Origin of the sequence: Nocardia sp. NPDC056564, from assembly GCF_042793755.1 — a bacterium.
Lineage (GTDB): Bacteria > Actinomycetota > Actinomycetes > Mycobacteriales > Mycobacteriaceae > Nocardia.
Genome location: NZ_JBHTUR010000009.1, coordinates 1 through 55,330 on the forward strand (window position 1 = coordinate 1; position 55,330 = coordinate 55,330).

Here is a 55,330-nt window from a genome sequence, read left to right on the forward strand (position 1 = left end):
CGGTGGTCGCCGAATCCGGCGCGAGCACGACGGCGGGATCCGCGGCACCGGATGGGAAATGCGCTGCGAGAGTGTCGAATCCGTCGACCGACTCGGCGCGGACGCGGAACTGTTCGATTTGCGTCAATCCGACATCGACGGTGAACAACGCGCTCACGCAGAGGCAGAGCACGCCGACCGCGCAGGCGGCGATCAGCCGTGGCCGCTCGACCACCCGGGTGGCGACCGCCCGCCACCCGCCCTGGGCGCCCGGGTCGCGTTCGTCGGTGGCGGGGACGAAGGGCCAGAACACTTTTCGTCCGCACAGTGCCAGCGCGGCGGGCAATCCGACGAGCACGAAGAGCAAGGCCACCAGCAGTCCGGCGGCGCCGAACGCGCCCAAACTCCTGGTGCTCGGTGTGTCCGCCATGAGCAGGACCAGCAGGGCGGCGACCACCGTGAGATTGCTGGCGAGGATGGCGGGCCCGGCCCGCCGAACGGCATCCCGCAGCGCCGTCCGATCGTCGCCTCGCCGATGGAGTTCGTCCCGATATCGGGAGACCAGCAACAGCGCGTAGTTCGTGCCGGCGCCGAACACCAGCACACTGGTGATGCCCGAGGTCGAGCCGTCGAAGCTGAGGCCGGTGAGATTCGCCAGTCCGGTGCAGACGCTGGTCGCCACCCGATCCGCCGAGCCGATGATCAGCAGTGGGATCAGGAACAACACGGGTGACCGGTAGGTGACGATCAGGAGCAGGGCCACCACCGCCGCGGTCACCGCAAGCAGCGTGACGTTCGCGCCGGAGAACGAATCGGCGATATCGGCGCCGAAGGCCGGGCCGCCGGTGACCTGAACCGTCAGCTCCGCCGGTAGGCCGTCCTTGGCGGCCTGCCTGAGCTGGTCGACCCGCTCGGTCAGCGCGGAACCGCTCAACTCGCCCGGCACCGGCACCTGGCCGATGGCCGCCTTGCGATCCGGAGCGGGCGTGAGTGCTTCGTCGGTTCCGGGCTGGACGCCCAGTGCACGACGGAAGGCGGCCGTGGCCGCGGCCGTATCGGACTCGGTCAAATCGCCGCCGTCGGTCCGCGTCGCAACCACGATCGCCGACCCGGCACCGGCATCGGGGAACTGGCGCAATGCCTGCTGGGCGCGCGCGGACTGGGCGGAGTCGGGGAGCGACTTCGGCGATTGGCCGGCGGAGTCGTTGCTACCGACCGCGCCCAACACCAGCCCGGCCGCCAGCACGAGCAGCGGCAGGACCAGCCAGGATCGGCGCCCGGTCACTGCTGCGGCAAATCTATCCCAGAAACTCACCCGCTCAACTATTTCAGAAACTTAACTGTTAAGCAAATGAGATAAATAGGTCGGAGTGTTGATCACGAAGAGCCGGTGAGGATCTGGGCGTCGGGTGCCGCCGCCACCCGGGCGACGGCGGCCCGGGCGGTCTGTGCGTCGGTCAGTGGCGCGTCGGGTGGGTAGTAGTCGGCGGATCGGCTGCCGGCGAAGTAGTCGCCGACCCAGCCGAGGGCGAGGGTGCGCAGGGTGGTGATGTTCACCGATTCCGGTGTGCCGCACAGCAAGCTGCCGAGGGCGTCGACGCTGGTCCCTTCGGCGTCGGTATGGACGCCGGTGCTGATGCGGATGCCGACATAGGAGCGATGCAGGAGCGACTGGACCGCGCCGGTGCCGCTGCCGAAGGCGTTGCACAGCGACGGCGGGCCGGAGATGGTGAGTATCGGCAGCGACGTACTGTCCAGATCGGCGAGGGCGCGCTCGGTGTTGTCGCCGACGAAGGATTTGACCGGGTCGAGCAGTACCAGCCCCTGCAGGCCGCTCCAGTCGTCGGGATGGTCGGTGCGCAACCGGTGGGCGACGTACTCGACGGCCTCCCCTCCGGCGGAGTGGCCGACGAAGGCATACCGCGCGGGCAGCCGGAGCTCGGTCCTGCCCGCGTGTGCGGCGGCCGCGGCGAAGCTTTGGGCGAGTGCGTTGCCGGGGTTCTGCGCGGTGGCGAAGAGCGTCGCGATCGCGCCGAGGAACCCGGTATTGCCGGTGAGGTTCTGCAATGTGCAACCCGCGACGTCGAGGAATGGCAGGCTCGGCGTGAAGACCAGATAGCCCGCGCCGGCGAAAGCGGTTGCGAGACCGGCGATATTGGCATTGCTGCGGGCGAATCCGTGTTGCAGCCAAATCAGGCCCCTTGGTGTGCCGGTCGGCATATGCCAGTCCACCGGAATCGGCACATTCGTTCCGGCGCAGGGGATAGCGATGGTCTCGTGCGTCGTCGCGGGTTCGGCGCGCGCGCCGGGTCCGGCGGCGAGGGTGAGACAGACGGCGATGGCGGCGACGGCCGGACCTCGGAGGTTCATCATGACTCCAGTGACGCGCACGCTGTTTCTTGATGCGAAATAGCGTTTCCTACTTGACGTCCATTAGCGCTCGAGTTCCGAGGGCTGTCAACCGGTCCGCCGGAACTTCTCCACGGGTATCTACCTCGATCAGCCCGAATTCGCCTGTCCGACTGTTTCTTCTAGCGAAACGGCGTTGCCAAAATCTAGATACCGCGAGTACCGTCGGGGTCCAGGGCGGCCGGGAGTCGCTGCACGCAGTGGACGGAGGGTGTGCCGGTGAGATCGGCGTTGTATGTGCCGGGCAACCGCCCCGAGCTCTTCGACAAGGCGATGTCGAGTCGTGCCGACGTAGTGCTGATCGATCTCGAGGACTCGGTTCCCCCGGCCGCCAAGGACCGGGCCAGGACCGCGGTTGCCGCGTGGCTGAACGAGACTCGCGCGAGCCGGCCTCGGATCTGGGTGCGAGTGAATCCCGGCGCGACCGGCGAGGCCGACCTGGCGGCGGTCGCGGTGGCCGGTGTGTCCGCGATGTGTCTCGCCAAGACCGAGTCCGCCGACCAGGTCCGCGCCGCGGGTGCGGTGCTGCGTGAGTTCGAGCCAGGTCCCGGCGGCATCCGGATCTGCCCGATCCTGGAAAGCGCGTCCGCCGTGCTGGCCGCCCGCGACATCGCCGCCGCGCCCCGCGTGGATCGTTTACAGCTCGGCGAGACGGATCTCAGCGCCGAGATCGGGATCGATCCGGGCCCCGACGAGCGTGAGCTGTGGGCGGCACGCGCGCACGTCGTGCTGGCCAGCGCCGCCGCGGGCATCGCACCGCCGCTCGGCCCGGTCCGCACCGACTTCGCCGACCTCGACGCACTGAAGGTCTCCACGATGGCCTTGGCGCGCATGGGCTTTCGCGGCCGCGCTTGCATTCATCCCGTTCAGGTCGCGGTCGTGAACGACGTTTTCACCCCCGATCCTGGCGACATCGAACGGGCACGGGCGCTGGTGGCCCGGTTCGATGCCGTCGGCGGGGCGGTGCTGGACGACCAGGGCCGGATGGTGGACCTGGCGGTGGTCCGGCGGGCGCGGCGGTTGCTGGCGGATCAATGATCGCGCAGGAGGGTCCCCGCGCCGTCGATTCGGTCGTGGATGCCGTTGTCGCGCAACGCCATCCACCAGGTCGCCGCGTTGATCGCGATGACCGGTTTACCGAGCCAGCGCTCGGCGGCGTCGGCCAGGCCGACCATGGACAGGTTGGTGCCGCACTGCACCAGCGCGTCGATGCGGTCGCTGTCGACCTCGCGCAGCGCGTCGCGCAACTGTGCCTCGGTGACGTGCGCGATGGAAACCGCGGTGGGACAGCGCAGCCCCTTGATCGCGGCCACCTCGAAGCCTAACTCGCCGAAGAACCGCACCACGTTCTCGTCGCCGATCGGTTGATACGGCGTCACGACTCCGATCCGCGTCGCTCCGTTCAGCGTCAGCGCACGGCGGCAGGCTTCGGCCCCGGTGGCTACCGATAGTCCGGTAGCGTCGTGGATCTGCCGCACGAACTTCTGGTTGCCCTCGACGCCGCCCCAGAAGGTCTCGGCGGACATGCCCATCACCATGTAGTCGGGCTCGCAGGTCAGCACGCGGGCGCAGGTCGCGTCCATTTCGGCGCGGATCTGGTCGAGCAGGCGGTCCATGCCCGCGTCGTCACCCATGTTCTGGTCGCGAATGTGGATGCGCCCGAAATGCGTCGTCACTCCGGGCACGCTCATCCGGGCGAAGTCGGGTTCCACCACGGTATTCGTCGACGGGGCGAGTACGCCGAACTTCGCCCTCCAACCCAATACGTCAGGCACAGTTCCTCTTCCGGTTCGTATTCACTCGGTGAACAGGTCGCGCCGCCGCAGCGGCGCGGTGGCGAAGCGGCCGATCACCTTGGGCGTGGTCAGCCAGCGGACGTGCGCCCCGTTGCGGGCGGGCGCGACCGCGCGTTCGGCCAGCCAGGGGGCGACGGTGTCGACCCGGTCGGCGAGAATGTTGAATATCTTGCGCGCCTTGGCCAATTCCGCCGGATCGGCGTAGCCGTGGGTCAGCAGATCGGTGACCACCATGCCCGGACTGAGCAGGCCGACCGAGACGCCGGCCGGGACCTCTTTGGCGAGCGCCTTGGTCAGGTAGGTGAGTGCGCGCTTGCTGGCGCCGTAGACCGAGAGTCCGGCAACCGCCCGGCCGTCGCTGCCGAGGCCCTCCATGTTCCAGACGTGCCCGCCGCCGGCATCCGCCATGCCCGCGATGGCGACGGCGGAGCCGTTGATCGCGCCGATCAGGTTGGTGTCGATCACTTTTCGGGCATCGTCGGCGGACAGCTCCCAGACCGGGGTGCGGAGGTGGGAGATGCCGGCATTGTTGATCCACACATCGATCGGACCGAAACGTGCCGCTGCCGCATCCCAGAGCGCTTGCAGCTCAGCGCGATCGGTGACGTCGGCGGGCAGCAACAGTGCGGTGTCGGGCAGTTCGTCCCGCAGCCGGTCCATCCGCCCGATATCGGTACCGCACAATGCGACTCGATGGCCGCGGTCGAGCAGTGCGCGGGTGATGCCGAGGCCGATGCCGCGGGTGCCGCCGGTCACTACGACGGTGCTGGTGCGCCGCGGTCCGCTCATCGGCGGACCAAGACGCCGTGCAGCACGGCGCTGAGGCGGTTGTGCTCGAACAGTTCGTAGACCACGGCGAGTTCGGTGCCCGCACCCATTCCCGGTGCGGCGTCCACCATGAATTCACGCCCGATGATCCGGCTGCCGTCGGGTAGGTGCAGTACGGGAAAGTTGGCCCGCCCGTAAGCGGTCGCGTTGCCCCAGGCGCCGGGCCCCTCGTGGAAGGAGCGGACGCCGTCGCGGCGCACGGTGGCCTCGTAACGGCGGTCGAGCGCCCCGCTCCAGGTCACGCTGTGCTCGGCGGTCAACAGGCTCAGCGGAGTGACCTCCAGGCTGATCCGCACGGTGCCGCGGCGCTGTTGATCAGCGCCCCACAGTTCGCAGTCGCCCGCATAACAGCACTCGTCCTTGGTGGGGAAAATGAATGATGCTGCCCCGCAGCGTGTTTCGTGATCAACGAGGTCGACGGCCAGATCGGGGTCGCGGGTGTAGACGCCGTTGAACACGCCGACGATGGCAGGTCCCTGGTACAGCACCGAGGAATACACCTGAGTGTCGCCCAGCGTCTGATTCCAGGTGTTCAAGCCGACCTGCCAGCCCGGACCGTAGTAGTGGGCATCGACGAATCCGCCGTAAGGCTGTCCGGCGCCGTAGAAGTCGGGACCGGTGTAGAGCCGATCGTTGTCGGAGTCGACCACCCCGAAGGCGAACGGCGCGCCGAGGGTGAACCGCCCGGCGAGCTCGCCGCCGCCGGTGAGGCTGCCGTCCATGTAGTACGTCGTGGTCCCGTCGGCGAATACCGATGACCGGCGGATGTCCTCGAAACCGCGCCAGACGCCGTCCGCGGCGAACAGCGACGGCCTGCCGACCCATTCGCCGACAATGCGTTGCTGCCACTCGCTCGGCGCTTCGGCGGCGGTCATCCGAGCAACTCCGTCCGTACCCGCTCGGCCTGTTCGTCGCCGAGCAGCCGGGTCACCTGTGCCCACACCGGATCCACCTCCGGGCTGAACAGATTCGACCGGTTGGCGCGGTCGCGGGCGGCGAGATCGCCGTCGACCGCGGGAACTCCCTTGTCTACCAGCGTAAGCCAGTGCTGGACATAGTCGTCGACCGTGGCGCCGAGGGCTCGGAAGGCGGCGTCGGTGGCCCGGCACACGACCATCCACGGCGACATCATCGCCCGCTGCCGGGGACCGACCGCCGCCGCCGACACGCCCTCGATTCGCCAAGCCGCCTCCAGCAGCGGGGTCAGCGGCAGGAACGCGGCATCCAGATAGGCGAGGTGCACGGCGAGCTCGGCGCGCGGGATGAGATCGAGGTGCATGGCGTGGTATTCCGCCGACCGCACCGAGTCCAGGGTGAAGTGCGGGACCGCGGAATCGGACGGCGTGAAGGCGAAGATCATGTGGCTGTCCAAGCCGATCGCGGGGACCACCAGATCGACGGTGACGAGCTTGTCGATCGGTTCGCCGTGCCACACCCGCAGCCTGCCGACCGGTTCCGGCGACATGGTGCTGGTCAACGAAATGTCTTCGACCGAAACGAGTTCCAGGGAAGCGCTCAGCTGTCGCAGGGTGCGCTCGCTGAGCTCGGCGGGCAGGCTCATCACGGTGTTCCTCCAGTACGGGCCTTGTGCACCCAGGCCTGATCGAGTTCGGGGTTGTCCCGGCGGGCCGGGGAGGCGATGACGGTAGCGGTGCGGCGCGGTCCGTCGCCGGTGATGATGTCGTCGTCGCCGAGCCACCAGCCGTCCTTGATCAGCTGAGTTCGCCTGCGCCGGTATGCGATCTGGAGTGCGTCGCTGCGCACGTGCAACTCATCGGCGAGATCGAACGGGAGCAACTCCGGTCGCTGCGCCTCGACCACCGGTTTGTCTTGCAGCAGAATGTCTTTGATCCGCTTGCGGGCGTCGGCGTCGGCCCAGCGACCGGTGAAGAAGTTGCGATAGCCGAGGATCTTGATCAGCGTGCGGTCTTGCGAGAGCGGGATGTTGAAGTCGTAGAGCAGCAGATCGCCGATGGGCAACCGGATATGCAGCTTCACCACGTTGGGCAGATACCAGCCATTGGTCACCGTCACGAATTCGGGGCGCGGCTTGTTCCGGGACAGCAGCCCCCACAGCCCGCTCGGCGGTGGCGGGCTGAGCTGGATGTCGGCCTCCGCGGACCAATCATCTTTGCGCACGGTGAAATTGGGGATCTCGGGTTTGTCCGGATTGCCGAACCTGGTGCCGTGGACGAACGGGGTGTGTGAGGCGTCGACGACGTTCTCGAAGGTCCGTTCGTAGTTGGCCTCGACCTCCATCTCGAACTGCACCATCCGGAAAGCCGGATCGTCGTGCACCGGGATGTCCGGGATGGGTGGGCGTTGGGATTCGGGCAGGTCGCCGAGGAAGGCCCAGACCATGCCGTAGCGCTCCTGGGTGGGGTAGGCGTCGACCCGCGCCTTCTTCGGGATGAGCCGGTCCTCGGAATTCGCCGGGATGCGCACACACGCGCCCTCGGCGTCGTACTGCCAGCCGTGGTACGGACAGGCGATACAGTCTCCGGTGAGGGTGCCCATCGACAGCGCGCCGCCGCGGTGGACACACAGATCCGACAGGCAGACCGCGGTGCCCGCCGTGGTCCGATACAGCACGAAGTCCTGACCCAGGCAGGTCACCTTCGTCGGGGTTCGGCCGACGCGGTCGGCGAATTCCAGCGCGTACCAGAAGTTCTTCAACATTGTTCGGGCTCCGATCGTTGGGGTCGCAGCACACCCGCGGCGGTGAACTCGGCGAGTTCGGCGCCGGCCGCCGCCGAACCACACAGGTGGGTGCGCAGGAACGCCGAAGAGAGTCGCGCGAACGGGGCGAGTGCGTCCGCGTCGTCCGGGCCGTCGAGGAAGGCCCGTGCCGCGGTCGGGTCGACGTCGGCGATGCCGAAATGGTTCGCCTCCGGCACCACCGCGAACAGGTGATCGCCCGGCGGCAAGGCTTCGTCGAACGTCCTGGCCACCGGATCAGGGCGCTGCTCGCCGTCTTCGCCGTACCGGTCGGCGCTGCCCTTGATCACGCCGTCGTTGCTGCCGACCCCGAGCAGCACCGGGCAGTCGACCTGCGCGGGCAGCACGGTGCCGGCGGGCCAGCCGAGCATGGTCGCCACCATCGTGTGCGCGCCCCAGGCGAAAACCGCACGGACCGAAGGAAAGAACCGCGCGGACTGGAGCACGACGGTGCCGCCCGCCGAGTGCCCGCCCAGCGCTACGCGATTCAGGTCGAGCGCGCCGGCCAGCGGGCCGTGTTCGTTCAACTCCGTGACCGCCGCCAGGATCGCGCCGATGGTCGGACAGGTCGGGCGGGTGCCGTAGGCCGCGGGGCGGGCCGAGTCGAGGTCGACGCCGACGGTCAATCCGCGTTGCCCGCCGAACAATTCGGCCACCCGGTCGAACGTGACGACCACGAAGCCGGTGTCGGCGATCGCGGTGACGAACCGGCGATAGGAGTCCTGACCGACGTTCACTCCGGACAGGAACAGCACCACCGGGTACGGTGCGGCCGCCGGATCGGGCGCGAAGACCCCGGAGAGCCGTTCGGTGTCGGAACCGGTGGCGATCGCGGGGTAGTAGACCTTCAGGTGCGCGGTGTCGAAGGGCGCGTCGCCCGCCGTGCGCGTCGACCACCAGAGCGAACGAACGACACTCATGCGACCGGCCTCGGCAGGACGCGGTCGCCGCCCCACAGGGCACGCACCAGACGCCGGGTCACGTCGGGCCCGAACATCCGCTCGCCCATGACATTCGCCGGATCGCGTTCGGCGATGTTGCGCCGGATCGCCAGATCCCGGTCGGCGAGGGCCGCGCGCTGCCCGGCCGGGACGGGTTCGGCCGCGTCGACCCAGCCGAGCCACTGGTCGACCCGGGCGGTGAGCAGTTCGGCGACGGTGGCGCGATTGTCGCGAGTCGCCGGGAAGGAGTAGCAGTACGCGGTGGGGGACAGGCTGGCCCGGATGAACCCGGTGCGGCTGGTGAACCAGGTGAAATCGGGATGGTCTTCCTTGAACGCCAGCCACGGCGGATCGTTCTCGGCGTAGTAGCTGTCGAAGTAGGCTCCGTCGCCGACCAGGTCGCCGCGCGGGATCGCGTCGACGTAGAACCAGCCCTGCGGCCACAGCAGCAACGCTATGCCGAGATGCGGGACGCTGATCCGCGGTCCGAGCCAGGCGGTGAGGTGCAGGTTGACGAAACCCGTTGCGGGATCGCCGATCCAGGAATGCACGAGCCAATCGATATCGGGCCCGGAGTAGGCGGCCAGGCTGCCCGACGGACCGGCCGCCGGATCGCCGTAGCTGTCCAGCTCCTCGGTGGACGGGTCCCTGGTGAGTTCGAAGCGCTCGGCGATCCGGGATTTCAACCCACTCAGCAACTCTCGCCACTCCTGGAAGGTCTCGGTGACGTCGGTCCTGGCGGTCGCGTCGACCATCTGCTCGACATGCTGCACGGTTTCACTCATCGTCGCTCCGGGTTGTGTTGTCACTGAGCTTCTTTCGTCATTTCGTCCAGTGGCCACGCCGGTCGGTCGGCCACCAGGTCGGTGCCTTTGGATACGCTGCGACGCACGGCTTCGGCGGGACGCACGACCGCACGCACGCTCGTCGAGCCGGACGGCACGCCGGTCACGACCGGATGGCTGATCACGCCGGTGAACGGTCCGCTCCATGCGGTCCACAGGGTGAAATCCGGGCTGAGCGCGTAGATCGCGCCGACGAGTTCGCCGGATTCGGCGGTGCCCGCGGCGACCACATTGAGCCGGTTCTCCGCCGCCCGCTCCGCCAGGCCGAGCCGCAGCTCCCACGGCTCGGCGGGCGAGCAGGGGGCCGCGACGACGTCCGCGTCCTGAATCGCGGCCAGGCGGAAGGTTTCCGGGAACAGCGCGTCGTCCCCGACGACGAGGGCCATTCGGCCCCAAGGTAACTCGAAGACGGTCAGGCCGTCACCCGGGACCGTGAACCATGGATGACGTTCGGTCGGATGCAGCTGCGACTGGTAGCCGACCACGCCGTCCGCGTTGACCAGCACGCCACGATGGGTCGCGGCGTCGCGCACGCTGAGCACCGCGTGTGCCGACGTGTCGTGCAGTGCGCGAACGACGTCCGGAATGGGTAGGTTCGCGAGTTCCGGCAGCACGATCAGGTCGATGCCGTCGGCGGCGAGGCCGGCCAGCACCGCGGCGTCGGCGACCGATACCGCGGTCGACAGCGTCGGCGCCCCGGCGGGTGCGCGGCGTTCGCGCGCCGCGCCGGACAACGGACCGTAGAGCTCGGGCCTGCGCGCGGCCAGGATGTCGGTGCCGTCGCGGCGGACCTTGTCGTCGGCCAGGGCGACGTCGATGTCGGCGACCACGATCGCCTCGCCGGTGACCGGCGCGACGGCGACCGGAGTGCCGTCCGGGCCGACGATCTGGCTTTCGCCCGCGCCGTGCAACCGATCCGGCGGCACGCCGAGCCGGGCGGCGATCGCGGGAAGCTGCTCGGCCGGAAGAAGTGGGCCGACCTTGTTGGCTGCCACCACCCATACCCGGTTCTCGGCGGCGCGTACCGGAATGTGCAGGCTCGCCTCGTCGATGGCGAACGAGTTGAGGCTGTTGAGCAGCAATTGCGCCCCGCGCAGCGCCAGCGACCTGGTGACCTCGTTGATCACGCCCTCCATGCAGGCGTACATCCCGATGCGGCCCAATGGCGTTGGGATGACCGGTGATTCGCTGCGACCGGCGTCGAGGTAGTCGTTCTCCGCGCCCATCAGGATCTGTTTGTCGGACTCGCCGAGCAACTCGCCCTCGGGTCCGTACAGCAGGCCGGTACCGGTGGTGCGGCCGTCGGCGCGGGCCAGGGTGACGCCGATCTTCACGTACAGCCGGTGTCGGCGTGCGCGCCGGGCGATCGCGGTGAGGAACCAATCGCCCGCGGTGCAGGCCATTCGGCGCGCGTGTGCGCGGTCGGCGTACCAAGATAGATGGTTACAGAATTCGGGCAGGACAACCAGTTCCGCCGCCGCGGCGGCGGCCTCGTCGATCGCCCGGAGGCAGGCGTCGAGGTTGACCGCGACGTCGGTTCCGGCGGCGAGTTGTGCGGCCGCGACACGGGTCATGAACCAGGACCCTTCCATTCGAAGCTGTGTTTCGTAGAACGAAACGATGTTTCCATCGGTTTCTCGATTCTGTACCCCGGCGAAGGATCTGTCCAGGGGTGGTCCGACATTTCACGCGGCGGTAATTCCCGGAAACATCGCCTTTTTCGCTCGTCTTGACACTGATCGGCGGCGCGGGTTCAATATGGCAATCGTGAAACTGCGTTTCCCTCAGTGGAACGCGAGTGGAGGTTGAGGATGACGAGACATCGCGCATCCCTGGGAAACGCCGACATCGGTCGCCGGTCACGGACTCCATCGGAGCGAATCGACAACCAGGCCAATGGGGCTGGAAACGGCATGCGCGCGTCGGTCGGCGGGGGAGCGGCCGCGCTCTGTGCGATCGCAGCCGGTCCGGTGGGCGGTGGCCAGCTCGTCCTGCTCGGAAAGCCGTTGGGCGGCATGGTGGGCGTGCCGGGCGCGGTGGTCGGCTATATCGTCGTCACCGCCGCCGTGCTCGGTCTGCTCATCGCGGCACTGTGGCTGTGGCGGTGGGGAGCGACAGCCGCGATGGCGAGCGGGTGTGGAGTTCTCGCGGGCGGCGCCATCATTGTCGCGGGTGCGGTCGACGGCGTCGTGGTGTTCACGATCGCGGTCCTGGTGGCCGGTGCGGCCACGGGGCCGTTGCTGGCCGTAGGTCGAGCGCTGGCGTTCGAGCTGGGTCGTACGGGTCTGGTGTGCGCCTGCGCGGCGGCCGTGGTGGGGATGGCCGCCGCCGCGTGGCTGGCCGGTCGCTATTACGCGAACCCCGGCGCAGCGCTGATCATCGCCGGTGCGCTCACCGCCGTCCTTGCGCTGGCAACTGGATCGGTTGCCGTGGCCGGCGCTGCGACCCTCCCGCCCGGACGACACGCGGCCATCGGCGCGAGCGTCCGGTCGGCATTTCCCCTTTATCTCGCCGCCGGACTCGCGATCGGCGGCACCACGCTGCCGGCATTGCATCTGTTGCTGTTCCGCTGGAACGAATTCGGCGCCGAGCAGTGCCGGTGGTTGTCGTTCGCCGCCGCACCGGCGGTCATCGCGGTCATCGTGCCCTGGCATCGAACGGAAGCGGTGCCGATACTGTCGATCCTGGCGGCAGGCGGGACGTTGCTCGTCGCGATCGCCCCGGGGCCGGTGACGGTCACCATCGGCCTCGCGCTGACGCTCTCGCTGGGTTTCCGGGCGGTGGCGGCGCTCGACGAAGGCGTCCGCCGCGTCACGGCACGGGCCGACCGAGGCGCGTCCGCGAGCGTGACCGCCGCGGTCGCGGTGATTTCCGGGTTGGCCGGGCTGGGGTCGGTGGATCTTCTCGGCCGGCTGATCGGAACCGGCTCCGCGCTGACCGTTTCGGCGCTCTGTGTGCTCGTGGTGGTGTGGCTGTCGGTCCGGCGCGGTGCGCGACAGCGGAGGTCCGGAGCAGCCGAAGGGGGCGTGTCATGAGAATTCTCGTCGGGGTGATCGGTGCGGTCGTGGCCGGAGTGCTGAGCGGAGGCTCGGTGGTGTCACCGGGGTTCGCCGACGCGGGCGGGCCTGCCGAGATCCAGGTCAGCACGACTGCGGACCTGACCGAAGGCCAGCGAATCACGGTGAGCGGTCGTGGTTTTCGGCCCGGCCTCGCCGCGGTCGCGGTCGGCATGTGCGAACAGGGTTTCCGCAACGGGCTGACCGATTGCGACCTGGACGGCGGCGCGACCTTCGTCAACATCGGCGGCGACGGAACCTTCGGCCCACTGACGTTGACCGCCCACCACCGATTCCGCGACATCGACTGCACCGAGCGACAGTGCGTGATCGCCGCCGCGCCGTTGCCGGGCACCGAACCGCCGGCGATCATCGCCGCCAATTCCGCCGCGGTATCAGTGGATTTCGCCGGGTCCCGGCTACCGACGGCGACCACGGCGCCCCCCTCGACCGCGGCGGTGGGATCCGGGGCGGACACCGGAGGCCCGTCCACGGTGCTCTGGGCGGTCACCGCGGGCCTGCTCGTGCTCGTCGCCGGTCTCGCGCTCGCCGATCGGCGGCGATTGTGAAATCCATCAGGAGGAAATATGAAGCTCATCGGTACCCGGCCGGGGATCCTCGCCGGCCTGTCGGTCGCCGCGATCGCCATCGTCGGTGGCGCCCCCGCGGCCCTGGCCGCTCCCGCATTACAGGTGAGCCAATCCACCGGAGTCGCTGCGGGACAGGCGATCACGGTGACCCTGGACGGCCTGCCCGCGAACATGCCCGCCGTGGCGGTCGGTCAATGCAAGCCACAGATCACCGGCCCCGGGGACTGCAACCTGCCGGGCTCGATGCTCGGCGCCGCCGACGGGCAGGGCAGGTGGCAACCCAACGGCGACAAACGGTCGATCGCCTTGGTGGCGGCTGTCGGTGGCACCGACTGCACCGCCGCACCCGGCGCGTGCACGATCAGCGTCACCAGTCTGACCAACGCCACCGAGATCATCGCCTCGGTGCCACTGACCTTCGGACCGGCCGCGGAACCCCCGAAACCGGCTGCGGCACAACCTGATGCGGCAGCCGCCGACGACTCGGACGACAATACCGCCGTGCTGGTCGGGGCGAGCGTCGGCGCGGTGGTGATCGTCGCGGCCGCCGTCTTCTTCGTGGCACGGCGCCGCAGCCGGAACAACTGAGGTCGCGGATGGTCCGGGGTGCCCGCCACCCGGGACCGTTCACCCGGCCGCACGGACGGAGCTATCTTCCGATGACCACCGATCACCCCCGCCTCACCCACGTCGTGCTGATGAAGTTCCACGACCGCGCCGACGCGAAACCGGCCGGCGAACTGCTCTCCGCGCTCGATGGCGCAGTGCCGCAGATCCTTTCGCTGACCGTCACCCTCGATGAACTGGACACACCCGTCTCCTATGACCTGTGCATGATCACCACCCATCTATCGGAAGCGGAACTGGCTGCCTACCAGCAGCATCCGGCCCACCGCGAGCTGGCGCAGTGGCTGGTGCCCCGGCTCGCGGCCCGGGCGGTGGTGGACTATTTCGATACGCGGTAGCGCCTCTCGGCACCGATGTCGCGATGCGAACTCGCTTTAGCGGGCATCGGGGTAGGCGCCGGCGGGTAGTCCGGCGCCGCCGGCCCGAAAGGCACCGGGGGCGTGGGTGGCGGTTGTCTGGACGTATTCGAGCAGGCCCTCCTCGGCGTATTCGCGGCCGAAGCCGCTGTTCTTGGTGCCGCCGAAGGGTGTGTGCAGGGACATGCCGGTGCGGTTGTGGGTGTTGACGAAGGTGAAGCCGGCTTCGATGCGGGCGGCGACGGCGAAGGCGCGGTCCTCGTCGGCCGACCACACCGATGCGGCCAGGCCGAGTTCGGAATCGTTTGCGCGAGCGAGGACTTCGGCCTCCTCGCGGTAGGTCAGGATCGGCACGGCGGGACCGAATTGTTCGACGCGGACCAGGTCGGCGTCGTCGGGTGCGTCGAGCACGAGTACCGGGTCGAGGAAGTATCCGTCGCCGGCGGGTGCCGAGCCGAGCGGCACGATGCGTGCGCCGCGGTTCCTGGCGTCGGTGACGAGTCCGGTGACGCGCTCGGCGGCGGCGCGGGTGATCACGGGACCCATGGTGGTGCGCTCGTCGGTCGGCTCACCGACGATCAGGATGCGCTGTGCGGCTGCGATATACGACTCGACGAACTCGATGAGCCTGGTCTCGGGCACGTACAGGCGCTTGGCGGCCATGCACACCTGGCCGGCGGTGGCGAAGGAGGCCAGCACGAGTCGCTCGAAATCGCCTGGCGTCAGGGCGAAGTCGTCCAGGAACAGGGCGGGGTCGTTGCCGCCGAGTTCGAGCAGCGTCGGGGTGAGAGCCCCGCCCGCGGCCGCCGCGATCGCACGTCCGGCCTGCTCACCGCCGGTGAAGGCGACCTTGCGTACCAGTGGGTGGGTGACCAGTGCCCGCACGGTATCCGGGCCGCCGTGCAGAACCCGGGTGGCGGGCAGCAGTTCGGCCGCGGCGGTCACCGCGAGCGGCGCCAGCGGCGACGGCTTCAGGACGACCGCATTGCCCGCGGCGATTGCCGGTCCGAGCTTGAGCATCGAGAGGATGATGGGCGCGTTCCATGGCGTGATCGCGGCGACCACGCCGAAGGGCCGCCGCGCCAGCGTGATTCGGCCGTGCGAGCCGTCCGTGTCGCGCGGGCGCAGGACTTCGCTCGCCTGATCGCGGACCCAGCGCAGATAGGTTGCGGCGAAGCCGATTTCACCGTGGCAGTCGGAGACTGGTTTGCCGGACTCGCGCGCCAGCAGCGCGGCCAGCTCGGGTCGACGGGCGTCGAGCTCGTCCGCGGCGCGTCCGAGCGCCGCGAGCCGAGTCCCGGCCGGCTGTCCAGACCATTCGCGAAAGTCCCTGTGCGCGTCGCGCACGGCGGCATCGACCGCTTCCGGCGGCGTCGAGATCACCGCGCCGACGATCTCTTGGGGCCGCGCGGGATTTTCCCGCTCGATTCTCATGTCCGTGGGTCGAGCGAGTCGAGCAGGCAGGCGCGCCGCAGATACGCGCGGGCGGCGGCCGGGTCGCCGGCCAGCGCCCGCAGCTGCGCATGCTGGCTGCCGTCGCGTGCACGCAACCGGTTCCAGTTGTCATGGCTGGTCCGCTGCACGTGTTCGACGGCGACGGTACGGCGATGCGCCGCAACCTCGTCGAGCCGCGCGTCCGGGGCGCCGCCGACGACCTCGGCCAGCGCGGACGCGAACTGGACGGCGTCGTGCATGCCGCTGTTCATGCCCATGCCGCCGAGCGGATTGTTCAGATGCGCCGCGTCGCCCGCCAGCAGGACCCGGCCGTGCCGGAATCGGCCCGCGACTCGCTGATGCACCCGATACAGCGAGCAGTGCGCGATGTGCCATGGCCTGCCCAAGTCGGCGACCGCGTCCAAACGCTCTGGCAGTCGGCGTAATTCGGCCTCGTCCTCGGTGTCGATCGGAGTCGGCAGCAGCACCCGCCAATGCTGCGGCGTGCGCAGCAGCACCAGCCATTCGTCCGGGTCGAAGACGTAGTTGATCGGCGCGATGCCGGGCAGCACGCGCGCCAGATCCTCCTCGACCGAGGCCACCAGGAACCGCTCCGGATAGGTGCTGCCCTCGAAGTCGACGCCGAGCCCGTGCCGGACCGCGGAGTGCGCACCGTCCGCGCCGATCACCCAGTCCGCGCGAATCGGCCCGGCGTCGGTGCTCAGCACCACCGCATCGCCGGTGCCGCGCAATCCGTCGACCCGGCAACCGAAGCGCACGTCGGCGCCGTCGAGGGCGTCCAGCAGGATCGGGGTGAGCTTGCTCTGCTCGCATTGCACGCGGAACGGAAACGGGGTGTCCTCGGCCAGCACGGCGAGATCGAGGGTGGCGATCTCGCCGCCGCCACGGTCGCGATACTGGAAGGTCGACGCGACTATTCCGCTCTCCAGCAACGCATTCAGCACGCCGAGGTCGCGCAGCATCTCCAGGGTCGGCGGATGGAAGGTGGACGCGCGCGACTCGGTGGCGAGTTCGTCGCCTTGCTCGAGCACGGTGACCGGAATTCCGCGCCGGGCCAGGGTAAGTGCGGCGGTGAGCCCGACCGGCCCGGCGCCGACCACCACGATCGCCGGGGTGGTCATGACGTGTGCAGCGCGAAGCGGCCCTCGACGCCGACCACGCGGGCGCCGGTGAAGAAGCGCAACGTCTCCGCGGTGCCCTCCTCGCCGAGTCCGGACAACCCCCACGCGGGCCGCGGCGTCATCAGATGCAGGCTCATGATCGAGGAACCGTTCACCTTCACCTCGCCGGCGCGGATCCGGCGAGCGACGCCGAGCGCCTGCTGTTCGTCCGCGCCGCAGACATAACCCTCCAATCCGTACGGGACCGCATTGGCCAGCGCCACCGCCTCATCGATGGAGCGATAGGTGACGACGCCGGCCACCGGGCCGAAGACCTCCTCGGTCAGGTCGCCATCGAGAAGTGTTGGGGTGAGATAGTTTCCGGTCGCGGGCGGTTCGCCGAAGCCGCGCGCGGCGCGGCCCTCCAACGATGCCCGCACGGTCCGCACATGGTCGGAATGCAGCAGCGGCCCGAACTCGGTCCGCGCGTCCAGCGGCGCCCCCATCCGTAGCGCCGCGAGTCGCTTGCCGATCCCCTCGATCAGCTCGCCCGCGCGCCCGGCGGGCAGGATCAATCTGCCCAGCGCACGGCACCATTGGCCGTTCAACGTGGTCAGCAGTTCGGCGGCGATCCGGGTCGCGGTGTCGAAATCGGCGTCGGGCAGAACCACCAGCGGGTTGTTCCCGCCGAGTTCGAGCTGGCACGGACGCAACAGCGCCGCCGACGCGCCGGCGACCGAGCGCCCGCCGGCCAGTCCGCCGGTGAACGAGACCGCGGCGATCCGCGGCGAGGCGACCAGGTGCGCGCCGACCCGCGCACCGCCCTGCACCAGCTGGAACATGCCCGCGGGCACCTGCTCGGCGATCGCCTCGGCCAGCACCACCGAACTGTAGGGCGCGAGTTCGCTGACCTTCAGGATCACCGGGCAGCCCGCGGCGAGCGCGTTGGCCACCTTGTGCGCGGCCATGGGTGCGGGCGCGTTCCACGGGACCAGGCACAGCGCCGGGCCGAGCGGTAGCCGGTGCACCTCGACGCCGTCCCGGTCCTGGCGCAGCGCTCCGCCGCGGAGTTGGTCGGCCGCGAGCCGGAACGAGCCGGACACGATCGCGGCGAGCGCAGTTGTCTGGGTGATCGGTACACCCGTCGCGCGGGCGTCGAGTTCGGCGATCCAGGGCAGGCGCGCATCGAGGTCGGCGGCGATCGCGTCGAGCATGGTCGCCTCGATCCGGCCGGTCGCGGCGCCGGCGACCGCGAGCGCGCGCTCGACGCGGTCGGCGGCCGTGGCGAGCGCACGGGCGACGGGCTGACCGCTGGCCGGATCCTGAAGTGCGACACCGAGATCGATCTGCGGCGTGCCCCACTCGTCATCGATCAGGTCGGTGACCGCTGGTAGTCCGGCGTTCATCGGTCCGCGCTCGCCGGTGCGGTGGCGAACAACTCGTTCGCCTTGGCGTCGGTGACGATGCGGGCCACCTCGAGCATGCCGCGCTCGGCGGGGAAGGTCATCACCAAGCCCATCGCCAGGTCGCGCAGCGCCCGCCCGGCCACGCCGCTCATGGCCGCGGCGGAGGTCCCGCCGGCCTTGAACGCGCCCAGCGCCACCTGGAAGCAGGCCTCGGTCACCGCGCCCTTGCCCAGGCGCCACTGGGTGAAGACCTCGGGCTTGGGTTTGATCGGAGGTTCGGTGGTCTCGATCATCAGCTGATAGCGCAACCACAGATAGGCGGTCTGCAACTGCTTGGTCATCTCGCCGATGAGCACCTGGTGCACCGGCGAGGAGGCGATCGGGTCGCCGGTGTCGGCGAAGGTCTTCGCGGTGGTCGCGGCCAGTGTCTCGTCGTAGACGTGCTGCGCGCAGCCGGTGTAGACCGCCGCGATGGCGAGCTGATTGCCGACGAAACTGCCTCTGCTCATGGTGAGCATCTTGGTGAATGCGCCCGGTACCGCCAAGGCTTCGTCGTCCGGGACGAACACCTCGTCCAGCCGGATACCGTTGTTGGCGGTGGCGCGCATCCCGAGCCCGTCCCACGGGGCACGCACCGCGACACCGGGCGCGTCCCTGGGGACGAAGAAGGTGGCGAGCCCCTCCGCGGTGTCGTATCCGTCGAGTTTGGCCGAGGTGAGATAGCAGTCGGCGACACCGGTCGCGCAGCCGAACGACTTCTCGCCCTGCAGGATCCAACCACCGTCGACCTTGCGCGCGGTGGTCGCGATGGTGATGTTCGCGGCGGCGGTCTTCACCGCCTCGGAGGCGAAGTTCGCCAGCCAGCGCCCCTCGGCCATCCGGGTGAGCACCTTCTCGGCGAAGGCGCGCACGACGGGAATCTCGTGGTCGGCGAAGAGTCCGGAGTCGATCGCCTCGAGCGGAAGCAGCCCGCGCGAGGCGCTGGTGTTGTGGAAGAAGTAGGCCAGCGCGGTGGAGGGGCAGGCGGTGCCCATGGCGAAGGTCGCCGCGGCCAGGTCGCGGAGCGTGCCGCCCAGCCCGCCGAACTTCTCCGGCACGACCAATCCCAGCAGGCCTGCGTCGCGGAGCAGGTCGACGTGGCCGGGCGGAAAGGCGCCGAGCCGATCGGCCTGCTCGGCGGCCGCGCGCAGCGCGGGCAATACCGCGTCGACCCGTTGAGCGCGTTCGCGTTCGGCGTCGGTCATGTCCTCGACGAGTCGTTCACCGATCATCGGACTATCCCCTCGTGGTACGTGCGGTCGTGGTAGATGAGCGGCGCGATGGGCCGCGGGGTGGCGGCGTCCTGCACCGCGCCGACGATGATGGTGTGATCACCGGCGGGGTGGCAGGCGGTGAGCACGCAGTCGAGCCAGGCGACGGCGTCGGTGAGGACGGCGGCGCCGGTGCTCGCGGTGTCCCACTGCCCGATGGCGAAGCGATCGGCCGCCGCGTTCCACACCGGCGACGCGAAACACCGGCCGATGTCCTGCTGATCGTGCCCGAGCACGTTCGCCGCGAAAACGCCACTGCGGCGGATCATCCGGCACGTCGTGCTCGTGGACACCAGGCACACCGAGATCAGCGGCGGCTCCAGCGCCACACTGGTGAACGAGCTGGCCGTCATGCCGTGTCTGCCACCGTCCGCCCGGACCGTGGTGACGACCACGACCCCACTGGCCCACTGCGCCAAAACCGCGCGGAGATAGTTGGGTTCCACCGTGACATCCGTTTCGATAGTGGAAACACTGTTACGCACACCGTAACGCTCGACCTCGGCGTGACGCAAGCGGAACGCAGACGGCGATGGTGTTTCCCATCGGGAAATACACCGCTTACACTCGGGGCGTGTCCGAAACCGAATCCGACAACCAGAGCCGGTCGATCGCCGCGGTCGAACGGGCCATGGATGTGCTGCTGTTGTTCGGCCGCAGCGGCCGGGCCGATCTCGGCGTCACCGAGATCGCCACCGAGCTGGGCATCACCAAGGCCGCGGTGCACCGCATCCTCACGGCGCTGCGCAATCGCGACCTCATCGCGTTCGAACCCGCTACGCGCCGTTACGCACTCGGGCATGCCGCCATCGCGCTCGGCCGGGCGTACCTTGCGCGCACCGACCTCCGGGTGATGGCCGCGCCGGAGCTGCGCAGGCTGGCCTCGGTGACGGGGGAGACCGCCACCCTCTCGATCCGCCGCGGCGACACCAGGATGTACGTGGATCAGGTTGTGCCGGAACAGGAATTGCGCATGGAGGTCGCCCTCGGTGTGCCGTATCCGCTGTACGCGGGCAGTTCCTCGAAGGTGATCCTGGCGCTGCTGCGCAAGGACGAGATCGACGAGTACCTCGGCAGGCACGAGCTGACCGCGTTCACCGACGCGACGATCACCTCGGTGCGCAAGTTGCGCACCGAGCTGACCGCCACCAAGAAGCGTGGTTACGCGATTTCGCTGGGGGAGCGGCAGATCGGCGCGGCCTCCATCGCCGCGCCGATCCTCGACCACGACGGCGGCGTCGTCGCCGCGATCAGCGTGTGCGGGCCGCTGTCGCGATTCCAGCCGCGGATGGACGAGTGTGTCCCGATGCTGCGGAAAGCGGCCGGTGCGGTATCGGCGCAGTTGGGTTACACGCCATAACCGGGGCGGGGGCTCACAATCGCGCCCCGGGTTTGAGCACCCCCAGCGCGGCGGCGGCGAGCACGCTGCCCCAGATCAGCCACACGTAGGGCAGGCAGCCGTCGACGCTGCGCCGCAGGGTGCGCTCGACGGGCTCGCTCGACCCTTCGGTCATCAGGGTGCCGAACGCGGGACCGAAGGGGCGCAACGTCATTCGGATGCCGAGGCCGGCCGCGACGGCGACCGTGTACAGCAGGATCTTGGCGCCGAGCCAGCGTGGGTTGGTCGGCACGCCGAACGGATCGTGCGCCAGCAGGGCGTAGCCGCCGGTACCGGCCAGCACGGCGATCACCGCGAACCGGATGAACAGATCTGCGCGCCGGACCGAGACGAGACGGCCGTGCGTGCGGTGCGTGAGCACGGTCGTGGTCAGCCATCCGGCGCCGAACAGCCAGACCAGGACCACGAACCACCAGGGGAACAGGTCGATCCCGAACAGCGTCGCACCGTGCGGCGCCAAGGCCATCAGCGTGACACCGCTGGGCAGGAACAGGACCAGGCAGACCTTGGGGCCGAGGTCCAAGCCGCTCATGATCGCCAGCGCCGTCGCCCTGGCCGAGGGGCTGAGCTCGGGATCGATCACGAACCGGCTGGAATAGAACACGCCGAGGTCGCCGCCGAGCCAGAACACGAACAGCACCAGGTGCAGCACGATCCACCAGCCGTGCGGGTGTTGACCCATGGAATCCCCTTGTCGCTAAGCGAGTTCCGCGTCTGCGGTGGTCTCGGAGGTCGGTCGTGGCCGGTCGTCGGCGGTGGCCGCACGCAAGACCGCGAGGGCTTCGTCCAGGCTCAGCACGTCGGCGTATTTGATGTCGAGATCGAGCAGGCTGGCCTCGTGCAGCGGGGCGGCTCGATCGCCGCAGGCGTCGGCGACGACCAGCGGCCGGAAGCCGTGCTGCAGCGCGTCGGTCGCGGACGCGCGCACGCATCCGCTGGTGGTGAGGCCGACGATGACGAGCGTGTCGATCCGCTCGGCGGCCAGCGTCGCGGCCAGCGCGGTGGCGTGAAAGGCGCTGGGGTACTGCTTGGTGATCACCAGGTCGCCGGGTGCCGGAGCCGGATCGTCGAGAAAGTCGCCGAGCGGGTTGCCCGCCTCGAAGACGCGCAGTGCGGGCACCTTGCGGCGGAACAGCCCGCCGTCGGGGCCGCCGGGCTCGAAGCGCACCCGGGTGAAGATCACCGGGAGCCCGGAACGCCTTGCTTGCGCGACGATTTCGGCGGCGGCCCGCACGGCGGCGGCGACCGGCGCGCGCAGCGGGGAGCCGTCGGCGAGATAGGCCGCGCAGATGTCCACCACCAGCACGGCGGGGGAGTGTCCCGCGCCGAGGCGGGCGCTGTAGCCGGAGCGGCGGTAGTCGGCGGCGCGCTCGGTCATCGGTGATCGTCTCCTCAGATGACGCCGTCGGCGGCGAGCTGCCCGATGGCGTCGGTGTCGAGCTCGAGCAGGCCGCCGTACACGTCCCGGTTGTGCTCGCCGAGTTCGGGGCCGGGATGCCGGATGCCGCCGGGGGTTTCGCTCAGCTTCGGGAACACGTTGTGCATCGGCAGCTCGCCGAACTCCGGGTGAGCGAGCCGGACGATGGCCTCGCGGGCGGCGAAATGCGGGTCGGCGAACATGTCGCGCGCGGTGAAGATCCGCCCGGCGGGCACGCCGGCGGTGTGCAACCGCTCGAGCAGCCGGTCGGTCTCGACGGTCGCGGTCCACGCGCCGATCAGGTCATCGAGTTCGGCCATCCGGGCGCCGCGCGCGATGTGGGTGGAATACCGTGCGTCGCTAGCGAGTTCGGGACGGCCCATGGCCTCGGCCAGCCGGGCGAAGACGGTGTCCTGGTTGGCCGCGACCAGGATCATCTCGCCGCCCGCGGTGGGATAGACGTTGCTGGGGGCGACATTCGGTAGCACCGATCCGGTGCGTTCACGCTGATATCCGGTGATCGCCCATTCGGGCAACAGTGATTCCATCATGGCCAGCACCGCCTCGTAGATGGCCGAGTCCACCATCTGACCGCGACCGGTAGTGGCCCGATGGTGCACCGCCGCCAGGGTGCCGATGGTGGCGAACACCGCGGCGAGCGAATCGCCGAGGGAAATTCCGGTTCTGGCCGGTGGATGGTCGGGATCGCCGGTGACATAGCGGATTCCGCCCATGGCCTCGCCGATCGAGCCGTATCCGGCGCGCGGCGCGTACGGTCCGGTCTGGCCGTATCCGGTGACGCGGGTCATGATCAGTCCGGGGTTGTCCGCGCGCAGTCGATCGAAGCCGAGACCCCAGCGTTCCATGGTGCCGGGCCGGAAGTTCTCGATGACGATGTCGGCGTGCCCGATCAGCCGCCGCGCCAGCCGCTGCCCGGCGGGTTCGCGCAGGTTGCAGGTCACCGACTTCTTGTTCCTGGCCACGACCGGCCACCACAGGGACTTGCCCTGCGACTGGTCGCGGCCCCACTGGCGCATCGGATCGCCCGTGCCGGGGGATTCCAGCTTGATCACCTCGGCGCCGAAATCGCCGAGCAGCTGACCGCAGAACGGGCCGGCGAGCAGCTGCCCCATCTCGATCACCCGCAGATCAGCAAGCGGCCCTGTTGATTTCGTCGCTTCGGCGGCCATCCCGCAGTCTCCATCCTGTTGCGCACCCGGACGCCCCTGTCGATTTCGCGATGGGCGGATCACGATCGGCGAAAGTGGATACAATGTATCCCTCAGTGAAACAAAGGCGCAAGGCGGGAAACGATGGAGGGGCAGTGAAGGTCACGTTGGTCGAGGTCGCACCGAGAGACGGCTTGCAGAACGAATCGGCGATCGTGTCGGTGGCGGACAAGATTCGCCTGGTACGGCGCAGCGTCGACGCAGGTGTGCGCCGGATCGAGGCGGTCAGCTTCGTCGATCCGCGGAGAGTGCCGCAGATGGCGGCCGCGGAGGCGGTCATGGCCGGTGTTCCCCGGGGCGATGGCGTGTCCTACGCGGGCCTGATCGTCAACGAGCGCGGCCTGGACCGGGCGCTGGCGGCCGGCGTCGATGAGATCAATGTGGTTGTGGTGGCGACGGATTCGTTCAGCATGCGTAATCAGGGCTGCACGACCGCGCAGGGGGTCGAGCGGTGGGCGAGGTTGGCGGCCAGGGCGCGGGAAGCGGGGCTGTCGCGCACGGTGACGATCGCGGCGGCATTCGGCTGTCCGTTCGCCGGGGAGGTGCCCGAAGCCACTGTGCTGGACCTGGTTCGCCGGGTCGCCGAGGCGGAGCCCGACGAGATCGCGCTGGCCGACACGATCGGCGTCGGCACCCCGGATCGGGTGCGGGGGCTGGCCGCAGGCGCGGCGCGGATCGCGCCGGACACCACCCTGCGATGCCATTTTCACAACACGCGAAATACCGGCTACGCCAATGCGATAGCGGCCCTGGAGGCCGGCGTCCGAGTGCTCGACACCAGCACCGGCGGTATCGGGGGCTGTCCCTTCGCGCCGGCGGCGACCGGGAATATCGCCACTGAGGACGTCCTGTACACCCTGGACCGGATGGGCGTCGAGACCGGTGTGCGGATCGAGCCGGTGATCGAAACCGGTGTGTGGCTGGGCGAATTGCTCGGCAAGCCGGCGCCCGCGCTGCTCGGCCGGGCCGGTCTGTTCCCGGCTCGCTGATCGATCAGGTTCGCAGCAGCGCCATGAGCTCGACCAGATTCGGTTGTCCAGCGAGATTCAGCACCGTCTCGGTGATCCGATCGATGCGGCTCCCGGACAGCACCCGCTCGGTGTTGAGCCGAAATTTGGTGGCGAGTTCGTCGCCGGACAGCGGATTACCGGGACCGCCGCGGTTCACCTCCACCCGTTCGGTGCGCACGCGCCCGTCGCGCAGCCAGGCGGTGAGCACGGCGGGGAACTGGTGCGGAAATATGGCGTCGCACCGGGCGTCGGCCACGCAGGTGAGGCGCGCGGCCAGGGCGAGCCGTTGCGGGTCAGCGGCCGCCCGGTCGGTGAAGTCCTGGTGGAAGACGCCGAGACCGCCGCCGCCGAGCAGTGCGGCGGCCACCGTGTACGGGCCGGAAAACGCCGCGTGGTAACCGGATCTCGGACGAATCTTGTCCGCCCGCGGTTCGGCGATGGTGCGCAGCACGGCGGTCGGCGCACCGAGTTCGAGCCGCTCGATGTTCTCGGCGGTGACGCCCACGGCCCGCATCCGCAGTGCGGCATCGATGCCCGCGTGGGTGAAATGGTTGCAGGGATAGGGCTTGAAGAACACCGCAGGCAATTCCCACCGCGCGCCGAGGCCGTCGACGATCGCGGCCGGAGAGCTCCGTTCCCCGCAGAACGCCTGGAGCAGACCGAATCTCCCCTCGAACACGGTCGGCGGCCCGGTCAGCCCGGCGCACGCGAGTTGGGCCGCGACCACCGCGGCATGCGCGGCCCAGCCGCAGTGCACGCGTTTCACTGTCCCACCGGTGCGGTTGGCTTCCAGCAGTCCCGAGCCCATGCTCGCCGCGATGCCGAGCGCGTGCCCGACCACCGCCGCGTCGGCTCCGGCCAGCATCGCCGCGGCGGCGGCTCCGCCGAGCGTGCCGCAGATCGCGGTCGCGTGCAGTCCGCGGTCGAAGAAGATCGAATTGCCCAGTGCGGCGTCATATCCGGCCATGCCGACGCGGACCGCGATCTCCACCCCTACCGCGACGGCGTCGAGCAGGGCGGTGCCGCGGGCGTTTGTCGACTCGGCGACGGCGAGGGCGGCCGGAACCACCGTCGCCGAAGGGTGCAGCACCGACGGCAGGTGGGTGTCGTCGAAATCCAGTGCGTGCGCGAGGGTTCCGTTGAGTAGCGCGGCGCTCGCGGCGGGCCGCCGACCGGTGCGCCCGAGGGTTGTCGACTGCGGCGTGCCGCCCCATTCCTCGACCACCCCGGCGACCGCGGCGGCGGCCGGCGTGCCGAGCGCGGCCACGCTGTTGCCCAGCACGTCGAGGACGCGTCGGGCGGCGTCGGCGCGTAGTTCGTCGTCGAGGCCGCCGTCGCGAACGGAGACGGCGAAGGCGGCCAGCCGCTCGACGATCGTGGCCCGGCTCATCGGCTCACCGCCGCGAGCGGGCGCACCGGGGAGCCGGTGCCGCCGACGATGCGCAAGGGGGCGAGCAGGAAGGCGAATTCGCGCAGGCCGCTCGCGGCGAGTTGCTCCAGCGCGAGATGTTCGATGATGTAGATGCCGAACTCCACCAGCAGCACCCGGTGCACCGGCAGGACGCGGTGTCCCTCGCCGGGCGGAATGCACTCGTAGGCGGTGGTATCCGCACCGGTCGCGATCACATCGCGAACGCCGAGCCAGTGCGCCGCCTGGACACCGAGTCCCGGCACGCCGGTTTCCGCGCCCAGGTACGCATTCGGCTCGCCGAACAGTCGGGACCAGCCCGTCCGGATGAGCACGACGTCGCCGGTGCCCACCCGGACTCCCGCCTGCCTGGCCGCCGTCTCCAGATCGTGCGGGGTGATCTCGTAACCGCCGGGCAGCGTGTCGACCTCGTGCAGCCGGGCGATATCGAGCAGTACGCCGCGGCGGAGCAGGCCGGGCAGGTGCTCGGCGCCGTGGGTGCGAAAGCTGCCGCCGCGCTGGGCCTCCTGCGCGTCGACGCCGCCGTGCAGTGCGCCGTGGTGGCTGACATGGCTGAGGGCGTCGATGTGGGTGCCGACATGGCCGCCGGTGACGATGATCTCGTTGGCGGCCGAACCGCCGTCCGGGCGGACCGTGTCGCCGTGCCTGCGCGCCAGGGTCATGCGGAAGCCGGGATGGTTCGGCGAGCACGGCATCCCGGTGAAGAACGGCTGGCCCAACTCGATCAGTCGCAGGTCGCCGCGAACCGCGGTGATCAGTGGATCGCGGTCGTCCGCGTCCGGACCGGGTGCGTGCTGGTCCCGGATGGGTTCGGCGCCGGTCATCGGATCACCCCGGCGGCCCGCAGTTCGGCCAGCCCGGCCTCGTCGACCCCGTAACGTGCCAGCACTTCGGCGGTATGGGCGCCCAAAGGCGGTCCGGTCCAGCGTATTTCGCCCGGCGTGTCGGACAGCCGGAACAGGATGTTCTGCATGCGCACCTGGCCGAGTTCGGCGTCGGGCAGCGCGATGATCGAGCCGAGGGCCTGGAACTGCGGGTCGGTGAACACATCGGCCGCCGTGTAGATCGGCGCTACCGCGGCCTCGGCCTTGTCGAACGCGGTCAGCACCTCCTCGGTGCTGTGCCTGCCGATCCAGGCGCCGACCGCGGCATCCAATTCGTCGGCGTGCGCGGCTCGTTCGGCCCCGGTGGCGAACCAGGGCCGCTCGATCAGGTCGGGGCGTCCGACCAGCCACAGGACCCGTTCGGCCACCGATTGCGCGCTGGTCGAGACCGCGACCCAGCCGCCGTCGGCGGTGCGATAGGTGTTGCGCGGGGCGTTGTTCGAGGATCGGTTGCCCATGCGCGGCTGCAGTTCGCCGAGTTGGTCGTAGGCGATGATCTGCGGGCCGAGCAGGGTGAGGATCGGTTCGATGATGGCCAGATCGATCTGCTGGCCGGCGCCGTCGCGCTCGCGCGCCCGCAACGCGGTCATGATCGCGAAAGCCGTGGTCAACGCGGCGATTCCGTCGGCGAGCCCGAACGGCGGCAGGGTCGGCGGCCCGTCCGGCTCGCCGGTCACGGCGGCGAATCCGCTCATCGCCTCGGCGAGGGTGCCGAAGCCGGGACGCCGGGCATACGGTCCGAACTGGCCGAATCCGGTGACCCTGGCCAGGACCAGCCGCGGATTGAGCGCGCGCAGTTCGGGATAGCCGAGGCCCCACCGTTCCAGGGTGCCGGGGCGGAAGTTCTCGATCACGACGTCGGCGTCGGCGACCATGCGGCGGAAGATCTCCTGGCCGCGCGGTGCGCCGAGATACAGCGTCACCGACTGCTTACCGCGGCCGAGCAGCTTCCACCACAGTCCGGTCCCGGCGCGCTGCGCGCCGTGGCCACGCACCGGATCGCCGGTCGGATGCTCGATCTTGATGACCTCGGCGCCGAAATCGGCGAGCAACGTGGCCGCCAGCGGGCCGGCGAACAGTGTCGCGATGTCGAGTACGCGGATCCCGGCCAGCGGCTGCGGCGTCATCGGTCCTCCCTTGCGCCGCAATCTGTTTCCCGCACCGAAACACCGGTGCGCCGCCGCGGCGTTGACTACCAGCGCATCGTACTGCGAAGATCGGCAAATTGGAAACAGCGTTTCGTATAGAGAAACTGGAGGGTGTCGTGCCCGAACTCCTGATCCGCAATGCCCGCGTCGTCCGCGCGGGGGACACGTCGCCGGAGCACCCCGAACCGCTCGACATCGCCGTCTCGGCGGGCGCGATCGAGGCGATCGGCCCGGAACTGCCCGCAGGCGCGCGGACGCGGGTGGTCGACGCGCGGGGTCTGCTCGCCTTTCCCGGCGTCGTCGACGCGCACCAACACTGGGGCATCTACCGGGAACTCGCCGCCGACACCGAAAGCGAAAGCCGCGCCTGCGCGCAGGGCGGGGTCACCACGTCGCTGAGTTATCTGCGGACCGGCCGCTACTACCTGAACCGTGGTGGTGCGTATCGTGACTTCGTACCCGAGGTGCTCGACCGGATGGCGGGCCGTTCGTCGGTCGACTACGGCCTGCATCTGGCGCCGATGACCGCCCAGCATATCGGCGAAATCCCTTATCTGGTGGAGGAATTCGGCATAACCTCGTTCAAGATCTTCATGTTCTACGGCGGCCACGGGCTGCACGGCCGATCGTCGGATCAGTCCGAGTTCCTGATGATCCCGCCGGACGAGCGTTACGACCTGGCCCACTTCGAGTTCGTGATGCGTGGAATCCAGCGCGCCCGCGAACGATTCGGCGCGCACCTCTCGTTGTCGCTGCACTGCGAGACCGCCGAGATCATGGCGGCCTACACGGCGTTGGTCGAACGGGACGGCACCCAGAGCGGATTACGCGCCTACAGTGCCTCGCGCCCAGCGCATTCCGAGGGGCTGGCGATCACCATCGCGTCCTATCTCGCGCACGAGACGGGACTGGCCGACATCAACCTGCTCCACCTGTCCTCGGCCAAGGCCGTCGAGGCCGCGTTGACGATGGCAAAAGCCTTCCCGCGGGTGAACTTTCGCCGGGAGGTCACCATCGGCCATCTGCTCGCCGACGTCGACACCGCGCACGGCATCGGCGGCAAGGTGAATCCGCCGTTGCGCGAGCGCTCCGACGTGGAGGCGCTGTGGCGGCACCTGCTGGCCGGTGACATCGACTGGGTGGTCAGCGATCACGCGTGCTGCCGGGACGAGCAGAAGTTCGACGCCGACCGCGACGACGTGTTCCTGGCCAAATCCGGGTTCGGCGGCGCGGAGTATCTGCTGCCCGGCCTGGTCGGCGAGGGATTGAAACGCGGCCTGCCGTTGGGCCGGATCGCCGGCCTGACCGCCGCGAATCCGGCCCGGCGCTACGGGCTGCCCCGGAAGGGAAACATCGCGGTGGGGTTCGACGCCGACATCGTGCTCATCGATCCCGCCGCGCGCTGGACGGTGCGGGCGGCGGCTTCCGAATCCGCCCAGGAATACACGCCGTTCGAAGGCTTCGAGATGAATGCCGCGGTCACCGATGTGTTCCTGCGCGGCCACCACATTGTCCAGGACGGTGAGGTGCGCGGGGGTGCGCACGGCCGGTATCTTCGTCGTGGCCCGGCCGCGCGCACCGGCGACTACTGATAGGTGGGGTCGGCCCACTGTCCGACGGAGCGTGAGCGGACCGGTTCGACCGGGCGCGGGGCCACGCTGTGCGGCAGGTCCGGGCCCCAGTTCGTCGGCGTGCCGGACACCTCGATCTTGGCGTTGTCGGTGTACCAGTCCACGAGGTCGGCATCGGAGCGAACGATCCACGTGCAGCCGCGCTCCGCGTCGGCGGTGAAGTCGCCGTGGCGAATACGCGCGGGGCGCCAGAAATACGTTCCGGGCCACATCTTTCCGAAGTTGTAGTCGAATCCGCCGTCGAGGCAGTAGGCCTCCTCGCTGCACGGGTGGTGCGCCAGGGGTTCTTCGCGCCAGCCCGGCTTGGCCTTGATCAGGCGGGTGTAGAAGCCGGTCTCCCGATCACGATGCAGGAGCTTGATATAGAGCCCGGGGACCGGAGTGCCGCCGAGATCGAAGCGCATCGGGCTGCCGTCCTGCACGTCGATCCACGGCATCGCCGCGGTGTCGAGCACGACCAGTTCCTGGTCGTCGCGGACGAAGTCGCGGTCACCGTCGGCAGGCTCGAACCCGTGGTCTCCGCCTTCGCGGAACAGCAGGATCTCGGTGTCGGCGACGACCGAAATCGGCGGTGTCCATACACCTTTCGGCGCCATCCAGAAGCCTTCGGGACCGAGTACGGTGTCGCCGATGGTGACCTGCCCGGACAGGACGAACCATTCGGTCTCGGCCTGGTGCACGCCGGCCGGTCGCGACCAATCGCTGGTGAACCGGACCTTGAGCGAGGCGGATCCGTCCTCCTCGTCGTAGCTGAGGTTGCGCTGTTCGGCATCGCCGGTGGCGTGCTGGAACTCGGCGGGGTGCTGGATCAGATCGCGTTCATCGATGAGTTCGACATGTGGACGCATGAGCCCTCCTTGGGCGAGCGATAATAACGATACAGAATGTACTGGTTATTAATATTCAAAACAAGATGTATCGTTTATTGGGTGAGCAAGCCAGGACGCCCGGTCGGCCCCGCCGCCGACACCGAGGAGATCGTGTTGACCGCAGCCTTGGATCTTGTGCTGACCGAAGGGGGTTCGGCGTTGACGCCACAGTGCCTGCACGCGGTCACCGGCGTCGCCCGGACCACGATCTACCGCCACTGGCCGACCCCGCGCGACGTTCTCGCCGCCTTGATCTCGGTCGCGCCGCATCCGTCGGCGGAACCGAGCGGCGATCCGGTCGCCGACCTGCGCGCCGAAGTAGACCTGCTCTGTGATCGACTGCGGGACAAGCCGGTCGGCGCGTTCCTGCGCGCGCTGGTGACCGCCTCGTCGGCCGATTCGGAATGCGTGCCGCTGCGGCAACGCTACGTCCTGGATCTGCTCGCGCCGATCCGCAGGTCGGTTCGCGCGGTCGGTGTCACCGACGACGACATGGTCGATGAGGCGGCCATGGCGATCGTCTCGCCGCTGCTCGTCGATACGCTGCTGCTGGACCGATCCGCCGGACGGGCGCGAGCCCACCGCGCGGTCGACGATGTGCTGGCCCGGCGGGTCGGCGCGAGCCGATGACCAACGCGGTCGGCCCCCGGGGCGTCTTCGGTGTGATCGTGCCGAGCACGAATACCGTTGTCGAACACGACTATTGGCGGGCCGGATTGTCCGGTGTGGCCTATCGCGCCGGCTCGATGTACATCCCGGATCCGGTGATGGGCAACGACGACGACTTCCATGCGCTGCTGGGACAGATCCGCGCCTCGATCGACACCGCGGTGCGCGATGTGCTCACCGCCGAACCCGATCGGCTGGTCATGGGCATGTCCGCCGAGACGTTCTGGGGCGGGGTCGCCGGGAACGCGGCCTTCGAGCAGCGACTCCGCGACCGCACCGGATTGCCCGTGACCACCGGCGCGAGTTCCTGCCGCGCCGCCCTGCGTGAACTCGATTGCCGTCGCATCGCGGTCTTCTCGCCGTATCAGCCGGTCGCCGACGTCGAGGTGGGCCGGTTCTTCACCGAGGCTGGTTTCGACGTCGGCGCGATCACCGGACTGCGCTGCCCGACCGCCATGGACATCGCCCGGGTCGGCACGGCCCGGCTGCGGGAGGTGGTCGCCGCGATCGACGGCCCGGACGTCGAGGCGATCGTCCAGGTCGGCACCAACCTCTCGTTCGTCGGACTCGCGGACCAACTGGAACGCGAACTCGGCAAACCCGTCCTCGCGATCAACGCCGCCACGCTCTGGCACGCGCTGCGCGAGCACGGGCTCGACGATCAGGTCCACGGAGCCGGGCAATTGCTGGGCGCACACTGACCTCGGCGACGGCCACCGGAAACCGATGGCCGTCAACGTATCCGAGGTGGTCAAGGCAGCGTCTGCACGGTTCCGGCGGAATGCTGAGTTTCGTAATAGGCGCCGCCGGGGTAGTAGTCGGCGCTGGTCTTGCCGGAGACGAAATCACCGGCCCAGGCGACCGACAGCGTTTGCAGTGCGGAGACGTTCTTCGCCTGCGGGGTGCCGCAGGCGACCTTGTCCGGGGCGGGTGCGCTCGATGCCTCGACATCGATGTGCGATCCGCTGGTGAGCCGGACGCCGAGGAACGGCCGGTGGATCTGCGCGATCAACTCGGCGGTGCCGCTGCCGTTGCGGTTGCAGGTGTAGGGCGGGGAAGCGATGGCCAGGATCGGCAGCGCGGTGTTGCTCAGGTGGTTCAGCGCGCTGCCGAGGTTGTTGCCGACGAAGCTTTTGACCGGATCGAACAGGATGAGGCCGCGCACCGAGGCGAACGCCGCGGAGTAGTCGGCACGTAGCGCCTGGGCCACGTAGGGAACGACCTCGCCGCCGGCCGAATGTCCGGCGAAGACCATGGTTTTCGGGAGGGTGAGCTCCGGGCGTTTCGCCTTGTTCTTCGCGTCGGCGAAGCTGCGGCCGAGCTTGTCGCCCGGGTCTGCGGCCTTACCGAACAGATCGGCCACGTTGTGCAGGAAGTTGGTGTTGTTGCCCAGGTTCTCCAGCGTGCAGCCGAACGTGTTCGCCGTCGGCAGGGTCGGTGCGAATACCAGGAAGCCCTGGGCCGAGAACTTTTTCGCGGTGTCCTCGACCGAGTCGTTGGCGCTGGCGAAGCCGTGTTGCAGCCACAGCAGTGCCTTGGGCGTCCCCGCGGGGAAATACCAGTCGCTGCTCTGCCGCAAAGTGGTGAAGGCGCAGCGGATTTCGACGGTGTTCTCCACCTTGGTGACCGCGGAATCGGCGGTCGCGGTGGGAATGGTGAATGCGGTGGCGGCGGCGACCACGCCGATCGCGACCAGCAGGCGATGGATGTTCAACGTAACTCCGGTGTTTCACAATGGGAAACGGTGTTTCGTCTCCCGGAAACCAAATCTGTGACTCGGTAGCCCGCAGAGTCAAGGCACGCGACTGGGGAGATCGTCCTCTGCCGAGTCCCGGCAAGTGTGTGCCGCACACGGTTGCTCTGTTTCGACGAATGCCCAACTACTCAGGGCCACAACGGTATTGCCGCGCAGGTGCCCGGCTGTAGACGAGCCGATACCGCGAGGAAAGCCCCGGCGACGGGTCCGTTGTCCCCAGTCGATCGCGGTGGCGACCGGCGCAGCCGGCCGACGGCCGGTCCGATGGGCGGACTCAGTGCTGTACTCCGGCGGTCAACCCGACCACCATGGGCCTTCGTAATTCTGCTTTTGCGTTCGGCCATGGTTGCCGAAATGAGCGAATGATGTCGCGAACCTTTGCGGGTCAGCGCGGCTGAGCTGCGGGAAGGACGGGGGATGGCAATCTTCACCGTGACTGTGGATTGGGGTGAGCGCAGCGAGCAACTGCGGAGGCTGCACGCGGATTTGAAGTCGGTACGCAGCTTCATGCTGGCAGAAGCACCGTTGCCGGTGGCGGTGGGTGCGGTTGATCCGGCGCAAGCGGGGCAATGGGACAGCGTCACACCGACTTCGCTGACAGTCACGCCGGTTGCGGGTGTGTCGAAAGCTACGGTGGCAATTCCCGATACCGTCACGCTGATTCGACTCGACTTCGAATTGCGGGTGAGCATCGGAGGCAATACCGCCACCTGTTTGGCATTCCGGCAATTGTTCGGTGTGGGGGCCGGCGGTGCGTTGTTGCCACAGCGGTACTCCTTCGCTCAGGTCGAGGTGACACCCGGCACGAGTGGCCCGCCGCACGCGCCGACCGTGGCGTCGGCCGCGCGGCGGTCGTTTCTCGGTTCGTCCCCGGTGCTCGATGTGCGGCCGGGCACCGTCACGGTCAATTGCGAGTTCCTCGACGTCACGGAGCTGTGGTGGGCGACATGGGCCGGCCAGGATCGGTTCGGGTGGTATCTGAATCCGGCGTTCGGCGGACGACCGGAGCGGCTGCGGGTGCTGGCCTGGACCAGCGGCGCGGCGCCGATGCTGTGGTTCGTGTCGGTGTCGGACAAGGCGGTCGGCGGCAACACCGAGACCAGGCTCGCGGCCGAGGTCGGAGCGTCGACGCCCGCATCCCGACCCGGTGCCGACATCGTGTTCTTCCGCGCACCCGCCAACTTCAATTCATTTCCGTACTCCGCGACCAAGGAGGGGTTCCTCACCTCCCGTCCCGCCAAACCGGAGCGGGTCCATGGCTTCACCACAATGTTTCACCTCGCGCGGTGGTTGCTGAAACCGCAACCGCCGGCGGTGATCGCGGCGGAGGTGGCCCGGGTCAAAACCGCCGGTGGCCTACCGTTTCGGCCCGAACTGATGGGCATGCGGCTCGTTCCGAAGACGTCGCCGCCGCCGCGGATAGACCCGCCCGAGCCGATGGATATGGTCGCCGAGGATGTGCGCTGGGCCTTCCGTCCGGTCGGCGTGGAGGAGGCGTTGCGGCACGCACCCGCAGAAGACATCGCGGTGCTGCCATTGGGGTTCGACGGCTTCGGCGAGCTGCCGCGTGGTGGGTATGCCGCACTGGCCAAGCCCGACTCGCTTGCCCCCGTGCTGCGCAGCATCTGGAGCCTGCTCTGGATGCGCGGCGCGGTGCGCACCAAGGACACCACGACACCGGCAACGAACAGGGAGATCTGGCTGCTGGGCAACAGCGGAGCGAATATCTCGATGTCGAACTGTTTGACCAAGAACGCGGCATCGGTCGATCGCTTCATCAGTTGCGACGCGACACCGGCGGAAGCAACGAAAACCGAAGCGGGAAACCTGGTTCCGGTGGTGATCCCGGCGATCACCACGGCCACCGCGGTCCGGAAAAGATTGTCGAAACCGCTCAAGGTTTTCATGATCACTACACCGAATATGTGGAACGACAAGGCCGCCTATGAACGTCGGAAAAAGCGGATCGAGGATGCGAAAGCGGATGTGAGTTACCTACCGGCCGACACCGAATGGGATGACTACTGGAAGTATCCGCCGACCGCCACAAGCAATCCTCTGCTTTTCGAAGTGCTGTCGAACTGGGACGGTCACGGCCTCGACAAAAGTCACCAGTTCGGCACGGTGGCCCACGGTCGCCAGTTTCTTTTCTGGCACGAATGGTCGGTCGACGGCGGACATCTGGAGCTGGTGCCGAATCCGCAACCGGCCCCGCCGACACCGCGGGTACGTAGCTGGCTGGAAGACATTCTCAACATGTGACGCCAAAACGTCTGTGGCGCAATAGGTCTCCGGGAGGGTGACATGAAGGTTGATTTCAAGCAATTCGAAGGAACACTGCCCTACGCTGCTCAGCTGTATGGCGTGTACCAGCCGCTGCTCGGCTGGAAGTCCAAACGGCTGCAACGCCGTTTCGAGCCCGCGCTCAGCTCGGCCGGCGAGGGCGCCCTGGTACAGACGGCGATCGGCATCGTCCCGGTCATCACCCAGGAGCCGCCGCCGCACCTGACGGCCCAGGGTGGCCCCGTCGACCTGCTGGCCAATCCGCCGAAGGTATCGCTCGGCACCGCGGCGCCGGCCACGGCGGCCAACGCACCCGATTCCCTGGACAGCGTGTTCGCGAGTCTGATGCGAGACAAGTTGAAGCCGTTCAAGCGCGCCGACGTCGCCCAATGGCGTCCGCTGTTCGCCGCCGAGCAGTTGCAGAAGGTCCTCGACGAGGCGACGACGAAGGTGACCACCGCCCATCTGACGGCGGTCCGGGCGCTCGACCGCGTGGCGCCGGCCGACGCGGAGTCCGACAACGCCTTGCTGCTCAACAAGCTCAGCCGCGAATCGGTGGTCGCGGGTTCGGTGCACGCGCTGAATCAGACCGATCAGGTGAAAGCCCTCGGCCAGCTCTTCTTCGCCGATCCCGACCAGACCGTCGCCGCGAAAGACGTCAGCGGTCTGTTCGATCCACTGCAGACGCTCGACCCGACCAACGGCGGCATATCACGAGTGTCGTTGTCGCCGATCGGCATCGTGCATCTGTTCCGCCAGTACTTCTACGAGTTCGCGTCCTTTCTCGGGACGCCGGTGCAGCACGTGTGGCTGAGCCCGGGTGGCACCGTCGAACTGGTCGAGGTGGCGACCCGCAAGACGACCGTGGAGAAGTTCACCGAAACCGCGCTGGAGCAGATTCAGAAGACCGATACCTCGTCCACCACGCAGGACGAATTGTCCGACGCGGTGCGCGAGGAGAACCAGCAGAACACCAAACTCGGCGTCGGCGTCACGGCGTCGGCGAGCGGCGGCGTCGGCGCGGTGTTCACCGCGCAGGGCAGCACCAGCCTGAACTTCGAGCTCGACACGTCGCTGAAGCAGGCGAAAGAGCAAACGCACAAGCAGACCCGGCAGCAGACCCAGGCCACGTCGACCCAGATCAAGAGCAGCTTCAAATCCACCCTGCGGGTGGTCACCGAGAACACCGACACCAGCAGCAAGCGCTACGTGCTCCAGAACACCACGAACAAGCTGGTGAACTACGAGCTGCGGCGCAAGATGCGCCAGGTCGGGGTGCAGTTGCAGGATCTGGGCACCCAGTTGTGCTGGCAGACCTACGTCGACGATCCCGGCGCGGAGCTCGGGATCGCGAAACTGGTGCACATCGCCGAGCCGCCGGATCTGAGTAGAGTGCAGGCGCCGCAGTTGATTCCGGTGCCGCAGCCGGAGGTTATCGGCACCCCGGTGTCGCTGAATGTCGAATGGTTCTTCGAGGATCGCAAGTACGGCTTTGTCGGCATCGGCGGAACGTTGCAGCTGGTGCCGCCGCAGACCGGATACATTCTCGACCGGGCCGAGGTCGTGGTCACCTCGGGGGAGCACTGGGCGTGGGGCTACAAGAACCGCGACGTCCAGCAGATCGACGACGGTGCGGGTGGCAAGGAGGCCAGCGTCACCTCGATCGACGTCGGCGTGACGACGGCGCCCGGTGGTCTGGAAACCGATGACCACCCGAAGTTCACGCTGCAGGTCACCCCGATCTGGCGGCCCTCGAAGAAGCTGGTCCTCGACGTGACCACGAAGAACAACGCAAAACTCGCCGAGGTGGACGCGGAGAAGACGCGGCTGGCGCAGGAGGCCTACATCACCGCCGCGCAGGACCGGGTGAAGGCGGCGAGCACTATCGCGCCGCGGTCCTACACCGATCTGCGCGAGGAGGAGCGGATCGTGGTGTTCCGCAACCTGATTCGGCAGCTCACCAAGGAGGTCGGCCTCGATGCGGAGCAGCCGCAGGTACGCCACGTGGTGGCCGAGCTGATCCAGGCGATGTTCGATACCGACGCCATGCTGTATTTCGTCGCCCCCGAATGGTGGATCCCGCGGGCGCGGCAGCTCAAGATCTTCAACTGGACGATCTCCGAGAAGTCGCCCCAGGATGTCGGTTTGGGCACGGCGTTCCCCGACTTCGACAAGAAGCAGACGGTGTCGTGGGGCGGTGCCAACGCCAATCGCCCCGACAATTACTACATCACAGGCGATTCCACGCCCGCGCGGCTCGGCAGCTCGCTCGGGTGGGTGTTGCAGCTCGACGGGGACAACTCGCGCAACGCGTTTCTCAACGCGCCGTGGGTGAAGGCCGTCGTGCCGGTGCGGCCGGGACGCGAGCTGGACGCGGTGAACTGGTTGCAGCGCAACGCGGTCGAGGGCACCGATGGGCTCGACGATCTGTATCAGGCGGGCACGCCGGCGGCCGCGCAGCTGGTGCTCAACGCGCTGAAGGAGTACCCGTGGCCCGCCGGGAGCCCGCAGCGGCAGCGGTACGACCGGATCACCGCGGCCGAGCTCACCATTCGCGACGCGATCTCGTACCTGGCGATCAAGATCAACGCGAAATACCAGCTGTCCCTGCAGAAGGTTCGAGACCAGGAAGACCCGACGGTCAGCTACCTGCCTACCGACAAGGTGTACGAGACCGGATTCGACCATCTGCAAGGAGGTTTCGAGGCGGCGGGCTCCAAGCCGTTCGCGGTGTTCGATCAATGGGTCGAGGTGATGCCGACCGAACAGATCGTCGCCGTAGAGGTCAAGTACGACCCGAAGACCGGCCAGCAACTCCCGCCCGACCCGTTCCCGATCACGTAGTCGCGGTAACCCGGCCAGGTTCGTCTGAGCCTGGCCGGGGAGTAGTTCCCGCGATAGATCGGCTGCCGGGCCGGAAGTCGAATTTCGGCCCTGGCGGCGTTCGAGTTGGTCGGCCCGAGATGTCGATTCCCGGATGCTGTCGAAGTCGAGTTCTGATGGCGAGGTGCTCGCCGGCGCACGCACGGATGGTCAGCGAAAGAGCCGCAGCGACTCTCGGGTGGAACCGGTGGAAGGATGGTCGGCGTGAAAAGCCTGCCGCAGTCCGATGCGACTCTTCTGATCCGTACCGACTTCTCCGATCCGGAGGGGTGGGAGGCGTTGCGGACGGCGGTGACCACGCCCAATGACGATGACTTCGCGGCGAACCTGCACCTTGTCGATGACCCGGCCTATCGCGATGTGAGCGCCGAGCAACTCGCCGCGCTCGCCTCCGATTCGCTGTTCATCGTTGCCGACAAGCTCGCGATCTCCTCGGCCGAACGGCCATTGCTCAGCGTCTACCGGAGCGAAGCGGGGACCGAGCAGCTGCGAGTCATCGCCGAGGAGCTGTGGTCGATCGAGAACAACATCGCACTCGCCAACATGGATTGGGACGAGTTCACCAGTGCCGCTGACGAAGACGGCGTCTTCCGGGGGTTCTGATCTCGGAGTGATCTGTCCGTCCCGGCCGGGCCTGCGGCGGCGGCATCGGTGCTTCGGGTGTCACCGCGCCCAGGGTGCGATGACCGGTGGCTGGCCGGGGATCAGTCCCTGCCCGCCGACGGGCAGCACCACGATCGCCTCGAACGGTTCGGGGTTCGGGTTGGCCATGGCGAACTGCTGGTGCGCGGGCACGATGAGAGCGTCTCCCGCTGCGACGGTGAGGGTTTCGTCGCCCATGGTGACGACCATCGATCCGGAGAGCGCGATGAAGATCTCCTCGCGGTCCAGCGCGTGCGGCGGGGCGTCGATGCCGGGTTTGATGCTGAGCCGCCAGGCACAGTTCTCGGTGGAGCCGCGGCTCGGGGCGGCCAGGCCGACGAAGGTGGCGTGGTCGTTCTCGAAACGCGGCGCCTGGTCGGCGGTGATCAGTGGCATGGGTTTCTCCTGTGCAGCGTGAAAGAGGTTGGGTAGGTGGACTACTGAGCCCAGGGTGGACTGACGCGATCGCCGCCGGGAGCCTGGGCGTACGCGCCGACCGGCAGCACCGCGACCGCCTCGAACGGCTCGTCGCCGGGGACACTCAGCTGAAAGACGGTGTGCGCGGGGATGACCAGGGCGTCCCCGGCGCAAAGCTCGCCGGTCTCACCGTCGATGACCACCTGCGCCCGCCCGGAGAGCGCGATGAAGATCTCTTCCCGCGATACCGCGTGTGCGTGACCGGGATTGCCCGCTTCGAGGGTGAATCGCCACACGCTGTTCTCGCTGGAACCCCGGCTGGGAGCGGCCAATCCGACGGCGGTCATGAGCGGGGCCTGGAAGGTGGGTGCGTCGGCGGATTTGATGAGTGGCATGCTCTACTCCTGATGTTCAACCAAGGTGTTCAACTGTGGTGTACAACTAGAGTTGAACATATTGCCGCGAAGGGAGTCAAGTATGGATTTCGGCGTACTGCTCGGGCAGGCGTACCAGGGGTTCGTGCAGGAGTTGCACGCACACCTGGCCGGGCACGGACATCAGGTGCTGGGCGCGTCGTACGGGTACGTGTTGCGCACACTCGCGGACGACGCGCTCACCGCGAGTCAACTGGGCGAGCAGCTCGGGATCACCGCGCAGGGTGCGGCCAAGGTGGTGGACGAGATGGTCCGGCAGGGCTATATCGAGCGCCGCGCCGACCCGAATGACAAGCGCGCCAAACTGCTGCATCTGTCCGATCGCGGGCGGGACATGCTCGATACTGTCCGAGCCTTCCATGCGGACTACGAGCGGCGATTGACCGCCAAGGTGGGCGCGGATCAGATAACCGCAGTGCGCGGCGTGCTCGGCGAGATCATCGACGCCGCAACCGATTCCACCACCGCGCGCGCCTTCCGGCCGCTCTGAGCCGAATTCACCGGTGTCACGACACGCGGTGGCGGTGCCGGTCCGGCTATACGCTGAGGACAGGAAGCAGGTAGCCCGGCCGGACAAGGAGGGTGGGCATGCCAATGTATCCGGACCCACACGATCCTCGTGTGCAGGAAGATATTCAGGAAGCCGTTCAGCGAGTGCGTGATTCGGCGTTCGGCTCGTATATGTCGGAGCAGGACATCTATAACGCCGCGTCCGCCTATCTCGGGGTGGAGCAGGCGAGCGCGCCCGGCATCGACAGCGCGATCCAGCAGGAGGTCCGCCGCCAATCCGGGACGGGCTGGACCGTCGAAGACCGGCGGGTTTCGCAGTCGACGCCGCAGGCCGTCCCGGAGCCGGTTCATTCCGGCGGCGGTGCGACGACCCCGTTCGCGGACCCCGTATTCGGGGTGACGGCCGATCATTGGTTTACCGACGGCGAGATCGCCGCGATGCGGAATTACGCTCGTTTCGACGGAGCGCTCATGCGCGACCGCTACGACCCGACCTGTCCGTCGGAGTTCTATCGCGGCTATCTGACCGCGCTGGTCGGCCTCGTGCAGTCGATCGAACCCGCCGATTCGCTCGATCGATATCGGTCGGTGGTCACCCACATCGACGAAGTCCTGAAGACCTGGACCGGCGATCAGGACCAGCGAACCGGCGGCGCGTTCGCCATGACCAACGCCTGGCAGTACTCCACCTCCGGAACCTCACTACCTCAGATAGTCGCCTTCCTGCGCGGCGAAATCGCCTGTCTGGCAGAGTGTTTCCACACCGCGAGGCTGCACGGACGCTGAGCTGAACGCGCCGAGTCCCATCGGTTCCGAAGGGCGTTCCGTGAGCGTCCGTCGCGCAGTTAACCGGCGGTCCTGCCGCAGCCCGGCACGGCGCCCTGCCGGTCTACGTTAAGTCGTGCCGTCCCCGCGGGCGCCGCTTGACCTTGCCCCTGGGGCCGGCCGCATGCTCTGAGCAGCAAAGATAACTTCGAATGAGGAGCCACGGTGCAGTTGCTCACGATCGGCGCGTTCGCCCGGCTGGCCAGGTTGTCCCCGAAAGCGCTACGGCTGTATGCGGATTCGGGACTGTTGTCGCCGGCGCAGGTCGATCCGGACACCGGTTATCGGTGGTACTCGGCGGGGCAGCTGCCGCAAGCCCGGCAGATCGCGCGGTTGCGGCAGCTGGACATGCCGTTGGCCCGGATCCGGGAGACCCTGGCCCAGCCTGCCGAGCAGCGGGTGCGGGTCCTGGCCGCGTACTGGGACGAGCACGAACGAGCGTTCGCCGCCAAACGGCAGCTCGCCGAGTTCCTCATCGATCAACTGACCGGAAGGAAGGTCACCATGTACGAGGTCTCGATCCGGACCATTCCCGAGCGCACCGTGCTGAGTTGCACCGAAAGCCTCACCGCCGATCGCATCGGGGAATTCGCGACACCGCTGTTCGCGTTGTTCGGCGGCCCGTCGGTGCCGCGACCGGAGGGCAGCGCGGGCCTGCCCTTCTTGCGTTACCACGGCGAACTCGGCCCCGACGAACCGGCTCCCGTCGAATTCTGCTGCCCGATAACCGAATCCGATATCGATGCGGTGACGCGGCGCTTCCCGGACATGCTCGTCCGGCGCGAACCGGCCGGCCGCGAGATCTACCTCGGCGTACCGAAGTCGGACATGATGAGCGCTCTCGGCTTCGAGGCACTCCACCAGTGGCTGATCGACCACGACGAACAGTCCGACTGGCGGCCGCGCCAGGTCTTCCTCCGTGATCCCGCCCGGGCCGGCGACTCCGACACCGTCTACGAACTGGCGGCACTGCTGACCTGATCGGACGACTCCGCCCCCGAACTCGTTGGTCGCGTCGCACGGTGGCCGGGTGTAGGTGTCCGATGGACAACTTCGGCGGGTGTTCCGGTGTCGGGCCTGCCCGAGCGGACTATTCGGGTGGTATGCGTTCGTGCAAGGTCAGCAGCAGATGATCGAAGCTGGTCACCACGTTCGGGGGCGGAGGTGTCGCGGCGGACAGTTCGTCGACGAGCTGGGCGGCCAGCGAGCGCAGCCGGGTATTGGTTTCCTGCGACCGCCAGACCAGGATCTTGAACGCTTGTTCGGCGTCGACCTGGTAGATCCGCATCAGCACGCCCTTGGCCTGCTCGATCACCGCGCGGGATTCGACCAGGTCGGGGACCGCCTCGTCGAGGGTGTCGCGCTTGACCGCGTCGAGGGCGGGAGTCAGATCGATGTAGTAGCCGTGGGTGCCGACCGGGGTACCGGTCTGGTCGAGGATGCGGTCGGCGACCACCAGCACGGTGTGCTCGATGCCTGCGGTGTCGATGATCCGATGCCGGCCGGAGAACGCCTCGCCGTGCTCGATCGAGCGGGCGATCGTTTCCGCGACGGTGGCGCGGTCGTCGGGATGTTTGTGCTCGAGCATGAGCTCGGTCGTGGGCTCGACCGCGCCCGGCTGGTAGCCGTGCAGGCGATACAGCTCCGGTGACCACTCCCACCGTGCGGTGGCGAACCAGAACTGAAAGCCGCCTACGACCTCACCGTTGCTGCCCTTGTCCGCTGGCGGCTCCTCGGAAGCTGTCACGTCGGTCACCGCTCGATTATGGCGCAGCACCTGGCCCGCTAACCGCTGCCGGTTCGGCGAGCGGCGAGTCTGGCTGGTAGTTCGGAGCACGCCGTCTGCCGCGGAATAGTCGGGCCGGCGGCTATGTTGAGAGGTGGTGTCGGCGTCCGGACAGCCCCGGGCCTCACCCCTTTGTCGCTACGAGCGACCACCCGCCGAGAGGCGCTTGTGGGACGTCGACGCCCTTGCGATTACGCCGCCAGTGCACTGCGCTGGCGGCGTTTTTGCTATCCGGGGACAAACCGGCGGAGGTGTGTCGGATCCGTGAGGGTATCCCGCACTGGAAACTGCTCGGGCCGAACAGGTTTGCCCCTGCCCATCCGGGTATGGCAGGGGTGCGAGACACCTGGACGCTCTCACCCCGGAGCACGGCCAGGCGCACCGCAATTCGGCAGGGCGGGAACCCAAGTGCTGCCAAGCTCCCCCGCCCTGCCGAGCCTGGCCAACGAATTCTCCCGGCGGAATCAGCCTCGGACCTCGCCCATGTTCGGGTGCCGATCCGCCAACCCAAGTCGCTGGCTTGCGCTCAAGGGCGCAACCGGTCCGTTTGGCAGTCGTAGCAGACGAGGCCGTGGACTTCGGCCAGGCCCGCGACGAATTCCGAGACCTCTGCCTCGCGACCCCATCGGATATGTACTTCGAGCGAAGGTCCGTGCGCGTCACCGGTTCCCCCGGAGGACCAGGGACTGCCTGGTTCGCCGCAGTCGGGCCAACGCCGGAGCAGGGCTTGCACGAAGTCGGCGATCGCGGGACTCGCCGGATAGAGCGGATCGCCTGCGACAACTCGGCGTTCGTTATCCCCGCTGATCCTGTCCAACACCCGGCGGAGGTCCGCATCGCTGCCGGGCTTCGCGCCTGCCCAAATCCTCAGGTCGTAGCTCATGGCCCGGATGATGCCCCAAGCCAACGACATTCGAGTGCGGGTTGACCTGAGATTTCTGCACTCGAGGGGGTCGGCCAGGAGTCGTTGCGCTGTTCGCGCTCTCGCCGAATGGCGTGCGTCTACCCGGGGTGCAGACAACTCGCGACCGCGACGCCAAGTTCGTCGTTTCCTGAACGGCGCCAACGGATTCGGCTCAGGCGCTATGCCTAGCTACGGGGGGTACCGAGCTCACCGCACGGTGGTGTCACCGAGTGAGCCGATTCGCTGGGTTTGCCCGCTGGCTCGTGCGGAAGGCGGGCCAGCGGAGCGACTGTCTGCGTTATTCCGGTGGGGGAGGCTGCCGTATCTCGGCCGGCACCGACCCGCCGGCTACATCGGCGGCGATGCCGAGTGTCTCCTCGTACGGCCGTTCATCGAGTTCCTCAGTGCCCGAGAGTTTCTCGCTCTCCGCAGGCGTCTCGGGGGACACGTCAGGCGTCTCCTCGGCCAAGCGCTCGCCCAATGGCCGTGGATGCTCTTGCTCCCAGGCGGTCATGCCGTACTTCGTGACGCCCGACCAGTGCTCGGGCGGATCCATGCCCTCCTCCAGCGGATCGAGCCGCAAACGATCTTCGTCCAGATCCTCGGCGCTACTCAATGCGGCCGGATCGGTCTCCACGGAGTCCGGGCCGCCGGTGTCCTGCGGAGGATCGTAGGTGTTCGGTTCGGTCACTGCTGCCTCCTCTCGCCACGCGGCTTTCCCTCATTTCAGGGCCCGAAACGTCAGGACTCGGCGACTGCGCTCGCCCCACCGCCTCGGCCGACCGACAAGTCATTGGACGCGGATCGTGGGTCCTGTTCCGGGGCGGTAGGCACTCATTCCCGAGGTGCCGATGCTGCATCCGGGCAGGGTGTCGTCGAGGCTGCCCTGGATGATCGTGCCGAGTTGGCCCGGCGGGATGGTGTCGGAGCGTTGGATGCCGAAGGTGACGAAGTTGACGGCGGGTTTCTGCCCGGCGGCCAGTTTCCGGTTGGCTGTCTGTTCGTCGGGTGTTTGGACGCGGAAGCATACTGCGGTCACTGTCCAGGCGGCGGTGTCGTCGGGAATTGGTGTCAGAGTTCGCGACGGTCCGCCGCCGAGATCGACCACCCATACGTCGCCGAGATGATCGTCGAACACCGACTGGGGGTAAACGATTTTGGTGAGCGCGTTCTGCAAGGTCTGACCCCGCAGGTCGGTTTTGGTGAGTTCGAAGATCGGCTGGCTGCGTTCGACGAACACTTTCGGCGGTGGCGCCGGTCTGAACCAGAAGTAGCCCAGCCCGGCGGCGACCACGACCATGACCGCGGCGACCGCCGCGATGAGGTAGCGCTTACGGCGCGGAGCGGTTGTGTCGGTCATCGCGGCTCCTGGGCTCGATGAGGATCGGGAGTCGAAGTCATCTGCGCTGGACACAGTCAGTTTCCTCCCGCCTGATGCGGGACGCTCGGCTGGGGTGGTGCCGGAACTATTCCCGGCGGGGGTGCCGGGAATCCGTTCGGTGCGCCGGTCGGCCCGACAAGGTAAGTGCTTCCTTCGGGAAACAATGCCTGCTTCTGTTCGGTGGACACGTATTGCCCGGTGCCGGCGTCATAGCGTTGGACCTCGTAGAGCACCTGTGTGTAGGTCGGATACGCAGACATCGTCTCCCCGGCCTTCATCGGTACCGATGGTGCTTTCCCGCCGGTTTCGCCGATGGTGAGTGATTCGGTATCGGCTACCGACTGCGACACCTGACCACTGGCTTTCAACGCTCCGATGGTGGCGTCGACACCGAGTTGCCCGGTTTTGGTGACGGTGCGTGAGATCGTCGTAGACCTGCTGACCGTGCAGGAAATACCGTCGCTTGCCGCCGAGCAGGTGTCGTAGGGAGTCGTGCCGGGTGGCGTGTAGTTCGGGTTGGTCTGATGTACCACGACCTTGTAGTCGTATTTGTTGTGGCAGCCCTGACTGAACGACCATTCTCGTTCTTCGCCGCAGCGGGAGACAGGCTGCACCGGAAGCTGATCACGGATCGATGGCGCCGAGGCACCTGGGCTCACCGGCGGCGGCGCGGCGGTGGGTGGAAGCGGTGCGGGAGTGCCGAAATCCGGAACCGTTGTCTGGTCCGGCGCGGTCCTCGACGGATCCGGTGCGGACTCGCGGCTCGGCGGTTGCGGTGGGCGGGCACCGCCGGGCGCGGCCGGCTGCTGCTCTCCGGGTACGGGAACGATCGGTGTGCCGTTGCCGGGGGCAAGCGCCGGCGGGGTGAGAGCGCCGGCATGGCCTCCCATATCGCCGGTGTCGCCCGGCGCCGCACCCGGCAGAACCGGGGTCGGTAACGCGGGCGTTGTCGCCGGTGGGCCGGGTGCGGGACCCGGCGGCGGTTTGGGGACCGGGATACACGGCCAGCCCGGGTGCATCTGCTGCCACTGCGCACAGGGGATATCGGGCTGTGCGGTCGCGGTGGTGTCGAACACGGTCGTCATGACGGCCGCGAGCAGCGCGGCGGTCAGCGCGGCAGCCGTGGGGAACCCTCGCCTGCGTGAACGTTTGCCGACCATCGATCTGGAACCAATGCGTGGACTCACGAAATGCCCCCTACAGATAGATGGGGTCGCCGTAAACGGTGACGGTGTTGTCTGCCTCGGGTGTGGTGATGCGCGCGGTGGCGAACGAACGCAGCGAGACCGGTCCCATGCAGGCGTTGACCTTGACCTGCACTTGATCGACGGTGATCGAAGCTCGCGGACCAGCAAGAGGCTTGGTGCCGAACTCGATGGTGGTGATCCCGCCAGGTTTGACCGTCTGGCGGCCGGTTCCAGTGACCTCCGCGACCGCTTTCACCGCCACGAACCCTTCCCGGGTGAACATCGTCGCGGCCAGGTTCGGCACTCGATCCAAGGTCTCGGAGGTCTTGTTCACCGCGAGCCGCCAGCCGGTATCGGTCTCGACCGTGCGGCTCTTGTCGGCAACGGGATCAGCCGCGGCCGTGCCAGCCACAACTCCCGCTGTGCCACCCATCAGCAAACCAAGCGCAGTAAGGCACTGCACCTGGCGCACACACATAAATGACGACACCTCGCCCCCTCTTCCTTGCACAGATCCCCCCGATTCCTTTCGAGGTGACTATTTCCGGCAACCAGAACACATCATTGGCAAACATTCAGCAACCGCTGGGTGACTGCTCGGTCGTATCCGCGACCGGCAGTTCCCCTCGCGCGCATCCTTGACGCCCCGGTCGCCGTGGCCGTGTGTGCCCGATCATGGGTAATGTGTGAACTGCGCCACTTCCAGTCTGTGGTCCTTGCTCGGGCCCAGACCGAGCTTCCTGCAGCGCGACGGGGGGCTGCGTCAAGATGGCCGATGCCTACGACAATTCTGATCGACCTGCACGCGCTGACGTGTCTGTTCGGGCGGCCGCAGCAGGGCGCCGAGATGCGGGGCGTTGTCGGTGGGGCTCTCCGCTGACCTCCGGTCGCCGTCGGCATGGCCAAACTCTTTGCGACGGAAGGTGTTGCGGTCGAAGGGATGTCACGGCCGTAGGCGACTGCGGAGTTCGGGCAGGCGCTGTCCTCGGCGCCGCATTCGTCCATCGAGGCTGGGACTGAATCGCGGATCGCTTTTGGTAGCGACCGAATAGAACATGCTGCGGCACAACTGTTTCCGCTGCGCCGTAAGCAGATCTCGACCGCGGAGCCGGCCGGTTCGGCACCGGCCGCAGAACCGCATGGAACGCTGGGGCTCGCCCAGGACGTCGGTCATCTGATCGGGATTTCTGCTACCGGCACGGTTCGATCAGGTTCGGCGCGGATGCGTCGAACCCGGAACCGGCAGTGGTGCAGTGAGATTCGGGCGAATGCTCCCGTTCAGGAAGAGAGCCTGACCTTTTCCGCGGGCTCGGCGTTGCTTTCGCATTCCTTGTACGGATTGACCTGGCCCTGCCGCTCCTGGCATGTCCACGAGACACCCTCGACGGTTACCGTCCGGGTGCCCTTGCTCGGAGGGCCGGACTGCTCACCGTAGGCACTGCTGCTCACGGCAACCGCGGTGGGACAGGCGGCGCTGCCTTTGGTGGTGACGGCGAAGACCGCGAGGCCGGCGACGCTCGTCGTGCACGAAATGGCGACGGGGGTCGCTGAGGGGGGTTGGAAGGTCGGAATCTGTGCGGCGCTCGACTGCACGGTGGATGTCGAAGCGGCAGAAGTTGTGTTCGCTGCCTTATCGGTCGACGCGTCGCCGCATGCGCCGACGCTCAACGCGAGGGCGAGAGCGGCCGCGGCCAGAGGGATCGAACCGGTAATTCGCAATGCGGGCTCCTGGATGGTCATGATGGCATCGAGACGGTGTCGCCCGCGTCGCCTGCCTCCGATTGGATCCGAGGCGAGCCAATACTCGCCGACCGACACCGGGCTCGCGAGACCTCAATTGCTCTGGCACGGCAGCGCATCGACGCGGTACGCCTGGGGCGGGTACCGGCCGCGACCCGACCTCGCTGCGGATCGGCAAGTACCGCGAATGCACCGATCACGTTGGCACACCGCTGAATTCGCTGGCTTGATGTCTCGACCAGTGCCACAGCTCGGTGATCACCTGCGCAGCCCGCGTCTGCACAGGTCGCTGAACCGGCATCACGGTTGCCCTTGTTGTCCCGCTATTGCCTCGGGGTGTCAAAGCTACAGTGCCCACCAGCAGAACAATCGGAAGTTCTTCGATCGCGCGCGACTGGCCAAGCCGGAGAGAAGAACCAGCACCTCGAGCGCGATATCCGCTGTCACTCCGTCGTCGCGCAGTTCTTCGGTATTCGCCCACTCCGCGGCGACGCCGGCCAGGGCCGAATGCTCCGCCTCAGCCAACGCCTCCTGCAGGGTGTCCGAAACGCTGACGATGAAGGCACTTTCAGCCTCGGGGGAGGAGAGCAACTGCCCGGAACGTGGCAGCTCCGAGGTCTCTTCATAGGTGCTGCCGGTCAGGATCGCCTCGAGCTCGGCCATCGCGATCACCGGATCGATCCCCTTCAGCGACAACACATCCCACGCGGCCGGGTCCGGGCCCCCGGGGTGGTCGAGCACACTGAGAGCCGCGTCGTCATCGGGGGCCGAGAAGTAATCACACATCACCATGAGGGCGATCCTCGCACCCAGCGCCCGCACGCCGCCATTCCTGGCGAACACGGAGCCCCGAAATCAACCGCTAGCTAATGTTGACGGGTCGTCCTGTTCTCCAGCTGTGGGTAGCGGAGGGAGATCTGGTTTGCGTGCAATGTTTTGCGCCGTCGTGCTGGTGGTGGTGTTGGCAGATAGTTCCGTACTAGCGGCTTCCGACTAGATTGCCCGGCGAGTGGGGTCAGGAGATCGCGTGCCGGGCCTGGTGCGACTTGCCGGGGTCCGTCAGGAAATTCCACGCAGGATGGCCGCGGGCCCCTCGGGCCGAACCTGTGCGCGATGCCTCCGTCCCAGTTCCGTAATCGTGGGCGGTTCGGCGGCGGGTACCAGCATTCCCCATTGGCCGGCCAGGGCGATTGCTTCATGGCGGTTGCGGACGCCCATGCGCCGGTAGATGTCGGCGAGGCGGCGGAAGGTTTCTCGTTGGGAATAGCCTTCGTTGCGGGCGAGGCGGACGACCGAGGTGCCCTGTGCGAGTGCACGTAGCCAGCGGATTTCGTCGGGGCCGATGGTGTCGCGATCGGGTCCTTCGAGCGAGGAATTGGCCAGCGATCGTACGATCGGGGTGGGGAGTAATGCTTGTCCGGCGATGGCGGAGCGCACCATTTGCACGATGTCGTCGGGGTGCGAATCCCATTGCACCGCAGCGTGTGCGCCTGCTCGTAGCGCATCGCGGAAGTCCGCGATGCCGGGTGAGAGCAGGACCGCCAGCACCACCAGGTCCGGGAACGCGGCAACGAGTTCGCGGAGGGGATGGGTGCCTTTGGTGTGGATGGTCACCACTGCGGCGTCGATCTGATTACGCCGGATCCAGGAGAGCGTGGAGTCCGGTCGGGCGACCTCGAAGCCGCCTTGTTCGAGGACGGCGGAAAGGCCTGCACGAAAGGTGGGGACGTGATCGACGACAACTACCTTTTCTGTCATGACTTTTCTGCTTTCATCGCGGAGCGCCCGGGTCGTTGTCGGTGTGGGTGACGAGTTGGCCGAGTAGGGCGGCGCGGGTGAGTTCGGCTTTGTTGCCGACGCCGAGTTTGGTGCGGATGCGTCGGACGTAGGTGTCGACGGTGTGGGGGCTGATGCCGAGCCGGGCTGCGACTTGTCCGTGGGTGAGACCGTGGGCGATTTGGCGCAGGACTTGTTCTTCGCGTGTGGAGAGCTGGGGTGCGGGAGGTGTTGGTTGGTGTCGGGGTGGTGGGGCTGCGGTGGTGTGGACGGCTTTGCCGGAGGTGACGATGTGTATGGCGCGGATGATGTTCGGGGCGGGTGCGGATTTGCTGATGACGCCGGTGGCGCCGGCTTGGAGGTAGAGGTCGTCGTCGGTGGCGGTTTCGTTGTTGAGGATGAGCACTGCGATGGATTTGGCGGTGTGGGTGATGGGTGTGAGGTCGTGGGGGTGGGGGATGGCTGCGGCGTCGATGAGGGCGATGTCGGCGAGCCAGGAGGGGTTCTGGTTGGTGGAGGTTCGGACCGCGACGACGTGCATTCCGGCTTCGGTCAGTGTTTGGTGCAGGCCGAGGAGGAATAGCGGTGATTTGATGAGTAGGTCGGTTCGGATCATGGGAACTCCCGCCGTATCACGTGGCTTCGGTGGCCATGCGCCCCTGCTTCAGCACCGCCAGCGGAAGTGGTTGCCTGTCGTGCCCCCGAACGGTCCGTCGAATCGCAGTGGTAAGCCATGGAAGCAGTGTGCTGACCGCACCTTGCAGAGTCCTCGACGGTTCGCTGTCAACACCGCCGAGAGCGCGTCGTCAACCTCGGTCGTACATGCCGGCGCACAGCGTCTTCAGCAGTTCCGGCGGCGCGTCGATGAACCGGCCGTGCGGACCGGCGAACACCTTGAAGGCGGTGTCACCGCAGACCGGCCAGCCCGCCATCTGCGCGGGCGGTACCTCGCAATCCTCGGTCCAGCCGATGGCCGTGATCGGGCAGCGGACCCGCGGCGGTTCGGGGACAACGTAACGCCGGCTGATCTCGACGTCGTTGCGCAGCATCTCTAGATAGATGGCCACCAGCTCCGGATACGGTTTGCTGCCCTGGGCCCGGATCGTGGACTCCAGCTCCACGGCCAGCTGCGCGTCGTCCATGCTCAGCATGCGTCCGGCCGGTCCGTCCTGCGGTGCTTGCTGCGACGACACGTACAGCCGGGTCGCCGACGGCCCGCCGGCGTGCTGGAGTTGCGCGGTGATCTCGTACGCGAGCAGCGCGGACCAGCAGTGGCCGAAGAACGCGAACGGTACGTCGAGATACGGCTCGAGCCCGGCGATCAGGTCCGTGGCCAGCTCGGCGAAGGTCGGCGGCATCGGGTCCGCGAAGCGGGACAGCCGGCCCGGGAGCTCGATCGGCAGGAACTCGACGCCGTGCCGCTGCTCGGGCCAATTCCCATACACGCCCGCGCCGAATCCGGCGTGCGGGATGCAGAACACCCGCCGGGCCGCCGTGGTTGACGGCGACCGCTGGAGCCAGCCGCCTCCGCCGGTCGCGGCCCTGGGTGAGTACGGCTTGAAGTCGGTCATGTGAAGGCCTCCGTCCGGAGTCGATGGTCAGTCGCGAGCTACCGCGGTGCCGAGCACGCGCACGCGTTCGTGCGCGTCCCACACCTGCAATCGGCCGCCGCGTTCGGACAGCTGCACCGTGTCGAGCCGGTCCTTGCCGAGTCGCCGCGCCCAGTACGGGGTGAGCTTGCAGTGCGCGGTGACGCACACCTGGTCCTCGTCCACACCCAACGCGGGAAAGAAAGTCCTGGAGGCGAAGTCGACGCCGTCGGCACCGTGGGCGGTCACGATGTGGCCGCGGTACGGCTGTCGGGCCAGCGCGGCGAAATCCGGCCGGACGGCCCGCACCGCCGCCATCGACTCGACCTCGATCACGATGTCGTCGCTGGACACCGCGCAGGCCACCGCGTCCGTGCCGAGCGCCGCCAGCAGCCCCGGCGGCGGTGCGCAGGCGGTGAGTTGCGCGGCGGGCAGATCGAGGGCGATCAGGTCGTCGACCCGTTCGGCGTGCAGGACGCCGTTGTCGGACACGAAGGTCAGCCGGGTCCGGTCGCTGCCGGCGAGCAGGACCCGTGCGCTGGCGATCGTCGCGTGTCCGCACAGGTTGATCTCCTTGTGCGGGGTGAACCAGCGCACCCGATATTCGCCCGCGCGCACCGGTACCACGAAAGCCGTTGTCGGCAGCCCGATTCGGTGCGCGGTCCGCTGCATCTCGGTCGCCGGCGGGAACTGCTCCGCCCGCACCACCGCGGCCGGGTTGCCCGCGTACCGCGCGTCGGCGAAGGTGTCAACGATGTGATGGCGCATTTCCCACGTCCTCCTGGCCGGACAGGCTCCGGAACATCAGGTCGATCGCGGCGCCCATGCCCCAGACCTCGCGGTACGGCGGCCCTTCCGGACCGGTGTCGATGTCGCGCTGACGGGCGTACGCGGCCGTGGTCCACTCCGGCGTGGACGGGTACCGGTGGTGATAGTCGTGGTTGGGCAGGTCGCCGACGACCACCAGCAGCCTGGACGGCAGGTGGTAGCCGAGGCTGAGCGCCGTCCATCGAGCCCAGGCCAGCGGTCCGCTCCCGCGCGACGGCACCGCCGAACCGCAGAACCGGGCGGAGGTGTTGGCGGCGGTGTAGAACCGGTGCCCGAACTCGGGATTGCGCGGCGCGAGCCACTCGTGCTCGCCCAGCCGGTCGAGCAGAGCGCTGAGCTGGGCGAAGACGATGACCGGCAGGACGAACGCGTGCACCAGTACGAGCGTGCCGTGCGGTAGCCAGAACGGCAGCGACAGCCACCAGGCGAGCCACGCGGCCAACCCGAGGGTCCGCCGAGGCCGCCCCGTCACACTGCTGACGATTCGGCCACGAAAGCCGTTCCAGTAGAAGACCGGCGACAGGAACACCACCCAGGCCCGCCGCCACAGCACTGCCCGGCTGAGCCCCGGGCGGAACCCGAGGTCGTGCAGGAACTGCACCGGCGGATCGGCTTCGGTGGCGAACACCTCGCGCCGGTGGTGATTGTCGAAGTGCTCCTCCTTGAACGCCTGGAGGGTGTGGAAGACCGACAGCACCGTGACGACCTCACCCCAGAACGTGTCCCACCGTTTGCTGCCGGAGAACCGCCGGTGCAGGGCCTGGTGCGCGATGACCAGAACCATCACCCGCTCCCCGTTGACCGTGAGCAGCCAGCCGATCGGCAGCACGAGGAACCAGAGCGGAAACATCAGTGCCACCGCGAGCGTCGACACGATGAGGCCGGTGAGAAACACGGCGAGGGTCATGGCCAGGTAGCTGGCCCAGGTGTGCCGGAACAGCGGCTGCTGCTCCGGCAGGGCCCGGCCGGTCTGCCAGGTCCAGAAGTGCTGCGTCCAGTGCGGAAAACGCAGATAGCTGGCCCGTACATCGTCCACGACACACCTCGATCAGTTGGTTGCTCCGACGCCGGTCGCCGCGGCGAGCCGGTCGAAGAACGCCGTCCAGAGTTGCCACATCTCGTCGGCCGCCTGGAGCACGGCGTCCTCCTGCTCGACGGTCATGCCGGTCAGCAGCGCGTGATCGGCCTCCTCGACGTGGTCGGGTTCCTGCTGCACGTGAATGGCGACCCACGCGTTGTCGGCGTTGCCGGTGGTCCGCTCGATCGCCTTGCCGATGCTGGACACCATGAGCAGGTCCGTGTTCTCGGTCGCGAAGATGAATCCGAGCGCGCTCTGCGGCGCTTCCGAGGCCCGGCGGTATCCGTCGACCAACGCCGCGGTCTCCGGATACGGTGCCGTCCCGGTGACCCGATCCCGGTCGAATCCGCATTTCGCCATCGACTCGGCGTAGATCACCTCGTGGGCCCGGTCCACCACACCACCGCCGGCCTCCTGGTTCAGGATCCGGGTGATCGCGCTCTTGGCCGCGATGTCCGGCAGCACCGCCACACAGCGGGCCAGGAAGGTGGGGAAGTAGTGCAGCGGATGCCACCACTGCTCGATGAGGATGGCGGCCTGCTCCTTGCTGAACTCGGTGCGGTCCACCGAGGCGAAGAACGGGTGATCCCGGAAGGATTGGTACACCGGGCTGGCCGCGAGCCGGTCGCCGATCGAAAGTCTCGTGGTCATGGTCGTCACTCCTTGCTGTCGGTTCGATCGAGGGTGAAGTACCGCAGCAGTTCCAGGACGTGCGGCAGCACAGCGGGGTCCGGGCAGGCGCGCGCGAGCGCGGTCATCGTGTCCCAGGCGAAGTCCGGGCCGCCGTCCCAGCGGAAATGAGACTTGATGACGATGGCGAAGACCTCCCGGACGTTGTCGATCGTCAGGATGTCGGCCAGGCGGAACAGGTCGGCCCGGCGGGTATCGGGCAACGGCGGTCGCGCAACCCGTGCAGAAGTGGGAATCCGGTGGTCGATCTCGGCCTGCGCCACGTCGACCAACGGCCGGCTGCCGGGTCGGTCGGCGAAGTCGAACATGAGGTGGACCCGCGTCGTTCTGGACAGCGACGCGACCGAGTGGATCTGCGCCGCGTCGAAGTGCCAGACCTCGCCCGCCCGCATCCGATACACCACGTTGTCCTCGCTGAACAGGCAGTTCTCGTGGGTGACCAGCGGGATATGCAGCCGATGCGCCGGCCGCGCGTCCTCGGGCAGATCGGTCAGTTCCAGGAAGTCGCGGTGCGGGATGATCACGGTGTCCGAGATCGGCACCAGCCGGACGAACTGGAGCCGGGACAGATCGGCCATGCCGGTGATGAGCTCTTGGAGGTAGGGGAGCTGTCGGCCGTACTCGGTGAACGTCGGTTTCTGGTCGTAGGCGTAGGTGGTGACCAGACCGCTGCCGATGTCCCCGCCGGTGGCCCACAGCATGGCGTTCTTCCACGGGCCGCCGATGAGGTAGTCGCTGTAGGCCTCGGAGTAGCGGAACGATTCCGCGTGCGCGAGATCCTTGGCCAGTCGCTCCGCGTCCAGCGGAATGGTCCCCACGTATTGGGTTTTCATCGCGTCACCTCGGCTACGGGAGTGAACGGCCGGCCCCAAGCGTTCTCGTGGGCCATCCGGTTGAGGCCGTAGCGGTCCTCGCCCGCCACCAGCACCGTGCCGTGCTTGTCCAGATCGAAGTGGTGGCCGAATTCGTCGAACCCGCTCATCCCGCCGTAGACCCGGACATGGGTGGGCACCACGCGGATCGCGAAGCCCATGCGCTGGCGGCGGCTGATGTTCGGCGCCGACCCGTGGATGCAGCGCGCGGTGAAGATGAAGAACTGACCGGCGCGCATCTCCAGGTGCCGGACGTCCTGCTGGTCCGGGTCCCAGTCCTTGTCGATCTTGATGTCGTTGTAGTTGTAGCCGAAGAACGAGTTGTCCTTGGCGGCACTGTTCCACGCCATCGGCGCGTGCTCGTCGTAGCGCCACTGCCGATGACTGCCGGGGATGACCTTCATACAGCCGTTGTCCTTCTGCGCCTCGGTGAACGCCACCCAGCAGGTCAGCTCCATCGGTACGCCCGGCGAGTGCTCGGTCGCCTCCAGCATTCCCTCCTCGGTCTCACCGATCGCGTAGGTCTCCACCTGGTGCCAGCCGGTGCCGGAGTCGCCGGGATTCTTGGGAAAGAACTCGGTGCGCCAGCACAGGATGTCCGGGCCGATGATCGACTGCATCCGGCGGACGATCGCCGGCTCGGTGATG

General features: G+C 68.0%; 57 protein-coding genes (1 of these 57 cut by a window edge). 16 read left to right on the forward strand and 41 right to left on the reverse strand.

All coding sequences use genetic code 11. The annotated features are described in order from the left end of the window. Positions 1 to 1,294: MMPL family transporter (locus ACFQ9K_RS22480; protein ID WP_378983526.1), on the reverse strand; the 1,294-nt coding region annotated here is incomplete at its 3' end. Between the two features lie 62 nt (positions 1,295 to 1,356). Continuing rightward, entirely contained in the window at positions 1,357 to 2,349 is a 993-nt protein-coding gene (locus tag ACFQ9K_RS22485; RefSeq protein ID WP_378983529.1) for an alpha/beta hydrolase, read from the reverse strand. A 258-nt stretch (positions 2,350 to 2,607) separates the two neighbouring features. Here ACFQ9K_RS22485 and ACFQ9K_RS22490 point away from each other — a divergent pair, with 258 nt between their 5' ends. Further along, positions 2,608 to 3,426, forward strand: coding sequence for an HpcH/HpaI aldolase/citrate lyase family protein (locus ACFQ9K_RS22490; RefSeq protein ID WP_378720934.1), 819 nt, complete (start codon positions 2,608 to 2,610; stop codon positions 3,424 to 3,426). On the opposite strand, the gene ACFQ9K_RS22495 is transcribed toward ACFQ9K_RS22490, so the two are convergent. The 8 genes from ACFQ9K_RS22495 to ACFQ9K_RS22530 are packed head-to-tail and all read right to left on the reverse strand — an operon-like array spanning position 3,420 to position 11,090. Continuing rightward, positions 3,420 to 4,163, reverse strand: coding sequence for an arylmalonate decarboxylase (locus ACFQ9K_RS22495; protein ID WP_378720935.1), 744 nt, complete (start codon positions 4,161 to 4,163; stop codon positions 3,420 to 3,422). The two genes, ACFQ9K_RS22490 and ACFQ9K_RS22495, sit on opposite strands and share 7 nt — an antisense overlap. 21 nt (positions 4,164 to 4,184) lie before the next feature. Beyond that, complete coding sequence (locus ACFQ9K_RS22500; RefSeq protein ID WP_378720936.1) at positions 4,185 to 4,973, reverse strand: SDR family oxidoreductase; 789 nt, start codon at positions 4,971 to 4,973, stop codon at positions 4,185 to 4,187. Then, positions 4,970 to 5,887, reverse strand: a complete 918-nt coding sequence (locus tag ACFQ9K_RS22505) for a hypothetical protein (protein WP_378720937.1) — start codon at positions 5,885 to 5,887, stop codon at positions 4,970 to 4,972. Before ACFQ9K_RS22505 ends, ACFQ9K_RS22500 begins: the two co-directional genes overlap by 4 nt. Further along, entirely contained in the window at positions 5,884 to 6,573 is a 690-nt protein-coding gene (locus ACFQ9K_RS22510) for a hypothetical protein (RefSeq protein WP_378720938.1), read from the reverse strand. Before ACFQ9K_RS22510 ends, ACFQ9K_RS22505 begins: the two co-directional genes overlap by 4 nt. Beyond that, positions 6,573 to 7,691: a Rieske 2Fe-2S domain-containing protein gene (locus tag ACFQ9K_RS22515; protein WP_378720939.1), complete on the reverse strand. Its 1,119-nt coding sequence runs from the start codon at positions 7,689 to 7,691 to the stop codon at positions 6,573 to 6,575. The genes ACFQ9K_RS22510 and ACFQ9K_RS22515 overlap by 1 nt, the downstream gene beginning before the upstream one ends. Further along, positions 7,685 to 8,650 (reverse strand): alpha/beta hydrolase family protein, encoded by a 966-nt coding sequence (locus ACFQ9K_RS22520; RefSeq protein WP_378720940.1) that lies wholly within the window; start codon positions 8,648 to 8,650, stop codon positions 7,685 to 7,687. The genes ACFQ9K_RS22515 and ACFQ9K_RS22520 overlap by 7 nt, the downstream gene beginning before the upstream one ends. Further along, on the reverse strand, positions 8,647 to 9,456 hold the full coding sequence (locus ACFQ9K_RS22525) for an oxidoreductase (RefSeq protein WP_378720941.1): 810 nt from the start codon (positions 9,454 to 9,456) through the stop codon (positions 8,647 to 8,649). Before ACFQ9K_RS22525 ends, ACFQ9K_RS22520 begins: the two co-directional genes overlap by 4 nt. A gap of 20 nt (positions 9,457 to 9,476) precedes the next feature. Further along, positions 9,477 to 11,090 carry a nitrilase-related carbon-nitrogen hydrolase gene (locus tag ACFQ9K_RS22530; protein ID WP_378720942.1) on the reverse strand — a complete coding sequence of 538 codons (1,614 nt, stop codon included), beginning with the start codon at positions 11,088 to 11,090 and terminating at the stop codon, positions 9,477 to 9,479. Positions 11,091 to 11,429: 339 nt separating this feature from the next. Here ACFQ9K_RS22530 and ACFQ9K_RS22535 point away from each other — a divergent pair, with 339 nt between their 5' ends. The 4 genes from ACFQ9K_RS22535 (at position 11,430) to ACFQ9K_RS22550 (ending at position 14,127) form a co-directional block, all read left to right on the forward strand. Then, the gene (locus tag ACFQ9K_RS22535; protein WP_378720943.1) at positions 11,430 to 12,551 is read left to right on the forward strand and encodes a hypothetical protein; all 1,122 of its coding nucleotides are present in this window, start codon (positions 11,430 to 11,432) and stop codon (positions 12,549 to 12,551) included. Continuing rightward, positions 12,548 to 13,141 carry a neocarzinostatin apoprotein domain-containing protein gene (locus ACFQ9K_RS22540; protein WP_378720944.1) on the forward strand — a complete coding sequence of 198 codons (594 nt, stop codon included), beginning with the start codon at positions 12,548 to 12,550 and terminating at the stop codon, positions 13,139 to 13,141. The genes ACFQ9K_RS22535 and ACFQ9K_RS22540 overlap by 4 nt, the downstream gene beginning before the upstream one ends. An 18-nt stretch (positions 13,142 to 13,159) precedes the next feature. Continuing rightward, positions 13,160 to 13,750, forward strand: coding sequence for a neocarzinostatin apoprotein domain-containing protein (locus ACFQ9K_RS22545; protein ID WP_378720945.1), 591 nt, complete (start codon positions 13,160 to 13,162; stop codon positions 13,748 to 13,750). Positions 13,751 to 13,821: 71 nt separating this feature from the next. Then, on the forward strand, positions 13,822 to 14,127 hold the full coding sequence (locus tag ACFQ9K_RS22550) for a Dabb family protein (protein WP_378720946.1): 306 nt from the start codon (positions 13,822 to 13,824) through the stop codon (positions 14,125 to 14,127). A 36-nt stretch (positions 14,128 to 14,163) separates the two neighbouring features. Here the strand turns inward: ACFQ9K_RS22550 and ACFQ9K_RS22555 are convergent, their stop codons facing one another. From ACFQ9K_RS22555 to ACFQ9K_RS22575, 5 genes are read right to left on the reverse strand one after another with little or no spacing between them, the layout of a single operon-like run. Further along, the gene (locus ACFQ9K_RS22555) at positions 14,164 to 15,579 is read right to left on the reverse strand and encodes an aldehyde dehydrogenase family protein (protein ID WP_378983532.1); all 1,416 of its coding nucleotides are present in this window, start codon (positions 15,577 to 15,579) and stop codon (positions 14,164 to 14,166) included. Then, positions 15,576 to 16,721 carry an FAD-dependent oxidoreductase gene (locus ACFQ9K_RS22560; RefSeq protein WP_378726779.1) on the reverse strand — a complete coding sequence of 382 codons (1,146 nt, stop codon included), beginning with the start codon at positions 16,719 to 16,721 and terminating at the stop codon, positions 15,576 to 15,578. The genes ACFQ9K_RS22555 and ACFQ9K_RS22560 overlap by 4 nt, the downstream gene beginning before the upstream one ends. Continuing rightward, positions 16,718 to 18,106, reverse strand: a complete 1,389-nt coding sequence (locus ACFQ9K_RS22565) for an aldehyde dehydrogenase family protein (RefSeq protein WP_378726781.1) — start codon at positions 18,104 to 18,106, stop codon at positions 16,718 to 16,720. Before ACFQ9K_RS22565 ends, ACFQ9K_RS22560 begins: the two co-directional genes overlap by 4 nt. Continuing rightward, entirely contained in the window at positions 18,103 to 19,377 is a 1,275-nt protein-coding gene (locus tag ACFQ9K_RS22570; protein WP_378726783.1) for an acyl-CoA dehydrogenase family protein, read from the reverse strand. Before ACFQ9K_RS22570 ends, ACFQ9K_RS22565 begins: the two co-directional genes overlap by 4 nt. Continuing rightward, positions 19,374 to 19,862: a flavin reductase family protein gene (locus tag ACFQ9K_RS22575; protein WP_378726785.1), complete on the reverse strand. Its 489-nt coding sequence runs from the start codon at positions 19,860 to 19,862 to the stop codon at positions 19,374 to 19,376. The genes ACFQ9K_RS22570 and ACFQ9K_RS22575 overlap by 4 nt, the downstream gene beginning before the upstream one ends. Before the next feature lie 128 nt (positions 19,863 to 19,990). On the opposite strand from ACFQ9K_RS22575, the gene ACFQ9K_RS22580 reads away from it, so the two are divergent. Then, positions 19,991 to 20,776, forward strand: a complete 786-nt coding sequence (locus ACFQ9K_RS22580) for an IclR family transcriptional regulator (RefSeq protein WP_378983535.1) — start codon at positions 19,991 to 19,993, stop codon at positions 20,774 to 20,776. A gap of 13 nt (positions 20,777 to 20,789) precedes the next feature. Here ACFQ9K_RS22580 and ACFQ9K_RS22585 read toward each other — a convergent pair whose 3' ends face one another. Genes ACFQ9K_RS22585 through ACFQ9K_RS22595 form a run of 3 tightly spaced genes read right to left on the reverse strand, consistent with a single transcriptional unit; the run spans position 20,790 to position 23,422 of the window. Next, positions 20,790 to 21,497, reverse strand: a complete 708-nt coding sequence (locus ACFQ9K_RS22585) for a hypothetical protein (protein ID WP_378720363.1) — start codon at positions 21,495 to 21,497, stop codon at positions 20,790 to 20,792. A 15-nt stretch (positions 21,498 to 21,512) separates the two neighbouring features. Next, complete coding sequence (locus ACFQ9K_RS22590) at positions 21,513 to 22,193, reverse strand: isochorismatase family protein (RefSeq protein ID WP_378720365.1); 681 nt, start codon at positions 22,191 to 22,193, stop codon at positions 21,513 to 21,515. 14 nt (positions 22,194 to 22,207) lie between these two features. After that, complete coding sequence (locus ACFQ9K_RS22595; RefSeq protein WP_378720366.1) at positions 22,208 to 23,422, reverse strand: CaiB/BaiF CoA transferase family protein; 1,215 nt, start codon at positions 23,420 to 23,422, stop codon at positions 22,208 to 22,210. An 83-nt stretch (positions 23,423 to 23,505) separates the two neighbouring features. Here ACFQ9K_RS22595 and ACFQ9K_RS22600 point away from each other — a divergent pair, with 83 nt between their 5' ends. After that, positions 23,506 to 24,450, forward strand: coding sequence for a hydroxymethylglutaryl-CoA lyase (locus ACFQ9K_RS22600; protein WP_378720367.1), 945 nt, complete (start codon positions 23,506 to 23,508; stop codon positions 24,448 to 24,450). A gap of 4 nt (positions 24,451 to 24,454) precedes the next feature. On the opposite strand, the gene ACFQ9K_RS22605 is transcribed toward ACFQ9K_RS22600, so the two are convergent. Genes ACFQ9K_RS22605 through ACFQ9K_RS22615 form a run of 3 tightly spaced genes read right to left on the reverse strand, consistent with a single transcriptional unit; the run spans position 24,455 to position 27,911 of the window. Further along, positions 24,455 to 25,861 carry an MmgE/PrpD family protein gene (locus ACFQ9K_RS22605; RefSeq protein ID WP_378720368.1) on the reverse strand — a complete coding sequence of 469 codons (1,407 nt, stop codon included), beginning with the start codon at positions 25,859 to 25,861 and terminating at the stop codon, positions 24,455 to 24,457. Then, on the reverse strand, positions 25,858 to 26,724 hold the full coding sequence (locus ACFQ9K_RS22610; RefSeq protein ID WP_378720369.1) for a cyclase family protein: 867 nt from the start codon (positions 26,722 to 26,724) through the stop codon (positions 25,858 to 25,860). Before ACFQ9K_RS22610 ends, ACFQ9K_RS22605 begins: the two co-directional genes overlap by 4 nt. Beyond that, positions 26,721 to 27,911, reverse strand: a complete 1,191-nt coding sequence (locus tag ACFQ9K_RS22615; protein ID WP_378720370.1) for a CaiB/BaiF CoA transferase family protein — start codon at positions 27,909 to 27,911, stop codon at positions 26,721 to 26,723. The genes ACFQ9K_RS22610 and ACFQ9K_RS22615 overlap by 4 nt, the downstream gene beginning before the upstream one ends. Before the next feature lie 137 nt (positions 27,912 to 28,048). Here ACFQ9K_RS22615 and ACFQ9K_RS22620 point away from each other — a divergent pair, with 137 nt between their 5' ends. After that, the gene (locus ACFQ9K_RS22620; RefSeq protein ID WP_378720371.1) at positions 28,049 to 29,524 is read left to right on the forward strand and encodes a dihydroorotase family protein; all 1,476 of its coding nucleotides are present in this window, start codon (positions 28,049 to 28,051) and stop codon (positions 29,522 to 29,524) included. Here the strand turns inward: ACFQ9K_RS22620 and ACFQ9K_RS22625 are convergent. Next, the gene (locus ACFQ9K_RS22625) at positions 29,518 to 30,411 is read right to left on the reverse strand and encodes a DUF4437 domain-containing protein (protein WP_378720372.1); all 894 of its coding nucleotides are present in this window, start codon (positions 30,409 to 30,411) and stop codon (positions 29,518 to 29,520) included. The genes ACFQ9K_RS22620 and ACFQ9K_RS22625 overlap by 7 nt on opposite strands. Before the next feature lie 81 nt (positions 30,412 to 30,492). Here ACFQ9K_RS22625 and ACFQ9K_RS22630 point away from each other — a divergent pair, with 81 nt between their 5' ends. Both ACFQ9K_RS22630 and ACFQ9K_RS22635 read left to right on the forward strand, forming a co-directional pair. Next, positions 30,493 to 31,062, forward strand: coding sequence for a TetR/AcrR family transcriptional regulator (locus ACFQ9K_RS22630; RefSeq protein ID WP_378720373.1), 570 nt, complete (start codon positions 30,493 to 30,495; stop codon positions 31,060 to 31,062). Beyond that, a complete protein-coding gene (locus tag ACFQ9K_RS22635; RefSeq protein WP_378720374.1) occupies positions 31,059 to 31,802 on the forward strand; it encodes an arylmalonate decarboxylase in 744 nt (247 codons plus the stop codon). The genes ACFQ9K_RS22630 and ACFQ9K_RS22635 overlap by 4 nt, the downstream gene beginning before the upstream one ends. Before the next feature lie 50 nt (positions 31,803 to 31,852). Here the strand turns inward: ACFQ9K_RS22635 and ACFQ9K_RS22640 are convergent, their stop codons facing one another. Continuing rightward, positions 31,853 to 32,815 (reverse strand): alpha/beta hydrolase, encoded by a 963-nt coding sequence (locus tag ACFQ9K_RS22640; RefSeq protein ID WP_378720375.1) that lies wholly within the window; start codon positions 32,813 to 32,815, stop codon positions 31,853 to 31,855. Positions 32,816 to 33,235: 420 nt separating this feature from the next. On the opposite strand from ACFQ9K_RS22640, the gene ACFQ9K_RS22645 reads away from it, so the two are divergent. The 3 genes from ACFQ9K_RS22645 (at position 33,236) to ACFQ9K_RS22655 (ending at position 38,626) form a co-directional block, all read left to right on the forward strand. Beyond that, complete coding sequence (locus tag ACFQ9K_RS22645) at positions 33,236 to 35,119, forward strand: hypothetical protein (RefSeq protein WP_378720376.1); 1,884 nt, start codon at positions 33,236 to 33,238, stop codon at positions 35,117 to 35,119. A gap of 42 nt (positions 35,120 to 35,161) precedes the next feature. Continuing rightward, positions 35,162 to 37,984 carry a hypothetical protein gene (locus ACFQ9K_RS22650; protein ID WP_378720377.1) on the forward strand — a complete coding sequence of 941 codons (2,823 nt, stop codon included), beginning with the start codon at positions 35,162 to 35,164 and terminating at the stop codon, positions 37,982 to 37,984. A 243-nt stretch (positions 37,985 to 38,227) separates the two neighbouring features. After that, positions 38,228 to 38,626, forward strand: a complete 399-nt coding sequence (locus tag ACFQ9K_RS22655) for a DUF6924 domain-containing protein (protein WP_378720378.1) — start codon at positions 38,228 to 38,230, stop codon at positions 38,624 to 38,626. A 60-nt stretch (positions 38,627 to 38,686) separates the two neighbouring features. On the opposite strand, the gene ACFQ9K_RS22660 is transcribed toward ACFQ9K_RS22655, so the two are convergent. Then, on the reverse strand, positions 38,687 to 39,061 hold the full coding sequence (locus ACFQ9K_RS22660; RefSeq protein WP_378720379.1) for a cupin domain-containing protein: 375 nt from the start codon (positions 39,059 to 39,061) through the stop codon (positions 38,687 to 38,689). A gap of 41 nt (positions 39,062 to 39,102) precedes the next feature. Continuing rightward, positions 39,103 to 39,477, reverse strand: coding sequence for a cupin domain-containing protein (locus ACFQ9K_RS22665; protein ID WP_378720380.1), 375 nt, complete (start codon positions 39,475 to 39,477; stop codon positions 39,103 to 39,105). A gap of 82 nt (positions 39,478 to 39,559) precedes the next feature. Between ACFQ9K_RS22665 and ACFQ9K_RS22670 the strand changes: the two genes are divergently transcribed. From ACFQ9K_RS22670 to ACFQ9K_RS22680, 3 genes are all read left to right on the forward strand, one after another. Then, positions 39,560 to 40,006: a MarR family winged helix-turn-helix transcriptional regulator gene (locus ACFQ9K_RS22670; protein ID WP_378720381.1), complete on the forward strand. Its 447-nt coding sequence runs from the start codon at positions 39,560 to 39,562 to the stop codon at positions 40,004 to 40,006. Between the two features lie 131 nt (positions 40,007 to 40,137). Continuing rightward, a complete protein-coding gene (locus tag ACFQ9K_RS22675) occupies positions 40,138 to 40,812 on the forward strand; it encodes a hypothetical protein (RefSeq protein ID WP_378720382.1) in 675 nt (224 codons plus the stop codon). 204 nt (positions 40,813 to 41,016) lie between these two features. Then, positions 41,017 to 41,832, forward strand: coding sequence for a MerR family transcriptional regulator (locus tag ACFQ9K_RS22680; protein ID WP_378720383.1), 816 nt, complete (start codon positions 41,017 to 41,019; stop codon positions 41,830 to 41,832). Between the two features lie 109 nt (positions 41,833 to 41,941). Here the strand turns inward: ACFQ9K_RS22680 and ACFQ9K_RS22685 are convergent, their stop codons facing one another. From ACFQ9K_RS22685 to ACFQ9K_RS22760, 16 genes are all read right to left on the reverse strand, one after another. After that, a complete protein-coding gene (locus tag ACFQ9K_RS22685; protein ID WP_378720384.1) occupies positions 41,942 to 42,607 on the reverse strand; it encodes a PAS and ANTAR domain-containing protein in 666 nt (221 codons plus the stop codon). Between the two features lie 556 nt (positions 42,608 to 43,163). Next, the gene (locus tag ACFQ9K_RS22690; RefSeq protein ID WP_378983540.1) at positions 43,164 to 43,520 is read right to left on the reverse strand and encodes a hypothetical protein; all 357 of its coding nucleotides are present in this window, start codon (positions 43,518 to 43,520) and stop codon (positions 43,164 to 43,166) included. Between the two features lie 319 nt (positions 43,521 to 43,839). After that, positions 43,840 to 44,232 carry a hypothetical protein gene (locus ACFQ9K_RS22695; RefSeq protein WP_378720386.1) on the reverse strand — a complete coding sequence of 131 codons (393 nt, stop codon included), beginning with the start codon at positions 44,230 to 44,232 and terminating at the stop codon, positions 43,840 to 43,842. A 99-nt stretch (positions 44,233 to 44,331) separates the two neighbouring features. Continuing rightward, complete coding sequence (locus ACFQ9K_RS22700) at positions 44,332 to 44,901, reverse strand: hypothetical protein (RefSeq protein WP_378720387.1); 570 nt, start codon at positions 44,899 to 44,901, stop codon at positions 44,332 to 44,334. Positions 44,902 to 44,957: 56 nt separating this feature from the next. Further along, positions 44,958 to 46,109: a hypothetical protein gene (locus ACFQ9K_RS22705; protein WP_378983543.1), complete on the reverse strand. Its 1,152-nt coding sequence runs from the start codon at positions 46,107 to 46,109 to the stop codon at positions 44,958 to 44,960. A gap of 10 nt (positions 46,110 to 46,119) precedes the next feature. Continuing rightward, a complete protein-coding gene (locus tag ACFQ9K_RS22710) occupies positions 46,120 to 46,581 on the reverse strand; it encodes an MspA family porin (RefSeq protein ID WP_378720389.1) in 462 nt (153 codons plus the stop codon). Between the two features lie 806 nt (positions 46,582 to 47,387). Beyond that, a complete protein-coding gene (locus tag ACFQ9K_RS22715; RefSeq protein ID WP_378720390.1) occupies positions 47,388 to 47,849 on the reverse strand; it encodes a hypothetical protein in 462 nt (153 codons plus the stop codon). 345 nt (positions 47,850 to 48,194) lie between these two features. Beyond that, positions 48,195 to 48,671, reverse strand: coding sequence for a hypothetical protein (locus ACFQ9K_RS22720; RefSeq protein ID WP_378720391.1), 477 nt, complete (start codon positions 48,669 to 48,671; stop codon positions 48,195 to 48,197). A 237-nt stretch (positions 48,672 to 48,908) separates the two neighbouring features. After that, positions 48,909 to 49,607 (reverse strand): hypothetical protein, encoded by a 699-nt coding sequence (locus ACFQ9K_RS22725; RefSeq protein WP_378720392.1) that lies wholly within the window; start codon positions 49,605 to 49,607, stop codon positions 48,909 to 48,911. Between the two features lie 13 nt (positions 49,608 to 49,620). Beyond that, complete coding sequence (locus ACFQ9K_RS22730) at positions 49,621 to 50,241, reverse strand: LuxR C-terminal-related transcriptional regulator (protein WP_378720393.1); 621 nt, start codon at positions 50,239 to 50,241, stop codon at positions 49,621 to 49,623. A 190-nt stretch (positions 50,242 to 50,431) separates the two neighbouring features. Continuing rightward, on the reverse strand, positions 50,432 to 51,196 hold the full coding sequence (locus tag ACFQ9K_RS22735; protein WP_378720394.1) for a thioesterase II family protein: 765 nt from the start codon (positions 51,194 to 51,196) through the stop codon (positions 50,432 to 50,434). A 27-nt stretch (positions 51,197 to 51,223) separates the two neighbouring features. Next, positions 51,224 to 51,982, reverse strand: coding sequence for a PhzF family phenazine biosynthesis protein (locus tag ACFQ9K_RS22740; protein ID WP_378720395.1), 759 nt, complete (start codon positions 51,980 to 51,982; stop codon positions 51,224 to 51,226). Then, positions 51,963 to 53,078: a fatty acid desaturase gene (locus ACFQ9K_RS22745; RefSeq protein WP_378720396.1), complete on the reverse strand. Its 1,116-nt coding sequence runs from the start codon at positions 53,076 to 53,078 to the stop codon at positions 51,963 to 51,965. Before ACFQ9K_RS22745 ends, ACFQ9K_RS22740 begins: the two co-directional genes overlap by 20 nt. A 12-nt stretch (positions 53,079 to 53,090) precedes the next feature. After that, a complete protein-coding gene (locus ACFQ9K_RS22750; RefSeq protein WP_378720397.1) occupies positions 53,091 to 53,771 on the reverse strand; it encodes a TenA family transcriptional regulator in 681 nt (226 codons plus the stop codon). Between the two features lie 5 nt (positions 53,772 to 53,776). Then, the gene (locus ACFQ9K_RS22755) at positions 53,777 to 54,643 is read right to left on the reverse strand and encodes an aspartyl/asparaginyl beta-hydroxylase domain-containing protein (protein ID WP_378720398.1); all 867 of its coding nucleotides are present in this window, start codon (positions 54,641 to 54,643) and stop codon (positions 53,777 to 53,779) included. Next, positions 54,640 to 55,330, reverse strand: the 3' portion of a protein-coding gene (locus tag ACFQ9K_RS22760) for a chlorinating enzyme (protein ID WP_378720399.1). 200 nt of this gene lie beyond the right edge of the window; 691 of the gene's 891 nt are visible here — the last part of the coding sequence; its start codon lies beyond the right edge, outside the window — the gene reads right to left on this strand; its stop codon occupies positions 54,640 to 54,642. Before ACFQ9K_RS22760 ends, ACFQ9K_RS22755 begins: the two co-directional genes overlap by 4 nt.

Bases quoted from the DNA above. Each gene is read 5' to 3' on its own strand.
- ACFQ9K_RS22625 (WP_378720372.1), bottom strand. From the start codon at position 30,411: ATGCGTCCACATGTCGAACTCATCGATGAACGCGATCTGATCCAGCAC.
- ACFQ9K_RS22505 (WP_378720937.1), bottom strand. From the start codon at position 5,887: ATGACCGCCGCCGAAGCGCCGAGCGAGTGGCAGCAACGCATTGTCGGC.
- ACFQ9K_RS22515 (WP_378720939.1), bottom strand. From the start codon at position 7,691: ATGTTGAAGAACTTCTGGTACGCGCTGGAATTCGCCGACCGCGTCGGC.
- ACFQ9K_RS22725 (WP_378720392.1), bottom strand. From the start codon at position 49,607: ATGACAGAAAAGGTAGTTGTCGTCGATCACGTCCCCACCTTTCGTGCA.
- ACFQ9K_RS22560 (WP_378726779.1), bottom strand. From the start codon at position 16,721: ATGACCACCCCGGCGATCGTGGTGGTCGGCGCCGGGCCGGTCGGGCTC.
- ACFQ9K_RS22615 (WP_378720370.1), bottom strand. From the start codon at position 27,911: ATGACGCCGCAGCCGCTGGCCGGGATCCGCGTACTCGACATCGCGACA.
- ACFQ9K_RS22540 (WP_378720944.1), top strand. From the start codon at position 12,548: ATGAGAATTCTCGTCGGGGTGATCGGTGCGGTCGTGGCCGGAGTGCTG.
- ACFQ9K_RS22550 (WP_378720946.1), top strand. From the start codon at position 13,822: ATGACCACCGATCACCCCCGCCTCACCCACGTCGTGCTGATGAAGTTC.
- ACFQ9K_RS22510 (WP_378720938.1), bottom strand. From the start codon at position 6,573: ATGAGCCTGCCCGCCGAGCTCAGCGAGCGCACCCTGCGACAGCTGAGC.
- ACFQ9K_RS22730 (WP_378720393.1), bottom strand. From the start codon at position 50,241: ATGATCCGAACCGACCTACTCATCAAATCACCGCTATTCCTCCTCGGC.
- ACFQ9K_RS22545 (WP_378720945.1), top strand. From the start codon at position 13,160: ATGAAGCTCATCGGTACCCGGCCGGGGATCCTCGCCGGCCTGTCGGTC.
- ACFQ9K_RS22570 (WP_378726783.1), bottom strand. From the start codon at position 19,377: ATGATCGGTGAACGACTCGTCGAGGACATGACCGACGCCGAACGCGAA.
- ACFQ9K_RS22635 (WP_378720374.1), top strand. From the start codon at position 31,059: ATGACCAACGCGGTCGGCCCCCGGGGCGTCTTCGGTGTGATCGTGCCG.
- ACFQ9K_RS22530 (WP_378720942.1), bottom strand. From the start codon at position 11,090: ATGACCCGTGTCGCGGCCGCACAACTCGCCGCCGGAACCGACGTCGCG.
- ACFQ9K_RS22485 (WP_378983529.1), bottom strand. From the start codon at position 2,349: ATGAACCTCCGAGGTCCGGCCGTCGCCGCCATCGCCGTCTGTCTCACC.
- ACFQ9K_RS22715 (WP_378720390.1), bottom strand. From the start codon at position 47,849: ATGACCATCCAGGAGCCCGCATTGCGAATTACCGGTTCGATCCCTCTG.
- ACFQ9K_RS22610 (WP_378720369.1), bottom strand. From the start codon at position 26,724: ATGACCGGCGCCGAACCCATCCGGGACCAGCACGCACCCGGTCCGGAC.
- ACFQ9K_RS22700 (WP_378720387.1), bottom strand. From the start codon at position 44,901: ATGACCGACACAACCGCTCCGCGCCGTAAGCGCTACCTCATCGCGGCG.
- ACFQ9K_RS22600 (WP_378720367.1), top strand. From the start codon at position 23,506: ATGTATCCCTCAGTGAAACAAAGGCGCAAGGCGGGAAACGATGGAGGG.
- ACFQ9K_RS22525 (WP_378720941.1), bottom strand. From the start codon at position 9,456: ATGAGTGAAACCGTGCAGCATGTCGAGCAGATGGTCGACGCGACCGCC.
- ACFQ9K_RS22750 (WP_378720397.1), bottom strand. From the start codon at position 53,771: ATGACCACGAGACTTTCGATCGGCGACCGGCTCGCGGCCAGCCCGGTG.
- ACFQ9K_RS22595 (WP_378720366.1), bottom strand. From the start codon at position 23,422: ATGGCCGCCGAAGCGACGAAATCAACAGGGCCGCTTGCTGATCTGCGG.
- ACFQ9K_RS22670 (WP_378720381.1), top strand. From the start codon at position 39,560: ATGGATTTCGGCGTACTGCTCGGGCAGGCGTACCAGGGGTTCGTGCAG.
- ACFQ9K_RS22585 (WP_378720363.1), bottom strand. From the start codon at position 21,497: ATGGGTCAACACCCGCACGGCTGGTGGATCGTGCTGCACCTGGTGCTG.
- ACFQ9K_RS22565 (WP_378726781.1), bottom strand. From the start codon at position 18,106: ATGAACGCCGGACTACCAGCGGTCACCGACCTGATCGATGACGAGTGG.
- ACFQ9K_RS22665 (WP_378720380.1), bottom strand. From the start codon at position 39,477: ATGCCACTCATCAAATCCGCCGACGCACCCACCTTCCAGGCCCCGCTC.
- ACFQ9K_RS22520 (WP_378720940.1), bottom strand. From the start codon at position 8,650: ATGAGTGTCGTTCGTTCGCTCTGGTGGTCGACGCGCACGGCGGGCGAC.
- ACFQ9K_RS22605 (WP_378720368.1), bottom strand. From the start codon at position 25,861: ATGAGCCGGGCCACGATCGTCGAGCGGCTGGCCGCCTTCGCCGTCTCC.
- ACFQ9K_RS22535 (WP_378720943.1), top strand. From the start codon at position 11,430: ATGCGCGCGTCGGTCGGCGGGGGAGCGGCCGCGCTCTGTGCGATCGCA.
- ACFQ9K_RS22500 (WP_378720936.1), bottom strand. From the start codon at position 4,973: ATGAGCGGACCGCGGCGCACCAGCACCGTCGTAGTGACCGGCGGCACC.
- ACFQ9K_RS22650 (WP_378720377.1), top strand. From the start codon at position 35,162: ATGAAGGTTGATTTCAAGCAATTCGAAGGAACACTGCCCTACGCTGCT.
- ACFQ9K_RS22735 (WP_378720394.1), bottom strand. From the start codon at position 51,196: ATGACCGACTTCAAGCCGTACTCACCCAGGGCCGCGACCGGCGGAGGC.
- ACFQ9K_RS22755 (WP_378720398.1), bottom strand. From the start codon at position 54,643: ATGAAAACCCAATACGTGGGGACCATTCCGCTGGACGCGGAGCGACTG.
- ACFQ9K_RS22590 (WP_378720365.1), bottom strand. From the start codon at position 22,193: ATGACCGAGCGCGCCGCCGACTACCGCCGCTCCGGCTACAGCGCCCGC.
- ACFQ9K_RS22740 (WP_378720395.1), bottom strand. From the start codon at position 51,982: ATGCGCCATCACATCGTTGACACCTTCGCCGACGCGCGGTACGCGGGC.
- ACFQ9K_RS22555 (WP_378983532.1), bottom strand. From the start codon at position 15,579: ATGAGAATCGAGCGGGAAAATCCCGCGCGGCCCCAAGAGATCGTCGGC.
- ACFQ9K_RS22660 (WP_378720379.1), bottom strand. From the start codon at position 39,061: ATGCCACTGATCACCGCCGACCAGGCGCCGCGTTTCGAGAACGACCAC.
- ACFQ9K_RS22690 (WP_378983540.1), bottom strand. From the start codon at position 43,520: ATGAGCTACGACCTGAGGATTTGGGCAGGCGCGAAGCCCGGCAGCGAT.